This is a genomic window from Anaerotignum lactatifermentans (genome assembly GCF_014982935.1).
GTDB classification, from domain to species: Bacteria; Bacillota; Clostridia; order Lachnospirales; family Anaerotignaceae; genus Anaerotignum; species Anaerotignum lactatifermentans.
Genome location: NZ_JADCKK010000006.1, coordinates 1 through 57671 on the forward strand (window position 1 = coordinate 1; position 57671 = coordinate 57671).

The following is a 57671-nucleotide window of genomic DNA, read 5'->3' on the forward strand; positions in this document are numbered from 1 at the left end:
AACTGAAGGGTGCTGGTACAGTCCTGAAAGATCTGACAGCAGAACAGGCTGTAGAAGCAATCGTGAAGAAACTGGAAGAAAAATTCATCATCTAATAATGGTTTGCTAAAGCAAACCACCGATGAAAAAATGGATTTCATCGGATATGCTGTGTGTGGAAAACCAACCGTTTTATCAGCACCTGTAAGGTGCTTTGAAACTCTGGTTTTCGGCATGCGGCGGAAATGAATCCCGCCTGCGTGAAGGGAGTTGGAAACCTGCGGTTTCCAAGCTTTCCCTGAAAAGGCGGCGGATGATCGGAATAAACAATATTTTTTGAGGAGGAAAATTCCCATGAGCAATGGTATTTTTGTAGTAGTGGAACAGAGAAACGGCAAAGTACAGAACGTAGGTCTGGAACTGATCGGTGAAGCTACAAGACTGAAAGCAGATCTGAAAGACGATGTATACGCAGTCCTGCTGGGCAGCGAAATCGAAGGCGAAGTAGAAAAACTGTATCACTACGGCGCAGACAAAGTAGTTCTGGTTGACCACCCTTACCTGAAAGAATATGTAACAGAACCTTACACAAAAGCTGTTACAGAAGTAATCAAAAAATTCGATCCCGAAATCATGCTGTTCGGTGCTTCTTCCATCGGCCGTGACGTTGCACCTCGTGTGGCTAGCCGTGTAAGAACAGGTCTGGTTGCTGATACAACAGGTCTGAGAATGGCTAAAACGCAGGAAGAATATGACAAAGAAGCAGCTATGGGCTGCGCAGATCCCACAAGAGCTCTGCTGATGACTCGTCCTGCATTCGGCGGTAACATCATGGCTACTCTGATGTGCCCTAGAACAAAACCTCAGATGGCTACCGTACGTCCTGGCGTTATGAAGAGAATCGACAAGGACGAAACAAGAAAAGGCGAACTGATCAAATTTGACGTTGACTTCACAGAAGCAGACATGAACGTTGAAATTCTGGAAGTTGTAAAATCCGATAAGAAATCCGTAGACCTGACAGAAGCAAAACTGATCGTATCCGGTGGTCGTGGTATCGGCGGTCCTCAGGGCTTCGACATGATCAGAGACGTTGCAGATGCACTGGGCGCAGAAGTTGGTTCTTCCAGAGCATGTGTAGACGCTGGCTGGATCGAAAAAGATCGTCAGGTTGGTCAGACAGGTAAAACAGTACGTCCTGACCTGTACATGGCATGCGGTATCTCCGGTGCTATCCAGCACGTAGCTGGTATGGAAGGTTCCGAACTGGTAATCTCCATCAACAAAAACGACACAGCTCCTATTTTCGAAGTATCTGACCTGGGTATCGTAGGTGACGTGAAACAGATCCTGCCTAAACTGGCTGATGCTATCAGAAAATACAAAGCAAGCAAAGCTACAAACTAATTTTTGAAGATGTAAACATCAAAATACAAACCAATTTTTTTAATCAAACAGGAGGAGAATGAAAATGGATAACTATTCTGTATTTTTCCCGGGTTATAGCGCTGGCGAAGACGCTTACAAAGAAATCACATCTGTTTGCAGCCCTTACGGCAACAAAGCAGTTGTAATCAGCGATGAAATTTCCATCAACGCTACAAAGAAATATCTGGATGAAGCAATCGCAGGCACAGATTTCAGCATCGAATACATTCTGTTCCCCGGTGAAGCTGCATTCGAATATGCAGAAGAACTGCAGCAGACAGACGCTGTAAAGAACGCAGACATGATCTTCTGCCTGGGCGGTGGTAAAGCAATCGATACAGGTAAACTGGTTGCTCACAACCTGAAAAAACCTTACTTCACATTCCCTACAATCGCTTCCACATGCGCATGTAACTCCGCACTGGGTATCTACTACTATCCGAACCATGTATTCCGTACATTCTTCCGTGTAGACAGACCCCCCGTACACATCTTCATTTCCACAAAGGTTATCGCAGAAGCACCTGCATCCTTCCTGTGGGCTGGTATCGGCGACGGTATGAGTAAAGAAATCGAAGTTAAATTCTCCGCAAGAGGCAAAGAAGACGAACTGACACTGTCCGAGCAGGCTGGTGTAGCTCTGAGCGGCTGCTGCACAGAACCCCTGCTGAAATATGGTGTTCAGGCTATGGAAGACTGCAGAAACAACCGCGCTTCCAAAGCAATCGAAATGGTTGCACTGGATATCTTCATCAACACAGGTATGGTTTCCAACATGGTTGACTCTCACAAATACAACACCAACCTGGCACACGCTCTGTTCAACAGTATGACAATCCTGCCTCAGGTAGAAGAAAGACATCGTCACGGCGAAGTTGTTTCCTACGGCACACTGGTTCTGCTGACAATGGACAAACAGTACGACAAACTGGATAGATTCTTCGATTTCTACAAAGAAATGAAACTGCCTACAAAACTGGCTGACATCGAAGTATCCGTTGACGAACTGGGCCCCGTTCTGGACGAAGCTGTTAAGAAATATGACCTGGACTACTCTCCTTACAAGATCACTCAGGACATGATCAAAGCTGCTATTCTGGAACTGGAAGAATACAACAAGAAAAAAGAAGCATAATTTGACTTAAGCCATTATGCACGGCGGGGAAATTTTTTCCCCTGCCGTTTTTTCTTTTTTTCGGGAAAAAAATGAACGCACTGCCGAAAAAGAAAGTCTGACAAGACTGCCGGTGCATCTTGACAGAATCCCATGCAGAAACTATACTGTGTATACATTTTTGAAACAAAGAAATGGGAATGGAACCAGAGGAGGTGAGGCGCGTTGCCTAAAATCGGAATGCGTATGATCAAAACATCCATTGCTGTTGCCATTTGTCTGCTGATTTATCTGCTGCGTGGGAAACAGGGCGTGCCTGTATTTTCTACCATTGCAGCCATGATCTGTATGCAGCCTTATGTAGAAAATAGTAAGTCCGTTGCCTTTAACCGTATCATCGGTACATTGACAGGGGCAGCCATGGGGATTTTGGTGTCGTATTTCATTCGGGAAATCCCCCAGAAATACGAATTTTTGCAGTATTTGATTATTTCCGCAGCTGTGATCCCTGCCATGTATATTACGGTGCTGCTGAAAAAGACTGGTGCCTCTGCCATGGCTGGGGTGGTACTGTTGGGGGTAACCCTTTCCACTGGGAATTATCCGCCTATGGTAGATGCCTTCAACCGTTCCTTTGAAACCATCGTAGGGATTCTGGTTTCTCTGGGGGTCAATGCGGTGCACCTGCCCAGACAGAAACGAGAGGAATTTTTCTTCGTCACAGGCTTTGACGGTGCTTTATATGATGAAAAACGCCATTTGACACCCTACAGCGTTTTTGAACTGAATCAATTATTGAATGATGGCATTAAATTTACCATTGCAACAGAACGTACCCCCGCAACTCTTATGTCGGAAATCGGTGGTCTGCATCTGAAACTGCCTGTCATTGCTATGGATGGGGCGGTGCTTTACGACTTGAATGAAAAACGGTATCTGGCTTGCAATGGTCTGTCTAAGGAAATGACAAAGAAAATCTGTGAATACCTGCAAGAGAAAGATTTTCACTATTTTCTGAATGTGGTACTGCAAGATGTGCTCCTCATTTATTACCGGGATTTCCATAATGAAGAAGAACGAAAACTTTATGAACGGGCGAGAAAATCCCCTTATCGGAATTATGTATATGGTGATGTGCCAGAAGAAGGGATTCCCGTTTATTTTCTGCTGGTGCTGAAAAATGAGGATGCAGACGAGGTGGAACAGGAACTGCGGCAGATGGAAGGGGCGGAAGAATTGCTGTTTTTGCGTGACCGCTCAGAAACACCGCCGGAGTATTGCCATTTGAAGATTTATCACAAAAACGCCACCAAGGAATATATGGTGCGTCGGTTGCTGGAAAGCGTCAGCGGTATGGGTAACCGAAAAGTCGTCGCTTTCGGCAGCAACAAAAACGATATTTCCCTTATGAACTGGGCAGACTTGTCTTATGCTACCGCAGACGCAACACCGGAGGCAAAGGCTGTTGCCGATTATCAGCTCCGGGGACACCATGGGGACGGCGTGGTGCGGACCATTTTGCATTTGTATGAACCACTGCCTTGGGAGAAAATCCCACCCAGACGCAGAAAAGAAAAAGGAGAACAGAAGAAATGACACAAGACTTGAATATATTTTCCCGGGCGGAACTGCTGCTGGGGGAAGAAGCATTGGAAAAACTCCGTTCTGCCCGTGTGGCGCTCTTTGGCATTGGCGGCGTAGGCTCTTTCGCGGCAGAAGCCCTGGCAAGAGGCGGCGTGGGACATATCACTTTGGTGGATGGGGATACGGTGAGCATCACCAACATCAACCGCCAATTGATTGCCCTTCATTCCACTGTGGGAAAAGAAAAAACCGCAGTCATGGCAGAGCGTATCGCTGATATTTCGCCGGAAACAGAAGTAGAAACTTATCCCGTGGTCTATGGGGCGGAAAATCGGGATTTGCTGGATTTTTCCATCTATGATTACGTCATTGACGCCATCGATACCGTTACCAGTAAGCTGATTCTCATTGAAGAAGCCAAAAAAGCAGGGGTGCCTGTCATCAGCTGCATGGGAACGGGGAATAAATTCCATCCCGAACGCTTTGAAGTGACGGACATTTCCAAAACCTCTGTATGCCCTCTGGCAAAAGTCATGCGGAAAGAACTGAAAGTACGAGGCATCAAAAACGTGAAAGTGGTGTATTCCAAAGAAGAACCCCGCAAGCCTGCGGAATCCACAGAAACAGGCAAACGTCAGATTCCCGGCAGCCTTTCCTTTGTGCCGCCGGTGGCTGGGCTGCTGCTGGCTGGGGAAGTCATCCGCCATATTGCAGGCATTACAGATTGAGATTAAGCCGAAAATTTCTATGCATTTTTTGATAGAAGTTTTCGGCTTTTTTGTATCATCAATTTTATCAAAATCCATGTTGCGCCGCCAAAGAAAAACGGCTATAATGGAACGAGTTTTGGAAAAGAAGTGTAACAAAAGAAAAGGAGCAGTTATGGATACGTTTTTGCCTTATTTGATTGTATGCCCCATGGTTTTTATGGCGGGACTCATAGACGCAGTGGCTGGCGGCGGCGGGCTCATTTCCCTGCCGGCTTATATGATTGCCGGTGTGCCTGTCCATGGCGCCATTGCCACCAATAAAATGAGTGCGGCTATGGGTACAGTGGCGGCAACTTATCGTTATGGAAAAAGCGGCTTTATCCACTGGAAGCGTGCGCTGCCTTGCGTGGTATTCGCTTTGGGCGGCTCTTATATCGGCGCAAGAATCACTTTGCTGTTGTCTGAACGCAGCATCCAGATTCTCATGCTGTTCATCCTGCCTGTGACTGCTCTGTATGTGCTGAGAGACCGCAGTCTGGACGCGGAACGGGTACCCTACAGCTACGGCAGAACCGTTTTGCTCAGTGTGCTGATTTCTTTCTGCATCGGTATTTATGATGGTTTTTATGGTCCCGGTACAGGAACATTCCTTTTGCTGCTGCTGACAGGATTGGCACATATCGGTCTGACAGAAGCGGCAGGCACCACAAAGGTCATCAATCTCAGCACCAATATTTCCGCATTGGTAGTATTCCTCCTCAATGGGGTAGTGATGCTGCCTTTGGGCATTGTGGCTGGGCTGTTCAGCATTGCCGGAAATTATGTGGGCACACGGATTTTTACGGAAAAAGGCACGAAATTTGTGAAGCCTTTTATACTGGTGGTATTGGTGATTTTCTTCATCAAAGTTCTGACAGAATTATTTGGATAACACAAAAAAGACGATTCCCCTAAGGGGCATCTTCATAAGAAAACAAAAGAAGCTGAAATCCTTATGATACAAAGGATTTCAGCTTCTTTGATTTTACGAAGATTTTATCTGATATGTTTTCTTCTGAAGACAGCCGTCGCAATTCCCCTTAAGAAATTAAGAAAAAACAATGTTTTCTTAAGGGAAATTTGCTGTAAGAATCTCCTCTTTTTTACGCCTCTTGGGGCTGTTGTTTGCCAAGTCTGCGCCAGATGGTAGTGGAAATGATTACGGTCAGTGCGCCGGAGATGGCAGGCGTAATGAAAATCCCCGTAATGCCCAAAATCTGCGGAAAGACTGCCAGAGAAAGGGCAGGGAAAATCAGTGCCCGGAACAGCATGATAGTCAACGAATCCCTTGCCCGGTCCATGGCGGTGAGGAAAGAGCTGATGACCATATTCAGCCAAAGGAACAGATACGCCGGTGCGTACAGATGCAGGGCAGTGACAGTCATTTCCAGCACTTCTTCGGAATTTTCCTGTAAGAACAGGGACGCCAGTTCTTTGGGGAAGCATACCATAGCCAGCAGACAGACCATAGAAATGGTCGCCGTGACTTTACAGCTCAAACGGAAAAATTCCCTTGCTTTCTGGTGATTGCCTGCGCCGATGTTGTAGCTGACTGGCGGCTGGAGGGAGTCCAGAATCCCATAAAGTGCCATGAGCAGCAGACTGTCCAAATACATAACGATACCATAAGCGGCAACGGCTGTACCGCCGCCCAGATGGAGCAGGAAGGCATTGACCACTGTGGACATGAAGGAACCGGAAATGTTGTTGAAAAACTCCGAACTGCCGTTATGAAAAATGCCCAGTGTGGTGGAAAGGGAAATCCGCGGGCGGGTGAAGCGCAGTGTCAGTTTTCTAAGGAAAATAGGTGTCAGGGCAATGAGCACCCCCAGCGTCATGCTGACAGATGTGGCAAGGGCGGCAAAGCGAATGTCCAGCCGCAAATACGCCAGCAGAAACCAGTCCAAAAAGATGTTCAGCACTGCCACGGAAATGTTCATCCACATGCTGAAATTGGCTTTGCCGCAGATCCGCAGATAGTTGTCAACGGCGAACAGGGGCATGATGGCAGGCATGAAATAAAGGAATATCCTTGTGTAGTCCCATGCCACTTCCGCCAAAGTGGTATCTTTGATCAAAAGGGTGATAAGTCTTGGTGCCGCAAGAAATCCCACAAGGGAGAACAGGACACCAATGCCCAGAATCATGCAGAAAGCCGCGGAAAATAGTCCGTTGGCTTCTTTATTTTTTCCTTGCCCCAATAAAAGGGCGATTTTCACAGAAGAGCCTACCGCCACCATATCCCCTACGGCAAAGAGAATCATAATAACGGGAAAGGCAAGGTTTACTGCCGCCAATGCGTGACTGCCGATGTATCGTCCTACGAAAATGCCGTCGATCATCATATAGATGGACGAAACCACCATGGCTAAAAGCCCCGGCAGGGCACAGCGGAAAAATATCTTTCTGGTAGGCAGTGTTGCGAATTGTACTTCGTTCATAAGCGTTCATCAAGACAAATTTCTCCGATATAGGAAAGCATTTCGGAGAATTTCTCGATTTCCTCCTTTGAATAGCGTTGTTCCATAGATTCACTGATTTGGTTGGTGAGTTTTGTGTAAATAGACTGGGTATCCGCGTCAAAAGAATCTGCGTTGAAATACAGGAAGTATTCCCGTTTGTCGGCGGGATTCTGTTTTCGGGTCACATAGCCAGCCTTTTCCAGCACATTGATTTTCTGGGTGACAGAAGGTCTTGCGATGTGGAGCATATCTGCCAGCTTGGAAGGGGTATATTCTCCCTGATGGGCGTATATGATGTCCAGATACAGACTGCTGTTGTAGCTCAGTTTGGCGTATGCCGGGTGTTCGTTGCGGATACGCAGCTCTAAAATGCCCATGTCGTGAAAAAATTTTGTGATGGCTTCTCCAATGCCCATCAGTTACCGCCTCCTGTGATAAAAATTAGTTAAGATTGCCTAATAATTAAGATTACCTAATCATTTTAGCAGGGGCTTTTCCCTTTGTCAAGAGGGGCTGCATGCAGATAACTGTTGAGAAAATCAGTGTTCTGTGGTATACTATATTACTGCATAAACAGAAAACAGGCAGAAAGGAAGGCGATACTGTGCCGGAAAAATCATTCGATGTGGCAAGAAATATCCGTATGACCCAGGAGCTGCAGTGCCAAATGCTCTCTCAGGTGGCGGATCTGTTTACAGCCATGCACAACAATGCCTCAAAAGCGGAACAGACAGAGCTTCTGGCAAAGCTGGAAATCAGTCTGCGGCTTCTGGCAGGACGGCTGGGCATTTCTCAGGATGGACTGAGCCGGAAAGCGGCTATGACTTTGAAGGCGGCGTTGGTGCAGGAAGATGTATCTGCATGGAAAAGTGATCTGCTGACCGTTTTGCATGAACTGGAAGAAACATAAACAGTCACAGAAAGGCTTTTGAAAAAGCCAAACAGCTTGGAGGCTGCAACATGGAAGAAAAAAAAGAAGAAACAAAGAAAGGAAAGGAAGGACGGCTGCTCATCGGGATGGCAGTGGCTGTGCTGGTGGTGATCCTTTGCTTGATGCTGGATGTACGCATTGGCGTAGGGGCATTGGTGGGGATCGTGGCAGGCAGTTTTCTGCGTCCGCTGCTCAAAGACCTCTTTACGGATGAACCCCAGGAGGAGCCTGAGGAAAACCGTTTTCTGGATACGGCAGTGCTTCGGGAAAATTTCTCCATTCCCCAAAATCTGCCCATTCCTTACGCTGTGCTGGATATTCGTGGCAGGGTCATGATGTATAATGAGCCTTTCGCGGCAGTGTTCCCCAATAGTGAGGACGCAAAATCTGTCATTGAAGTGCTGCGGAAAACCAGCGGCGCCGGAGAACCTCAGAGAGTCACCGTAGGCGACCGTTCTTACAAAGCTGCTCTGAACCACTGCGATGTGGTGGACAAAAGCGGCGCTGTGGGGGCAGTTCTTACCCTCATTATGGTGGACATCACCAAAACCTGTCAGCTGGAGAAAGAATTGGAGGAACAGGAAACCGTTGTAGGTATGATCCTTTTGGACAACTACGACGATGTGCTGGACAGCATCGACGAAAACCGACTGCCCATCCTTTCCGCACTGATTGATAGAAAGTTCAATCAGCTGGCACAGGCGTCAGACGCCGTTATCAAAAAACTGGAGAAAGACCGCTACATTTTCCTGCTCTCTAAGGGCAGTCTGGAGCGGCTGAAAGAAAAGAAATTCGAGCCTTTTAACGAGATCAAGGAAATCTCCGTAGGGGAACACATTCCTGTGACCCTCAGCATGGGGATCGGTATCGGCGGCGGCTCTCTGGAGGACGCCATGGCAAACGCAAAAGCGGCTATGGACTTGGCTCTGGGCCGGGGCGGCGATCAGGTGCTCATCAAAGACGGGGAAAAATACCTGTTCTTCGGCGGCAAGAGCGGCGAAATCCACCGCAATGCCCGTATTCGTGCCCGTGTCAAAGCGGATGCCCTCATGGAACTGATGGGGGATGCTTCTGACATTCTGGTCATGGGGCATAAGAATGCCGATCTGGACAGCTTGGGCGCTTGTATCGGTATCTGTGCCATGGCAAAGAGCATTGGGAAAAAATGCAACATCGTCATGGACAAAGTCAGCGTAGGCGTCAAACGCCTTTGCGATAAAATGGATGAAAGCGGCAAATTCGGCGGTGTCATTGTGGATGGCGTAGACGCTATGCGTATGATCAATGACAAAACACTGCTGGTCATTGTGGATACCCACAGAGAATCCATGGTAGACAGCAGACAGGTGCTCATGGCGGCGAAGAAAATCGTCGTTTTTGACCACCACCGCAAGAGTACCGATTTCATCGAACAGGCGGTGCTCATTTATCATGAGCCTTACGCTTCGTCCACATCTGAACTTATTACAGAAATGATTCAGCATATGGACAAAAAAGTAAAACTGCATCAGATCGAAGCCGATGCCCTGCTGGCAGGTATCACCGTAGACACCAAAAACTTCTGCGTGAAAACCGGCGCCATGACCTTTGAGTCTGCGGCGTTCCTTCGCAGAAACGGTGCTGACAGTATTCGGGTGCGGCTGTTGTTCCAAAACGACATGGACGCTTACAAGGCGAAAGCTACGGCTGTCCGGGATGCGGAACTGTTCCGGGATCATATTGCCATTTCCGTCTGCCCTTCCGATGTGGAAAATTCCACACTGACAGCGGCACAGGCGGCAGACGATTTGATGAACGTCACAGGCATTCAGGCATCCTTTGTCTGCTGCAAGGTGGAAGATACAGTCTATATTTCCGCCCGCAGCTTTGGGGAGATCAATGTGCAGAGAATCATGGAAAAACTGGGTGGCGGCGGCCATCTGACGGTTTCCGGTGCGCAGCTTCAGGACTGCACCGTAGTGGAAGCCAAGGAAAAAGTCCGCGCAGCCATTGAAGAATATTTGGAGGAGGAAGCATAATGAAACTGATTTTATTACAGGATGTAAAAAGTGTCGGCAAAAAAGGCGACCTGATCAATGCCAGCGAAGGCTATGCAAAAAATTTCCTGCTGCCCAAAAAACTGGCAGTAGAAGCTACAAAATCCAACCTGAACGACTATGAACTGAAGCAGAAAGCCGAAGCAAAACGCAAACAGGAAGAACTGGAAAAAGCACAGGAAATGAAAAAACAGCTGGATGAAAAAGTTGTTGTGATCAAAGTAAAAACAGGCAGCAACGGCAAACTGTTCGGCTCTGTAACAAACAAAGAAGTTGCGGAAGAAATCATCAAACAGACCGGTATGGATCTGGATAAAAAGAAAGTATCCATTGGCGATTCCATCAAAATGCTGGGCGAAAGAACAGCAGTCATCAAACTGCACCCGAAGGTAACAGCAGAAGTGACTGTAAAAATCGTAGAAGCCTAATTGATGCAAACATAAAAGGAGGCGGGAAATATGGAACAACAAAATACATCCGGTCAGGCGGAAATCTTCCAGAATGTACCGCCCCATGACGATGCGGCAGAGCTGGCAGTGCTGGGTGCCATGTTCTTGGACAGAGAAGCGGCGTCTTTGGCATTGGAAATGCTGACAGGTGAGGATTTCTACCGCCCTGACCATAGACAGGTCTTTGAAGCGGCAGAAGAACTTTACCACAGCGGCGTGCCTATCGACATGATTACCGTAAAGAATAAACTGGAGGAAAAGCAGGTCTTTGAACAGATTGGCGGTCTGCCTTTCCTTGCCAATATCTCCACTTCCGTGGGCAGTTCCGCAAATATGCGCCATTACGCTGCCATTGTGGAGGAAAAATCCGTACTGCGTCGGCTCATCCGTACGGCGAATAATATTTCCCAGATGAGTTACGAAGGCAAAACCGATGTAAACGCCATTATGGATACGGCGGAAAAAGGCATTTTCGATATCATGCAGAACCGCCATTCCGACCAGTTCCACCATATCCGGGACATTGCCGTGGATTCCATCGAGAAAATCGAGGACATCTACCGTTCCAAAGGGAAACTGACTGGCGTACCGACAGGTTTTGTGGACTTCGACCAGAAAACAGCGGGACTTCAGAAATCTGACCTGATTTTGCTGGCAGCCCGTCCTTCCATGGGGAAAACGGCTTTTGCCCTGAACATCATCCAGAATGCCGCCATCCGCAGCAATGTGCCTACAGCGGTATTTTCTCTGGAAATGAGCCGGGAACAGCTGGTAAACCGTATGCTGTGTTCCGAAGCCATGCTGGATGCCCAGAGGCTCCGTACAGGGGAACTGACAGACAGCGACTGGGCAGATTTGATTCAGGCTATGGGTCCTCTTTCTCAGGCACCTATTTACATTGACGATACCCCCGGGGTTACCCCCATGGAGGTCCGTTCCAAATGCCGCCGCCTGAAGGTGGAAAAAGGCTTGGGACTGATTGTTATTGACTACTTGCAGCTTATGAGCGGCAACAGCCGGAACGATTCCAGACAGCAGGAGATTTCCGAAATCTCCCGTTCCCTCAAGGCCATCGCCAGAGAAATGGAAGCGCCGGTTATCGCCCTTTCTCAGTTGTCCCGTGCCTGCGAACAGCGTGCAGACCATAGACCCATGCTCTCCGACCTGAGAGAATCCGGCGCCATCGAACAGGACGCCGATGTGGTGGCGTTCCTCTATCGTGATGAGTATTATTTCCCCGATACGGAAAAGAAAAATCAGGCGGAACTGATCATTGCCAAACAGCGTAATGGTCCCACGGGTACCGTTGATTTGACATGGATGGGACAGTATACCAAATTTGGTAATTTCCTGAAAAAATTCTAAAAAATGAAGCGAAAAACCTCGGTTTGAATGGAAGGAATTTCCAGTCATTCCGGGGTTTTCTCATTGTTTTGTAATTTTTTCCGCCGATTGAATAAGTTGGGGTTGACGTTGATTTTGGGAAAGCATATACTAATGGTGGAGAAAAATGACAGGCAAGAAAGTAATGACGGAGGTGAACCGAATGGACGGCAGTAGCGAGAGTATCCCTTTGGGTCCTGAGCGATGGTATTTGAATATCACAGCGGAAATGTCGCATCCTTTTGGTTCCTTTTTTCCTATGGTGAAATAGGGGCTTGCTTTTCTGTGCGCGTTTTTCGGAAAATTGTATGACGACATTTTCTGCTGACACTTTTGCAAAGACAATGGTGTTTTTTTATTGTCTGAAAAACGAGGTGAAAAACAGTGGAGGAAATGCAGACGCTCTTTGACCATTTCAATGAACTCATGGACAAAGGGGCATATATACAGTTAAAACAGGAATTGAACGAGGAAAACGCCGCCGACCTGGCGGAATACTTCGAGGAACTGTCTGCGGAAAAACAGCTTTTCATTTTCCGACTGCTGACCAAAGACATGGCAGCGGAAGTATTTTCCTATATGGACAGCGACACCCAGGAGCATATCGTTCATTCCATTACAGATAAAGAAGTGCGCAACATCGTAGACGAAATGTTCCTGGACGATACGGTGGACTTTCTGGAAGAAGCACCTGCCAATCTGGTAAAGAAGGTGCTGCGCAACACCGACGCGGAAACCCGCGCTCTCATCAACCGCTTTTTGAACTATCCGGAAAATTCCGCCGGCAGCTTGATGACCATCGAGTTTGTGAAACTCAGAGGCGGTATGACCGTAGATGTTGCCATGAAGCAGATCAAGCGGACAGGCATGGATAAGGAAACCATCTATACCTGTTATGTCATTGATGGTCAGCGGAAACTTATTGGCGTTGTACCCCTCAGGACGCTGATTTGTGCCAAGGATGAAGAACTGGTGCAGGATTTGATGGAAGAAGACGTGGTATCTGTACACACCACCGACGACCAGGAAGAAGTTGCCCAGATCTTCAAGAAATATAACTGGATGGCGCTGCCTGTTACGGATCTGGAAAACCGTCTGGTGGGCATCATCACCGTGGACGATATCGTGGACGTTATCGAACAGGAAACCACGGAAGATATGGAAAAAATGGCGGCATTGCTGCCTTCCGATGAAGAATATCTGAAAACCCCCGTGCTGAAGCTGGCACGAAACCGTATTGTGTGGCTGTGCGTACTGATGGTATCCGGTACCCTCAGTTCCTTGGTTATCAGCCATTATCAGACGTTGTTGGCAACGGTTATGGCGCTTTCCAGTTTCATCACCATCATTACTGGTACCGGGGGGAACGCAGGCTCTCAGGCTTCCACCATGATCATTCGTGGTATGGCCCTGGGAGAAATCGAAGTGAATGACGTACTCCGGGTTGTCTGGAAAGAAGTCCGGGTCGGCGCCCTTTGCGGTATTGCCCTGGGGGCAGTCAATATGGTACGTATGACGTTTTTCAGCCCCAGCACGGGCTTTTTGGTAGACTTTACCGTTTCCATCAGTATGGCAGCCGTTGTAGTGCTTTCCAAGACCATCGGCTGTACCCTGCCTATTCTGGCAAAGATTTTGAAGGTAGACCCGGCTATGATGGCAGGTCCCCTGATTTCCACACTGGTGGACGCTGTGGCATTGATTTTGTATTTCAGCATTGCGACCGTATTGCTGATGTAAATAAGAATCTGGATTTTGAAGGAGGTGTGACATGGAAGAATGGAATGAAACGGTGGAAAAGTGGCAGGAACTCATGGAAAAAGGACATTATGTGCAGCTCCGTGAAGAACTGAATGAAGAAAACCCTGCCAACGTGGCAGAATTTCTGGAAGAACTGCCGGCAGATAAGCAATTGTTCCTTTTCCGTCTGCTGTCTAAGGATATGGCGGCAGAAGCATTCTCTTTCCTGGATAATGATACTCAGGAAATGCTGGTCACATCCATTACGGATACGGAAGTACGGAACATCGTAGATAATATGTATCTGGACGATACCATCGACTTTCTGGAGGAAGCCCCTGCCAATCTGGTAAGCAAAGTTCTGCGGAACACCGATAGAGAAACCCGCGCCCTTATCAACCGTTTCCTGCATTATCCCGAAAACTCCGCCGGAAGTTTGATGACCGTAGAGTTTGTACACCTTTCCAAAACCATGACGGCAAAGCGCGCCATGGAAATCATCCGCAAAAACGGTCTGGATAAGGAAACCATTTACACCTGTTATGTCATTGACGACAAAAAACATCTGGTGGGGGTATTGCCCCTTAGAACACTGCTGTTCGCCGATGAGGATAAACGGGTAGAGGAACTGATGGAGGAAGATGTGATCTCCATTGCCACTTTGGACGACCAGGAAGAAGCGGCAAATCTGTTCCGTAAATACAGCTTTATCGCCTTGCCTGTAGTAGACGGGGAAAACCGTCTGGTGGGCATCATCACCGTAGACGATATCGTGGACGTTATCGACGAAGAAACCACGGAAGATATGGAAAAAATGGCGGCGTTGCTGCCTTCCGATGAAGAATATCTGAAAACACCTGTAACAAAACTGGCACGAAACCGTATTGTGTGGCTGTGTGTACTGATGATTTCTGGTACCCTCAGCAGTGCCATCATTTCCGGCTATGACGCCATCCTCAGTCAGGCGGTGCAGTTGGCGGCATTTATCCCTGTGCTGACAGGTACCGGGGGCAATGCCGGCTCCCAGACCTCTGCCACCATCATTCGTGGGATGTCCTTGGGTGACATCCGCCCCAGAGATATTCTGCGTGTCATGGGGAAAGAAGTGCAGGTGGGGATGATTTGCGGTGTCCTTCTGGCGGCACTGAACTTCATCAAACAGACCATTTTCAGCCCCTCCACGGACATTATGGTGGACTTGACTGTTTCTGTCAGCATGGGCTTTGTGGTTGTTGTGGCAAAAGCCATGGGCTGTGTTCTGCCTATTGGCGCAAAAGTTTGTAAATTAGACCCTGCTATCATGGCCGGTCCCCTCATTACCACTGTTGTGGATGCTGTGGCGCTGGTGATTTTCTTCAATGTGGCACAGTGGCTTGTACTGTAAAAAAAGAGAGAACTCCTTTCGTTTCGGAATTCTCTCTTTTTTGTTTACATATGAAGATATGCACGGATGCGGTTGCCCAGCAGGCAGGCGATGATGATTTTTACAATATCCAAGGGCAGAAATACCAACGCTCCCATGGGCAGGGATTGTAAAAACGTGGTGTTTGTCAGGTATGCCATCCATGCGGTACCCAGCATATAATTGACGATGGTTGCCAGAAATAATCCGCCCATCTGTGCCGGAATATTCTTGGGAAAACGGGAAATAAACAGGCTGCTGATGCCTGTCAGGAACAGAAATCCAATGAGATACCCGCCGCCGGGAGCGGCAAAACGGGAAAGTCCCGCAGTGTAGCCGGAAAAAACAGGCAGTCCCGCAGCACCTAAAAGCAGATATAGCCCAATGGCAGCCAGTGCTTGTCTGGGCGGCAGCACATAGGCTGTCAGATACATGGCAAATGTACCCAATGTCAGTGCCACAGGGCTTATGGGTATGGGAATGGATATGGGTGCAAATATGCAAATGACAGCTGTCATCAGAGCAGTCATGGTCAGTGTACGTGTTTTGGTCATGGCAGATGCCTCCTTTTCTTTCTGTAAGGAGGATACGCTTTTTGCTTTTAAAAGTCAACTGATTATAAATAAAATGGTTTACAATCGAAAATAAAAAAAGTTTTGTAAGAAAAAATGAAAGATTGCGGCTGTAAAATGTGATATACTATAAAAAAATCCGGGAAAAGGGAAGGGGGAGAAGCATATGTCAAAATTTTGCAACCATTGCGGCGCGTCTGTAGGCGAGGAAGACCGGTTCTGTACGGTCTGCGGCAAGCCCATTACAGCGGAGGGTGGGGCAGAACAGCCCAAAGCACCCCATGCGGAAAGTCAAAAGAAAGAAGAATTGGATAGGGAACCCATTACCGTGGGCGGTTATCTGATTATGTTTCTGGTTATGTGTATTCCAGTGGTGAATCTGGTGGTACTGCTTTTGTGGGCATTCGGGAAAAACGGCAATGTGAACCGCCGGAATTTCTCACGGGCAGCTCTCGTTTATATTGCCATCGGCATTGTCCTGTCCATCAGTGCGGTACTGTTTTTCGTTGGTATTTTCGCCAATGCGGTGCAGTATCAGCAGTATCACACATATGAGCATTATGGCAATCCGTATAGGAACGACTGGGAATACTATGATGAGTATGTATATACGCCGGACAGCACAAACGATTTTATGTATTCCATCACCGAAGGCGACGCACCTGTGGAAGATCTGGAACTGTACGATATTACCATTTCAAACGTATGAAAGAAAACCATTCGGCACATACTACCTCTATAAAAAGGAGGCGTGGATGTGAGCGGATGGTTTTTATTTTTTGCACAGATGTTATTTTTCCTGTTGGGGGCGTGGTATTTCCTGCGGAGCGGTTCCCGGCGGAAAGGCGGACGGGATAGCATTTCCATGGAGGAGAACGAGCGGGAAATGGAAAAGCTGGATGCTATGCGGCAGGTGGGACTGACAGAACCCTTGACGGAACAGACCCGTCCCAAGTCCTTGGGAGAAATTGTGGGGCAGGAGCGGGGGATTCGTGCCCTTCGTGCGGCTCTTTGCGGTCCTAATCCCCAGCATATCATCATTTACGGTCCCCCCGGCGTAGGCAAAACGGCAGCGGCAAGACTGGTGCTGGAGGAAGCCAAAGGACGGCGAAATTCCCCTTTTTCCATCAATGCGAAATTTGTGGAGGTGGACGCTACCACATTGCAGTTTGACGAGCGGAGCATTGCAGACCCTTTGCTTGGTTCTGTCCATGACCCTATTTATCAGGGGGCAGGGGCTTTCGGGCAGATGGGGATTCCTCGTCCTCAGCCCGGCGCTGTCAGCGAAGCCAATGGGGGCGTGCTGTTTATCGACGAAATCGGGGAACTGCACCCAATCCAGATGAATCGTCTGCTGAAGGTGCTGGAAGACCGTGTGGCAAAGTTCCAGAGCAGTTATTACAGTCGGGAAAATAAGCGGATTCCCCCTTATATCCACGAAATTTTCCAGAAAGGTCTGCCGGCGGATTTTCGGCTCATTGGTGCCACCACCCGCAGCCCTTCGGAATTGCCGGCAGCACTGCGTTCCAGATGTACAGAGATTTTCTTTGACGGTCTGCGTCCCGAAGCCGTGGAGCAGATTGCTGCGGATAGTATGGAACGAGTAGGACTTCAGTACGAAGATGGTCTTTGTGGAAAAATTGCCCTTTATGCCGGCGGCGGCAGGGATACGGTGCGTCTGGTGCAGTCTTTAGCCTCTCTGGCGGAAATGAAGGGGCGGAACTGGGTAGGCAGTGCGGACTTGGAGTGGGTAGCAGAAGCAGGTCATTATCAGCCTTATCCCCGTCAGAAAGTAACGGCTGTGCCCCGTGTGGGCGTGGTGAACGGTCTGGCTGTTACAGGCGGTATGGGCGGCGCTGTGCTGACAGTGGAAGTGAAGATGCAAAAAAGCACAGCACCTCATTTGCAGGTGACGGGTATTGTGGAGGAAGAAGAAATCCGCAGTCCCCATGGCGTCAGCAAGAGAAAAAGCAATGCCCGCAGTTCCGCGGAAAATGTGCTGACGGTGCTGGAAGGATTCGGCTTTGACCGAAGCCAGTATGCCGTCCATATCAATTTCCCCGGCGGTATGCCTGTGGATGGTCCCTCGGCAGGCACAGCCATGTTTCTGGCGGCCTATTCCGCTTTTACGGGAGCAGCAGTGCCGGGAGACGCGGCGCTGACAGGAGAAATTTCCCTGACAGGAAACATACTGCCTGTGGGCGGTGTTACGGAGAAATTGCAGGCGGCAGAAGAAGCCGGCGTAACCCGTGCTTATATCCCCAAGGCAAATTGGCAGGGGAGATATGAGCGGCTGGGACTGGAAGTGGTTCCCGTGGAGAAAATAGAGGAACTGCTGGAAATGGTTTTTGCCAAGAAAGAAGAAAAGCAGGCAGGCATGCCCCAAAGAGGCATTTTGACGGCGGAAGGACTGCAAAAATAGAAAAAGGCGTGAAATCTTAGATTTCACGCCTTTTATATGTTCTGTTATGCCCTAAAAGGAAGCAGTGCCCAAATGACTGCAATGACGATGGTGGGGAGCATATTGGCAACTTTGAATTTTTTCTCCCAGATCAGATTGACACCTACACAGAAAATGAGCATGGAGCCGGTAAGGGACAGGTTGGCCAATGCCTGTTCTGTCATCCAAGGCTCGATGAAACGGGATAGTATGGTGATGCATCCCTGAAAGAGTGCCACAGGAATGACAGAGAAAATACAGCCTTTCCCCATGGATGTGGTCATGATGATGACGATGATCATGTCTAAGACTGCTTTTGCCGCCAGTATGGAGTAATCCCCGGCGATGCCGTCCTGAATGGCGCCTACCACTGCCATGGCACCGATACATACTGTCAGAGAAGTGTTCACAAAACCGTCTACAAATTTGGTGTCACGGTCGTTTTTGGTCTTTTCCTTCAGCCATTCGCCGAAGTGTTCCAGATGCTTTTCGATGTTCCATATTTCCCCAATGAGAGAGCCAATGGCAAAAGAACCAATGATCATCATGGTGCCGCCGCTGGTGAGTCCTGTTTCTGTGACCGTCATCATTTTTTCAATGGCGCCGCCAATGCCCAGGAAAATGACGCAAAGCCCAGTGGCTTTCATGAGGGTTTCCTGTATTCTGACGTTTATGGCTTTTCCGAAAAGGGCGCCCAGTAGACCGCCCAATCATATGCCGCCGACGTTGATGAGTGTTCCTAGTCCAATCATTTGTACTTCCTCCCTAAAATGCATTTTTTTCTTTTGTAATGAATTGGTTTTATTTTAGATGGAATAAAATGGATTGTTAATGTATGGAAGGTCAAAGAAAGGTTATATTTTTCAGAAAAAACATAACCTTGTGCGTTGGTAGGAATTGACCGAAAGCCAGTTCTGTTGTATAATAACTTAATTAGGCAATAAGCCTATGAGATAGAGGTGAAATAGATGATAGAAACAAAAGAGAGAATACAATTACCTATGATGGCCCTCAGAGGTCTGACGGTATTTCCCAATATGGCAATCAGCTTCCCCGTAGGCAGACAGAAATCTCTGGATGCGCTGGAAGCGGCAGATGAAGGCGACAAGCGTATTTTTCTGGTGGCACAGCGTGACCCGGAGGACGCAAGTCCCGAACAGATGGGGCTCTACGAATTTGGTACGGTGGCTACCATCAAACAGATTTTGAAACTTCCCGGCAACATGACCCATGTCATTGTGGAAGGTGTCATCCGCGGCAGATTGGCGACCATACAGCATAAGCGCAAATGCGAGTATGCGGAAATCACTACCATTGCCCAGGACTTCCCGGAACTGCCGGAGGTACATACAGCGGCGGAAATGCGCATTGCTCAGGATTTGTATGAAGAATACGCAAAGTTTGTGCCCAATACCACAGCAGTGGATTTGCTGCCCAATGTGCTGGCGGCAGGCAAGCCCGGCAAACTGGCAGACGTCATTGGGGCAGGGCTGGAAATTTCCTTTGACCGGAAGCAGAAGATTCTGGAAATCCTGAATCCTTATGACCGTTTGCAGGCAGTCATGGACATTATGTGCTATGAACAGCAGGTGCTGCGGGTAAAACGGGAAATCGAAGCCAAAACAAAAGATGCCATCGACAAAAACCAGCGGGAATATTTCCTTAGGGAAGAACTGAAAGTCATTCAGGAAGAACTGGGGGACAAAGACGGCATCGGCGCTGACGCTGCGGAATTTCGTCGTCGTCTGGAGGAAAAGAACCCTCCTGAGGAAGTACGGAAAACCGTAGAAAAGGAAATCGACCGTATGATGAAGATTCCCGTAACTTCTCCCGAGTCCAACGTGTCCCGCAGTTATATTGACACATTGCTGAACCTGCCCTGGAATGAAATGACCGAAGAAACCTTCGACCTGAAACAGGCAGCGGAAATTCTGGACGAAGACCATTACGGTCTGGAAAAAGTGAAAGAACGTATTTTGGAATATCTGGCAGTGCGGAAAAACGCTCCCGAGGAAAAGGCTACCATCCTTTGTCTGGTGGGTCCTCCAGGCGTCGGCAAAACATCCATTGCCCGTTCTGTGGCAAAGGCACTGAACCGGAAATATGTGCGTATGTCTTTGGGCGGCGTGAAAGACGAAGCGGAAATCCGCGGTCACCGCAGAACATACATCGGTGCTATGCCCGGGCGTATCATGAACGCCATGAAACAGGTGGGCACCATCAATCCTTTGATGCTGCTGGATGAAGTGGACAAGCTGGGGGTATCCTATAACGGCGACCCTGCGGCGGCACTGCTGGAAGTGCTGGATGGGGAACAGAATTTCACGTTCCGTGACCACTATGTGGAAATGCCCTATGACCTGTCCAAGGTACTGTTCATGTGTACCGCAAACAGTCTGGAACCCATTCCCGGTCCCCTCCGTGACAGAATGGAAATCATCGAACTGGGCAGCTACACCGCAACAGAAAAACAGCATATTGCCATGGAACATCTGGTGAAAAAACAGATGAAACGCCATGGGCTCAAAGGCAGTCAGCTGAAGATTCGCCCGGAAGCTGTGGAAATGATCATTGACGGCTACACCAGAGAAGCCGGCGTTCGTCAGCTGGAACGCACCATCGGTCAGGTATGCCGGAAGGCGGTGAAAGCCATCATCAGCGGCGAAAAGAAATCCATGACTGTCACAGCGAAAAATCTGGAAGAAATTCTGGGCAAACCCAGATTTACAGAAGACCGCATTTACGAAGAACCGCAGGTGGGTATCGTTCGTGGACTGGCGTGGACAGCCGTAGGCGGCACCACCCTTTCCGTGGAAGTGAATACCATGCCCGGTGACGGCAAATTCCGTCTGACCGGTAATCTGGGGAAGGTCATGAAGGAATCTGCAGAAGCGGCTATCAGCTACATCCGCTCCCAGAGCGACCGTTTCAAAGTGGAACCGGATTTCTATAAAAAGCAGGACCTGCATATCCATATTCCCGAAGGGGCAACCCCCAAGGACGGTCCTTCCGCCGGTGTCACTATGACCACCGCTATGCTTTCCGCTCTGACAGGTGCGAAAGTGCGGAACGATGTGGCAATGACCGGTGAAGTGACCATCCGCGGTCGTGTCCTTGCCATCGGCGGTTTGCGGGAAAAAGTGCTGGCGGCGAAAAAAGCCGGCGTAAAAACCGTGATCCTGCCGAAACAGAACGAAAAAGATTTGCAGGAAATTTCTGATGAAATCAAAGAAGGGCTGGAATTTGTTCTGGCAAAAGAAATGGACGATGTGCTGAAACACGCACTGGCGAAAGGGGAAAGCGTATGGAAGTAAAACAGTCATCGCTGGCGGCAGTGGGAACGAAATTCTCCCAGTATCCCACTGACGGCAAAGTGGAAATTGCCTTTGCGGGCAAATCCAACGTAGGCAAATCTACGCTCATCAATGCCATGCTGGGCAGAAAAGCTTTGGCCCGTACCAGCTCCCAGCCCGGCAAAACAAGAACCATCAATTTTTATGACGTGAACGACTGCATGTATGTGGTAGACTTGCCCGGCTACGGCTATGCAAAGGCACCTAAGACGGAAATCGCCAAATGGGGTATGATGATTGAGGAATATCTCCAGAAACGGGAAGAACTCCGCGCCATCATCCTCCTCATTGACATCCGCCATGAGCCTGGCAAAAACGACATTATGATGTATGATTGGCTGAAACACTACGGCTATGATATCATCATTGCCGCTACAAAATCCGATAAGATCAACCGCAGTCAAATCCAGAAGCATCTGTCTGTCATTCGCAAAACATTGGGTCTGGGGCCTGACGACGTGCTGATTCCTTTCAGCGGCGAAAAGAAAACAGGCGTACAGGAACTTTGGGCGGAAATCGAACGGTTTTTAGATTAAATCAAAGCGGATACTGGTTCTGAAAACAATTTTATGAAACATCTGACAGCTGGAATCCCTGCGGGGGTTCCGGCTTTCTTTGTTTTTTGGCAGCCTTTTAAGATTTCTTTAAGGTTGCAAAAAGTTGAAGAAAAAATGAAAGTACCATCGTTTTAGAGTATGAAAAGAAAATACACAGAAGAAAAAGGGGGTGAGCGTATCGACAGGGCAAAGAAAATCGCCATACTGCTCAGCGATTATCAAAATTTGATCTTTTCCCTCTGCTATCAAATGACGCAGAATTATTTTGAAGCAGAGGATCTGGCACAGGAAACATTCGTGGCAGCCTATGAACATCTGGACTCTTTTGACGGTCAGCACGAAAAGGCGTGGCTATGCCGCATTGCCATGAATAAATGTCTGGATTTCCAGAGGAAGAACCGTCGGGGCGCCATCCCTCAGGATGAAAACGTCTTTATGGAACTGGCAGACGGGGAAAATGTGGAAAATAAAGTGCTGGCAGAGGAAGTACAGGCAGAGCTGCAAAAGGCATGCGAAAGTCTGAAACCGCCTTATCGGGACATTGCTGTGGCGTATTTCTGTCAGGAGAAAAGCCCCGAGGAGATTGCCACAGAGCAGAACAAGAATATCAAAACGGTACAGACACAGATTTACCGTGCCCGTGCCAGATTACAGAAAATATACGGAAAGGAGCAGATGCCATGGGACAGCGTTTCACAGAGGAACAATTAGAACAAATGATTATGCAACTGGAGCAGGGCGGTCTGCTGCAGGCGCCACCGTCACTGGAACGGGGCGTTATGGAGAAAATCGCCAGACTGGAGGAGGAAAATCAGGCGGATATCCGGTTTTCTTCTAAAACGAAACGGATTTTTTATCAATTGAAAATCGGCGCGGCAATGGCAGCGTCTTTGGTGCTGCTGGCACTGCCTATGGGGCATGGCTCCTATGAGGAATCTCCTTATGGCAAGGCACAGCAGATGGTACAGGAGGAAGAAGAAAAGGAAAGCCTGCTGGACTATATGCAGCAGGGGACGAAAATCCTCAGCGACGGTGTCACGGGCTTTTCCGATTTCGCAATGAAACAGATTACGGAGGTATTGGATTATGGCAAATAAGAAAAACGGATTTTGGACATTTATATTTTCATTAATCCCCGGCGCTGGGGAAATGTATATGGGCTTTTTCAAGCAGGGCTTGAGCCTTATGGGGCTGTGTGCAATTGTCAGTATTGTAGCTTCTTTTCTGGGCATAGAAGAGCTGATGATTTTGCTGCCTTTGATTTGGTTCTATAGTTTCTTCCATGTGCATCACCTGCGGAGCCTGCCGTCGGAAGAATTTCATGCCCTGGAAGATAAAATCCTGTTCTTCGATGACCGTGATTTTCAGCTGGGCACATTGACAGAAAACCGCAAAAAAGCCATTGCGGTGGTGCTGGTAGTGGTTGGCGTTATCCTGCTGTGGAACAGCGTGCTGGATTTGTTTGGCTGGATTTTGCCGGACTTCTTCAGAGAGATTTTGTGGAGTCTGCAAAACCTGCTGCCTCGTCTGGCCATTGCGGTTCTGATTCTTTACGCAGGCGTGCGGATGCTCCGGGGAACTCCTGTGAAAAAAGAAGATGTGGAGGACGAGGACGAAGACGAGGAGGTGTAAGAAATGGCAACACGTCGGATTGGTTCTGTTACCTTGGGCGGCGGTCTGATGGTATTCGGCATCCTCTTTCTGGTGCATACCTTCTGGGACGGTCTGTCCTATGGGCTGATTCTGCGGTTCTGGCCATTGCTGCTGATTTCTCTGGGGGCGGAAACACTCCTGAGCCTGCGGCAGTCGGAAACCAAATGGGTCTATGACAAAGGCGCCATTGTAATGATGATTCTCCTTGGGCTTTTTGCCATGATGATGGCGGCAGCCCAGTTTACACTGGAAGCGTGGGAAGCATTGGGATATCTGAACTGGTAATATAAAAATAGCCGGAATCCTTGGAAAAAAAGGGTTCTGGCTATTTTTTTGCGCAAAATCTTACATTTCTTTGAAAATCCTAGAAAGATTCTCTGTATTTTTGGAGAATCTATTGACGTAGTTTTCGAAACTATTATAATTAGAGTTAGATATATTTTTGAATGGTGTAAAAAACTGGTTTTGTATATAGATGAGGAGGGAAATCCCCATGGTAAAAATCATTACAGACAGCACCTGCGACCTGACAAAGGAACGCATGGAGGAAATTGGTGTCACTTGTGTGCCTTTGACGGTGCACATCGGCAATGACATCTATTTGGATGGCGTGGATTTGAGTAAAGCGGAATTTTACGAAAAACTGCGGACGGAAAAATCTTTCCCCACCACTGCCCAGCCCACACCCCATACTTTTGAGGAAGTGTTTACGGCGGCGCTGGAAGAAGCGGACGAAGTGGTGTGCCTGCTGATTTCTTCGGAATTGAGCGGTACAGTCCAGTCTGCCAATATCGCCAAAAACACCATGGAACGGGAGGAGATCCATATTCTGGATTCCCGCACCACATGCCTTTCTCTGGGGCTTTTGGTGGAAATCGCTGCCCAGAGAGCCAAAGAAGGCAAAACGGCGGCAGAAATCATGACGGAATTGGAAGGGCTCACCAGCCGTGTGCGCATCTGCGCTGGTATCGAAACATTGGAATATCTGAAAAAAGGAGGCAGACTTTCCGGCACAGCGGCGGCGCTGGGGACTATGCTGAATATCCGCCCTTTGATGGGGATTCTGGATGGGAAGGTGCTCATGTTGGGCAAAGCCAGAGGCAATAAAAAAATGTATGCCCAGTTGAAGCAGATGGTAGAGGAAGAAGGCATTGACGATGATTATCCTGTGCTCCTTGGTCATGCCCAGTCCATGGAAAACTATGAAAAATTCAAAGAAGCCTGCGGTGACCTCATTGAAGGCAGAACCCAGCTTTATGGGGATATCGGCTGTGTAGTAGGCGCCCATGCCGGTCCCGGTATCGTTGGCATTGCCTTTATCAAAAAAGCATGAATCAAAGAAGAGCCTGTTCTAGGCTCTTTTTTTGCGCTTAAAATTCTTACATTTTTCTAAAATAGGAAAAACAGGTTGACAAAACGCTCTTACAGTTGTAAGTTATAGTTAAACTACAAACGTAAGAGAGAAAGGAGGGAAACCCAACATGGAGGAAAAAATGAAAATCAGCGAAGCGGAACTGGAGGTATTGCAGGTGCTTTGGGATGCGGAGGAGCCCTTGAAAATACAGGATGTCTGCGACCGTTTGGAAAATAAGAAATGGAAGTACAACACCGTAGGCACATTGCTTCTGCGCATGGCAGAAAAAGGCGCTGTTGTGTCAGAAAAGAAAAACCGCATTATTTACTACCGCCCAGTCTGGGAGCGGGAAGCCTATCAGAAGGAACAGACGGAAACGCTCATTGACAGACTCTATCACGGCTCCGCCAAAGAACTGGCGGTGTCCTTGTTCCAAGGGGGGAATATGACCAAAGAGGACTTGGAGGACATTCGGAAAATGTTCGATTTGTGATTTCTGAAGAAAGGAGGGAATGAAGGTGATGGAATGGTTTCAGACCTTTTTGGTGCTTTCTGTGGCAGGAAGTTTCCTTGCGGGCATTTTGCTGGCACTGAAGAAATGGACAGGAAAGCAGTTTTCGCCCACATGGCAATATGTGCTTTGGGTAGGTGTTCTGCTGGTGATGGTGGTGCCTGTTTCCGTGAAAGTGCCTGCCCTTGTGCAGCCTCTACAGGAAAAACAAGTGGTGCAGACAGTACCGCTTCCAGCGGAACAGACTGTGACAGAACAGCCAGCGCCTGTGGATACTGTTGAAGCACCAGCGGGAGAAATCCTGCCTTTTACGGAAGAAACAGCTTTGCCGCCCGTTCCTTGGTGGGATGTGCTGGCAGTCCTTTGGGTATTGGGGGCTTTGGGGAGCCTTGGATACCGACTGACAGGCTATTTTCGTTTCAGCAGGCATATCCGTCGCACAGGAAAGCCCATGGAGTTGGCAGGCGTGCCAAAACGTCTGCGGGTCTACGAAACATCGGCGGCAGTTTCGCCTATGGTCATGGGGATTTTAAGACCGACGCTGATTCTGCCGGAAACAGCCCTGACAGAAAGCCGCCTGCCTTATGTGCTGTGCCATGAATTGGTTCATTACCGCCGTGGGGATATTGTTTGGCGGTGGCTGGCAGTTCTGGCAACGTCTATCCATTGGTTCAATCCCATGGTTTACGTGGCAGCGGCGCAGATGCAGGAAGCATGCGAAATTTCCTGTGACTGGTGTGTGGTACGGTCTATGGAGCAGGCAAAACGGGATGACTACATGCGGGTGATTCTGGAACTTTTGGCAGAGGCAATGGCCAAAAAACAAATTTTGACTACACAAATGGCAAGTGAGAAGAAACAATTACAAAGGAGGTTTACCATGATTCGCAATCAAAAACCTGTGGGGGTGAAAAAACTACTGTTGAGTGTCTGTGTGGGGACAGCGTTTTTGGGGGCAGCATGGCTGACAGGCTGTACCCTCCGGGAAACTTATGTGACAAAAGAGCAGAAGGTGGAAACGGCTGCTGAATTTGGCAGCTTAGCAGAGGAAGGCAGTCTGCTGTTTGTAGGCGTAGATGATCGCGGCAGTGCCGATGCCATTTTCACCTACGAAATGTCCCAAGAAGGAAAGGCAACCATCTATTCCATACCCAGAGATACCTTCATCGCCGATGGGCAGAGGATTTCCACTTTGCTTGCGGAGGAAAACGGGGATGAAAAGATGATTCAGACGGTTTCGGAAATCACGGCAAGACCTGTAAAGGATTATGTGCGGATGGATTTGACGGCAGTGGAGGCAGTCATAGACGCTTTGGGCGGCGTCACCTTTACGGTGTCCCAAGATATGGACTATGACGACCCCTATCAGAATCTTTCCATTCATTTGCAGGCAGGAGAACAGACATTGTCCGGGAAAGACGCTGTTGGACTGCTGCGGTATCGGAAGGGCTATCCCGAAGGGGATTTGAAGCGCGTTGAAGTACAGCAGGCATTTTTGATGGAATTGTTCCGTCAGAAATGTAACCCTGCTTATCTGAAAGAAATTCCGGCAGTGATGGATGCCATCAAGGGGCATGTGACAACGAATTTGATTGCGGAAGATGTGGTAAAATACGGTGAAGAACTTTATCACCTCAAACAAAATGGTATGGATGCGGTGGAGATGTTCACCCTCCAGAATGGCGATATGTATTATGAAACAGCCCAGGAAGGCGGCATAAGTCTTTTTGCGGAACAGTCTGCCGATGTTTTGACGAATGATGATACCTTTGCCACAGAGCAGCCGGTGCTGGTGCCTGTAGGTCAATAAACGTATCAGTGCGGAATCTCTTTTTCAGGAGGGGTTTCGCACTTTTTCTTTTTCTGTGTTTGTTTGCAGGAAAAAACATTTTTCCGGCGAAATGGTTATCATAGGAAAAATGTCAAAGGCAGAGAGGAATGAAATGATGAGGGCTGATATTTCACTGGATCTATACCGTATTTTCTGTGCCGTGGTGCGGACGGGGAACATGTCCCGGGCGGCAAAGGAGCTTTATATTTCCCAGCCGGCAGTGAGTATGGCAGTGCGGCAGCTGGAGGAACGCATGGGCGGAGAATTGCTGGTGCGGACGGCACGGGGCGTTTATCCCACGGCGGAAGGAAAAACACTTTATACTTATCTGTCACAAGCCATGGGGCTCATCCAGGCGGCAGAGGATAAGTATTTCCAGATGCTCCACATGGAAACGGGGGAATTGAAGATTGGTGCCAGTGATTCCGTTATCGCTCACTTTTTGCTGCCTTATCTGGAGCAGTACCACAAGCACTTCCCGGATATCAGCATCAAAGTCACCAATAAAACCACTTACGAATCTCTGCGCCTGCTGCGGAACGGCAGTGTGGATGTGTGTTTTGTGAATTTGCCCATTGAAGGGGATGGGGATTTGGACGTAATCCCTTGCATGGATATTCAGGATGTGCTCATCGGCGGTGAGCGGTATCGCCCTTTGTCACAGGTGGGGATGGATGTGCGCAGTCTGCCTAAGTATCCCCTGTTGCTGTTGGAGGATTTGAGCAATTCCCGCCGCTGTCTGGACAAATACGCCAGAGAAAACGGCGTGGAACTGAATCCCATTCTGGAACTGGGCAGCAGTGATTTGCTGGTAAGCTTTGCGAAAATCAATCTGGGGCTGACCTTTGTCATTCGGGAATTTACGGAAGAAGCCCTCTCGTCAGGGGGACTTTATGAAATCCCTTTGGTGCCGCCGGTGCCCAAACGCCAGATTGGTATGGTGCGGCTGAAAGAAGTTGCCATGCCCCATGCCCTCCGGGGATTTGTGGAACTGATGGGTTTGGATAAAAATGACATTGACAAATGAGAATCGAAATGTTAATATATGAGCAGATATTCAAATGAAGGGAGGCAGAAGCTCCATGGAACAGCATAGAGAAGAAGTGGATATGATTCGGGAGCTGGACAATGATTTTGTCAAAGATCTGGCGGAATTTTTCAAAATCTTTGGCGATGCCACCCGTATCCGCATCCTGCGCCTTTTGATGGATCAGGAGCAGAATGTGGGAGAACTGGCTGATGCCCTGGATATGACCCAGTCGGCAGTGTCCCATCAGCTTCGCGTACTGCGGCAGAATGGTCTGGTGCGGTACCGGAAGGAAGGGAAAACCGTTTATTATTCTCTGGACGACGACCATGTGCGGACGGTTCTGGAACAGGGTACCACCCATATTCGCCATAAATATGGCTATGAAGAAGATTAAATTTGCGGCGGAAGAACGCTTTCGCCCGCAAAAATTTTTAGGCAATACATGAATAACTACTCATATAATCAAATATAATCAGATCAGAGGTGTGAACCATGAAAGAAATGACCATTTCCCTGAAAGGGCTGACCTGTGCCAACTGCGCGGGAAAAATCGAAAAAGCCGTGGGAGAAATGCCGGAAACAAAAGAAGCGGAAATCAATCTGCTGAAACAGGAAATGCGACTGGTGCCTGCGGCAGAAGCAGACCGGACAAAACTGCTGGAAAAAGTAACAAAAACCGTACACAAGTATGAAAGTGATGTGGAAGTATCCCTTGTGGAAAAGAAAAAGCCCCAAGGAGAAATGACCATTTCCCTGAAAGGCTTGACCTGTGCCAACTGCGCGGGAAAAATCGAAAAAGCCGTGGGAGAAATGCCGGAAACGAAAGAAGCGGAAATCAATCTGCTGAAGCAGGAAATGCGACTGGTGCCTGCGGCGGAAGCAGACCAGACAAAACTGCTGGAAAAAGTAACAGAAACCGTACACAAATACGAAAGTGATGTGGAAGTATCCCTTGTGGAAAAGAAAAAGCCTCAAGGAGAAATGACCATTTCCCTGAAAGGCTTGACTTGCGCCAACTGCGCTGGGAAAATCGAAAAAGCCGTGGGAGAAATGCCAGAAACAAAAGAAGCGGAAATCAATCTGATGAAGCAGGAAATGCGACTGGTGCCTGTTGCGGAAGCAGATCAGACAAAACTGCTGGAAAAAATAACAGAAACCGTACACAAATACGAAAGTAACGTAGAAGTATCCCTTGTGGAAAAGAAGAAGCCCCAAGGAGAAATGACCATATCCCTGAAAGGCTTGACTTGTGCCAATTGTGCTGGAAAAATCGAAAAAGCCGTGGGAGAAATGCCGGAAACAAAAGAAGCGGAGATCAATCTGCTGAAACAGGAAATGTGTCTGGTGCCCGCAGCAGAAGCAGACAGGACAAAACTGCTGGAAAAAGTAACAGAAACCGTACACAAGTATGAAAGTGATGTGGAAGTATCCCTTGTGGAAAAGAAGAAGCCCCAAGGAGAAATGACCATTTCCCTGAAAGGCTTGACCTGTGCCAACTGTGCAGGAAAAATCGAAAAAGCCGTGGGAGAAATGCCGGAAACAAAAGAAGCGGAAATCAATCTGCTGAAACAGGAAATGCGTCTGGTGCCTGCAGCAGAAGCAGACCAGACAAAACTGCTGGAAAAAGTAACAGAAATCGTACACAAGTACGAAAAAGATGTAGAAGTGTCTTTGGCGGAACAGGGACAGAGCTGCAGCATTGCCCATGGACATTGTGATGGGGATTGCTGCGGACATACACATTCCCATGAAGAAACGGTAGGCAAAAAGCTGATTCTCCGCTTTGGTGTGGGGCTGGCGTTCTTTGTGGCAGCTTGTCTTTGGCAGAAACAGGGGCAGACAGCACTGTTTTTGATTTCTTATGCCATCTTTGGTTATGATGTCATTTTGCAGGCATTGAAGAATATTTCCAAAGGGCAGGTTTTTGACGAAAACTTCCTTATGTCCCTTTCTACGGTAGGTGCTATGGTCATTGGTGAAATGAGCGAAGCCGTTTTCGTTATGCTTTTTTATCAGGTGGGGGAAGCCTTTCAGGACTATGCTGTCCGTCGTTCCCGCCGCTCCATTACGGCGCTTATGGATATCCGCCCGGATTTTGCCCATGTGCTCACAGCTGACGGCAGTTTGCAGAAAGTTTCGCCGGAACAGGTGGCAATCGGTGACGTGATTGTGGTAAAAGCCGGTGAGAAAATCCCTCTGGACGGTACCGTAGTAGAAGGCAGTGCCCTTCTGGATACGGCAGCCCTCACCGGGGAATCTCTGCCCAGAGAAGTGGAAGCAGGCAGCACCGTTCTCAGCGGATGCATCAACCGGGACGGTCTGCTCCATGTGGAAGTGACAAAACCTTTCGGAGAATCCACTGTCATGAAGATTCTGGAACTGGTGGAAAACGCTGCCGGACGAAAATCCAAGACAGAAAAATTCATCACACGTTTTGCGCGGGTATATACACCTGTGGTGGTAGGTCTGGCAGTGCTTTTGGCAGTGGTACCGCCTATTCTGGGACAGGGTGCTTTTTCCCAATGGATTGGGCGTGCGCTGATTTTCCTGGTTGTATCCTGTCCTTGTGCATTGGTATTGTCTGTGCCTTTGAGCTATTTCGCAGGCATTGGTGCCGCATCTAAGAACGGCATCCTCATCAAAGGCGGCAATGTGCTGGATACTCTGTGCCATACAAAACGTATCGTATTTGACAAAACAGGCACCCTCACAAAAGGGCAGTTTACGGTCACAAAAATCGAAGGCGAAAACCCGGCGGCTCTGCTGGAAATGGCAGCGGCAGGGGAAAGCCTTTCAAACCATCCCGTTGCCCGTGCCATTGCGAAACACTATGAAACAGAAACAGGCAGACAGCCAGAAGGGGTAACAGACTACGCGGAACAGGGCGGCATGGGTATCACCTGTCAGTGGAAGGGTGCCCATCTGGCTTTGGGGAACCGCCGTTTGATGGAAAAAGAAGGTGTTTCCTGTCCCGAAGCTGTGGGAACCGGTTCTGTGGTTTATGTGGCAAAAGACGGTGTTTATGAGGGCTATCTGGTGGTGGATGACACCATCAAAGACGGTGCGGCAGATGCATTGGCGGCGCTGCAACCTTATGGCGTCACAGAAACAGTCATGCTTACTGGCGACGGCAAAGCGGCGGCGGAAAAAGTGGGCAATACCCTTGGCATCCACCGCATCTATGCGGAATTGCTGCCGGCGGATAAGCTGCATATTCTGGAAAATATGCCCCAAATGGAAGAAGGTGCCAAAACGGCTTTTGTAGGGGATGGCATCAACGATGCGCCTGTATTGGCAGGGGCTGATGTGGGCATTGCCATGGGGGCTATGGGCTCCGATGCTGCCATGGAAGCGGCAGATGTGGTGCTTATGGATGATGATTTGCGGAAAATCTCCGTGGGTCTGCGCATTGCAAAGAACACAAGAAAAATTGTGATGCAGAATATCGTTTTTGCCTTGGGTATCAAAATTCTGGTGCTTCTCCTCAGTGCATTGGGTATGGCAACCATGTGGATAGCAGTCTTTGCCGATGTAGGCGTAGCCGTGCTGGCAATTCTCAACGCCATGCGGAAGAAATAAACCGAAAGTTTCTCCCAAGAAAAAAGTGTTTTTTCGCTTTCTTGATTTCTGAGGGAAAACTGGAAGAAACCCAATAAAATATGGATGCAATAAAAAAGCTGAAATCCTTTGTATGGCAAAGGTTTCAGCTTTTCTTATTTCCTCATGAAGATGCCCCGTATCTGTCATCAGGGAGCAATATCTTTGGGTTTTGTGTCGGCATAGTAAATGTCTTTTCCATCGATGCCGCTGATTTCACAGCTCAGATTGCAGGCGCAGCCATCCCCGGTGATGTAGAACACGTTCATACCTTTTTGCAGGGAAATGGTCATTTCGTTGTTGACTTCTTCCGTTACGGCAGAGGAATCCAAAGGCACAGACATTTTTTCTTTGCTGCTTTCCGTATAACAGCCAATTTGGGCGTCGCCGGCTTCTTTGGTGAAGTTATAGTACAAAGTCACTTCCGTATCCCTTGCGGCTTCTATGTAGAAAAAGGGCGTTTCTGTTTCCGTGGGGGTAGCTTCCAGACTGACGGCAAGGGCATTTCCATTGGCCATACGCAGGGACTGGAAAACGGATGCCTGGGCTTCAACAGCGGCTTCTCCTGTGGGCAGGGGCGTAACAGGTTCTTTTTGTGCCTGACAGGCTGCAAGCCCCAGAACCAGTACACCACAGAGCATATATAATTTCATATTTTTCATATTATGTCACCTCAAAAACTGTTTTGTGTAAACAGTATATGCTTCAATTTTTACATTACCCGAAAAGAATCCTTACATTTTTATTAAATAAAAATACAGCTTTGTGGAAGAAAAAGAACAGTCTGTGACAGAATGCAACGGTTTCATTTCTCATTGTCAGAAAATGGCGGAAAACAGCGGTTTTATGAAAAAAAGAAAGACAGCTTTCTATTAGGGGCATCTTCGTAAGAAAACAAAGAAAGCCGAAATCCTTATGATGATAAAGGATTCCGGCTTTCTTATGATATTGAGATTTTATTTGATATGTTTTCTTCTGAAGATAGCCGTCGCAATTCCCCTTAAGAAATCAACAAAAAGGAATGCAATGTTTTCTTAAGGGGAATCAGCTTTCAGCAAGCTGTCTGTTTTTTTATTCCTCCGGCTTTGCGGGGGTAATGACTTTTTTCACATTTTTTTCAAACTTCACACGGGGCAGCATGACCATATGTCCGCAGCCGCAGCATTTGATACGGAAATCAATGCCCGTCCGCAGGATTTCCCACTGGTTGGAGCCGCAGGGATGGTCTTTTTTCATTTGTACGATATCGCCAACAGAAAACTGCATGGTTTATCCCTCCTTTTGCTGTACGATATGCAGGGTGCGCTGAGGGAAGGGGATTTCGATGCCTTCTTTGTCCAGCCGGTTTTTGATACGGCGGCGCAGCTCTGCTTCTACGGAAATGTTTGTTTTTACATGACATTTTGCCACGATTTTTACGGTAACGGCGGAATCATCCAGTCCTGTCACGCCCACGATGGTAGGTGTTTCCAGAATATCCGGCATGTCTTTTGTCTGTTCCATTTCGTCCCGCAGGACTTCCAGCACATGGTCGATGCTGGCGTCATAGGAAACGCCTACGGTAACAACGGCGTTGATGAAATCCCGGCACATGTTGGTAACGGTGCCTACGGAGCCGTTAGGGATGATATGGACACTGCCCTGGGGATCGCGGATTTTGGTGGAACGCAGGGTAACGCTTTCCACGGTGCCGGTGATGTTCTGGATGGTGACGATGTCCCCTACAGCGTAGTGGTCTTCAAAAAGGATGAAGAACCCTTCCAGCATATCCGTTACCACGCTCTGGGCGCCCAGACCAATGGCAACAGAGCCGGCACTGGCAACCACCAGCATGGATTTGGGGTCTACGCCGATGAATGTGAGGGCGGTGAAGATACCGATGAAGTAAATGACGTATTTCACCACGCTGGAAGTGATGGAGTTCAGTGTTTTTGCTTTCCGCTGGGTCATGGCAAGACGCTGTTTTTTGGTCTGTGCCGCGAAGAATTTCCGCATAAGATGGTTGATGATGCGGATGAGGAACCAGCAGATGACAAACGTAGCCACAACTTTTAAGAGAACGAAGCCAGCCTCCGTGGCTGCTTCCAGTAATTTTTCTGTGGCTGTCAGTGTTTTTTCCACCTGTTCTTCCAGATCAACGGCATCTGTTACCGTGGATGCCTGGAGCAGGATGGAAGGAAGATGTGAAATCATGGTGCAGTCCTCCTTTCATGGTAACGGGAAGCCGCCTGGACAAAGTGGCTGAAAAGAGCTTCCTGTTCTTTTGTATGCATAGATTCGGGATGCCACTGGACACCCAGTACAAAGTCTTTTTCCGGCATTTCCATGGCTTCTGTCAGACCGTCGGCACTGCGGGCACAGACGTGGAAGCCTTTTCCCAGAAAGGATACTGCCTGATGGTGCAGGGAATTGACAGCAATCTTTGAAGTCCGCCAGAGTTTTTCCAGCTGACTGCCGGGAATGATGGTAATGCTGTGGGTAGCGTAGGGACGGGGTGCCTGCTGGCTGTGCTTGAGGGTAGTGCCCGTCTGTACTTCGATATCCTGATAGATGCCCCCGCCTGCGGCAATGTTCATAATCTGCATGCCGCGGCAAACACCGAAAAGAGGCAGATCTCGTTTCATAGCTTCTTTGCAGAGGGAAAGCTCATATTCGTCCCGCAGGGGCGAAATCTGTCCATTCTGCCGGATGGGTTCTTCCCCAAAGCGCAGAGGGTCAATGTCACCGCCGCCGGTAAAGAGAATGCCGTCCACAAAGTCGGGAAAATCTTCTCCGGGGAACAGCAACACAGGAACGCCGCCGGCTTTCAGCAGGGCATTGGTATAATCTTCACTGATTTTGAATCTTGTTTTTTCATAGGAATAGTCCGGCGTAATGCCGATAATGGGTTTTTTCATCATGTCACACCCTTTCTCTGTTCTTTTACAGTATACAAAAGGCGGGCGTGTTTTGCAACTGACAGAAGTATCAGAAAAACTTGTCAGAAAAAAGCAAAAAAAGTCAAGAGGATAAAAAGGGGGTTCTTGAATTATGTCGGAAATGTATGGTATGATGAAAAAAATGTCTATGATTTGGTAAGAAAATCAGAATAGGAGTGGATATACATGAGAACAATCGGCATCATTGGTGCTATGGAAGAAGAAATTTCTTTCCTGCGGGAAAAAATGGATATCGTCACCACCAAAAGCGTGGTTGGTCTGACTTATTATGTGGGACGTTACGAAGGGAATAATGTGGTACTGGTCAAAAGCGGTATCGGCAAAGTCAACGCCGCAGTCTGCACACAGGCAATGATCGACCATTTCGGCGTGGACTATATCATCAACACAGGCGTGGCAGGTGGTCTTTCTCCTGAACTGCATGTGGGGGACATCCTCATTTCCGTAGACGCGGTACAGCATGATATGGATACATCCGCTTTTGGCGACCCCATCGGCGTCATCCCACGTATGGCAGAAAGCTATTTCAAAGCCGATGAAGCCCTTGTGGAATTGGCGCAGGAAGCGGCAAAAACATGCGGTCTGGACTGCCGTATCATCACCGGACGTGTGGCAAGCGGCGACCAGTTCATCGCTACCCAGGAAGCCAGAGAGAAAATCCGCAAAACCGTCAAAGGGGACTGTGCGGAAATGGAAGGGGCTGCCATTGCCCATGCCTGCTGGCTGAACCGGATTCCTTTTCTCATCATCCGCGCCATTTCTGACAGCGCCAACGAGGATGCGGGCATGTCCTTCGATGAATTTTGCGTCATGGCAGCACAGCGCAGCAGCCTGCTGACAGAAACCATGATCGCAGCCATGAAAAACTAAATTTTCCTATAAAATCAGGAGGAGAAGTCATTCTTTTTGGAAGAACTTTTCCTTTTTGTTTTTCTATCCGTACAATGGGACAAAGCGTTAAAAAATGAACAAAAAACAGGGAAGAATTTCTATGTTATTTCTGGATGTATACCTATTGTCAGGGGGCTGGGAGTTATGTATAATGCAAGGGAAAGGAAATATTTTGTATACAAACAAATTTAGATAAACAGCGAAAAGAAAGGGTGGCATTTCCATGACAGCAAAGACACATGGTTACATCACAAAAGAAATCGAACTGGAACAGATTTACCGTTTTATCCTGAGATATTTCGATCCCGAAGCAAAGGTAAACCGTTATGAAAACCGTTTCGGTGAAAGCAATGAAATGGCTGTTTACTTCACTTATAAGGGCGAAGAAAGACGTCTGTTCTCCATGATTTACAAGAGCCGTAAATTCTCCAAGACAGGCGAAAAGAAACGTCTGATCTTCCTGGATCTGGATTACTGGGGTCACAGCGTAGAAATCATGCGCTCCATCATTTCCTTCTTCAGCGGCTGGATGGATGAAAACGACTGCGATAAAGAAGGTCCTTACTACATCGACGAACAGCCCGACGGCGTAGTACCCAACATCATCAAAATCACAAGAAAAGAACTGAATAAACGTATGGGCGGCATGGTCGTTATCATCGACGATGACGACGAAGACGAAGAATAAGTCTGAAAAGCAAAACCGGAATTTCCCTGTTACAAAGGGGGATTTCCGGTTTTTTTCTTTTGTGCGGCAATTTTTACAGGCAATTTGCGAGAAAAAATAGGAAAACCGTAGGATTTTTTGGCAGACCCCTTGCTTGCAAAGGCTTTCGCCATTTGTTATACTGAATACTGGAAGCATATTGTTTTTTGTAAGAAGGGCGGTGGCAGTATGAACGAGGAGAAAGACATGCGGACGTTGATCGAAGAAGATCTGCAGCATAGTCAGGAAATTTGGGAATCCTATTCCCATGACAAGGAAAAACTGGGCGAATTGTTTCAACTGCTGCTGCAGCACTACGACGGAAAAATAGACGGCTTTGACGAGGATTTATGGGTCATTCAGGATCGAGAGGACTGTGCCGATATGGCAGAGGTCTACCGGAAGAATATCCGCCATCTCATGGAACGGCTGGAAGCTTTTCGGGACAACGGCTATTCCAACGAAGGACTCATGGAATACTATATCCGCAAGGAGCAGAAAGACATCGATTACAGCGCGGACTTTACCTCTGTGCGCATCTCTCTGGGCATGGCAAATCTGCCCGTAAGGGAAAAAGAAGAAATCATGATGAAGCTGGACGAAATGGAAGAAATTTGTGCCCAGGTGGTTCCCAGAAGTAAAAAATGGGAATCCCTTAGGGAATATCTCATCTGGGTTTCGGGGAAAGAAGCCGATGTTGCCATGGAAATTCTGCCCCTGTTTTTCCGCATCAATGATATTATCACAAAGAGGCAGGAAGTATGATCAAACTCATTGTGTCCGATATGGACGGCACGTTACTAAACGACGAGAAACAGATAGATAAACGCATTTACGACCTTTTGCCCAAAATGCGGCAGGAAGGCATCCGCTTTGTGGTAGCAAGCGGCAGACAGTACCCTTCCCTGGCAAGGGATTTTCAGGAGCATTTGCCGGAAATCACCGTCATTGCGGAAAACGGCGCCTTTGTGGTGCAGGATGGGAAAGAACTGTATTTCAAAGGTATGAACGAGAAACAGATTGCCCATAGTCTGGATATTATAGAAACATTACCGGAAACAGAAGGGCTTGTCTGTGCGAAATACTGCTGTTATACCACAAGTCAGGAGGTACACGACCTCCTTGCCAGCCCCAAATTCCATTATGACTGTGAATTGGTGGATGACCTGTACAAAATGACAGATGGCGTCACAAAGGTTTCCCTGATGGTTTACGGAAGCAACACCACACAGTCCTGTTATGACGCCATGCATCCCCAGATGCCGGAGGAAATGACGCTGGTCATTTCCGGCGACACTTGTCTGGACACAGGCATCAAAGGGGTCACAAAAGGCAGTGCATTGGCAGCTTTGCAGGAAATGTGGGGCATTTCGCCGGAAGAAACATTGGTATTCGGTGACCAGTTCAATGACGTGGAAATGTTCGATCAGGCTTATTACAGCTATGCCATGGAAAACGCTATGGACGGCGTGAAAGAAAGAGCCCGTTTTGTGGCAGGAAATAATAACAACGGCGCCGTTGTCGACACCATTTGCCGACTGACGGGTCTGACCATAGAAGGAGAACTATGAAAAAGATAGCAAGCTACGCCTTAGGGTGTAAAGTCAATCAGTATGAAAGCGAAGCCATCGCCGAACTGTTTGCGGAAAAGGGCTATGAAGTGGTTTCCGTAGACGACGAGGCAGATGTATATATCATCAACACCTGTACGGTGACAAATTTCGGGGATAAGAAATCCCGTCAGCTCATCCGTAAGGTGAAACGCCAGAATGAAAACGCCATTGTTGCCGTTGTGGGCTGTTATGCCCAGACTGCGCCGGAAGAACTGGCGGCGGTGCATGGTGTAAATCTGGTCATTGGCACCAAGGATAAGAGTAAAATCGTGGAATTGGTGGAAGACTATCAGGCGGAACAGGGTGTGCAGAATTATGTGACAGACATTATGCACGAACGTGTTTTTGAACCACTGGAAATCAAGAAACTGGCAAACCGCACCAGAGCTTATCTGAAAATTCAGGACGGTTGCAGCCAGTTCTGTTCCTACTGCATCATTCCTTATGCCCGCGGTCCCATCCGCAGCCGTCAGCCCGAGGACGTGATTGCGGAAGTGAAACGTCTGGCGGAAAACGGCTTCAAAGAAGTGGTGCTCACTGGCATCCATGTGGCAAGTTACGGCAAGGATTTGAAAACCATCACCCTCACAGACATCATCCGTCAGGTGCATGAGGTGGAAGGCATTGAACGCATCCGTTTCAGTTCCATTGAACCCAACGTGGTGACAGAGGAATTTGCGGCAGCTATGGCGGAATTGCCCAAGGTTTGTGACCACTTCCATCTGTCCCTCCAGAGCGGCTGTGACAAGACTTTGAAGGAAATGAACCGTAAATACGATACAGAAAAATACCGTCAGGCGGCAGCCCTCCTGCGGAAATATCTGCCGGATGTGGCAATCACCACGGATATTATCGTGGGCTTCCCCGGGGAAACAGAGGAAGATTATCAGGCAAGCCGTGCTTTTGCGGAAGAAATCGGCTTTTCCAAAATCCATGTATTCCCTTATTCCCCGAAAAAAGGCACTCCTGCGGCGGCAAGAAAAGACCAGCTGCAAAACGCTGTGAAACAGGCGCGGAGCCACGACCTCATTACCGTCAGCGACCGCATGACAGACGCCTTTTTGCAGAAGCATGTGGGCAAGGTCATGTCGGTTCTCTTTGAACGGTGCGTTGGGGACGATGTCTATGAGGGACATACCACAAACTATATGAAAGTCCACGCAAGAAGCACAAAAGACCTGTCTAACGTCATTGCGGATACAAAAATCCTCTCCGTGGCGGAAGAAATGGCTTTTGGCGAAGTGGAGGCATAAATCCCATTTTTTGTAATATTTATGTAAGGAAAGAACGGTTGCAATCCGTTCTGGTTTATATTATCATGGAAGAATAGAATTTGTTTGGAGACAGCAAGCATGTGCTGTGGAACGGAGCGTGATACACATGAGCAATAACATCAATGAAACACAATATTTCGGCAGAACGGGCAAGGAACCCGAAAATGAAGCAAAAAGAATTCTGATTTCCGTCAGCACGGCACTGCGGGAGAAGGGTTACAACCCTGTCAACCAGATTGTGGGCTATATCCTTTCCGGTGACCCCACTTATATCACCAGCTATCTCAACGCTAGAGCCATGATCCGTAAACTGGAACGTGATGAACTGCTGGAAGAACTGGTAAAAGATTATCTGGACAGAAACGAATAAGAAAGAGGCATCAATTTGCGTATATTAGGTTTGGACTTCGGTGATAAGACCATCGGCGTGGCAGTGAGTGATCCCTTGGGCTGGACAGCGCAGGGCGTGGAAATCATCAAAAGAGAAAATCCTCAGGAATTTAAAAAATGCATGCGCCGTCTGGCAGAGATCATCGAACAGTATCAGGTGGATACCATCGTTTTGGGCTATCCCAAAAATCTGGATAACTCCGAAGGGGAACGGTGCGAGAAAACAAAGGTCTTTGAGGCGAAAATCAAAGGCAGATTCCCCAAAATCCCTGTGGTGCTCTGGGACGAGCGTTTCAGCACCATTGCGGCGGAGCGTGCCCTGCGCATGGCAGACCTGAGCCACGATAAAAGAAAGAGCGTCATTGACAAAATGGCAGCAGTACACATTTTGCAGGGGTATCTGGACAGCAAGCAGTAAGCCCCCAGAAAGAAACGGAGAAGAACATGAGCGATATTTTTGAAGAAGCAGACGAACTGGAATTTGAAATCGTGACCATGACCGACGAGGATGGCACAGATGTGGAATTTTCCATTATTGATAACGTAGCCAGCGGCACAGACCGTTACCTGCTGGTGGTAGAAACAGAAAAAATGGACGAGGACGAAACACAGGCCTTGATCCTCAAAGAAGTGGCTATTGACGCCAACGACATCACATATGAAATGGTGGAAGACGACGCGGAATTTGACCGTGTGGCAGAACTTTTTGCCCAGAAAGGCGAAGACTACGAAGTTTCCATCGACGACTGATTTTAGAATGGATAGGGTGGACGGCTGACCGACACCCTTTTCAATATATGTGCGGATAAAAAAGCGAACAGAAACGAAAAAGCAGAAACCTGTCTTTGGAGAAAAATGGGACGTGAATTGTTTTTCGGGGAAGGACAGGATTGCCTGCTCTTTTTGTGCTTGTCTGAAAAAGGAGAAATAGACAGGTTTTGTTTTTGTGTTTAAAGCAGACTTTTTTACGCCATACTAACTTTTAGAAATGGATTACATAAAACGATAAAAAGGAGGTGTGTTTTTTGGCAAACAGAAGATCCAAGCCCAAAACAAGGCTGAAAGTCATCGCTTTGGGCGGTCTGGAAGAGATCGGGAAGAATATGACCGTACTGGAATACGGCAACGATATCATCATCATCGACTGTGGCCTGGCGTTCCCCGAGGACGATATGCTGGGCATTGACCTGGTCATTCCAGACATTACCTATTTGGCAAAGAACGTAGAAAAAATCAGAGGCATCGTGCTGACTCACGGTCACGAAGACCATATCGGCGCACTGCCTTATGTACTGAAACAATTGAAAGTGCCTGTATTCGGCACACTGCTGACACTGGGTCTGTTGGAAAACAAACTCAGAGAGCATAAAATGCTGGATAAGACCACACTGCACACCGTTGTGCCCGGCGAAAAAGTGAAACTGGGGGAAATGGTGGTGGAATTCATCCACACAAACCATTCCATCGCCGATTCTGTGGCGCTGGCAATCCAGACCCCTGTGGGTATGGTCATCCACACCGGGGACTTTAAGGTGGACTATACACCCATTGACGGGGATATCATCGACTTGCAGCGTTTTGCGGAACTGGGCAGTCAGGGCGTACTGCTCCTCATGAGCGACAGTACCAACGCGGAACGCAAAGGCTTTACCATGTCTGAAAAGAATGTAGGTAAGGTGTTTGAACGGATTTTTGAGGAAACCCCCAGAAACCGTATCATGGTTGCCACATTCTCCTCTAATATTCACCGTATCCAGCAGATCATCAATGCGGCCTATATGTATGGCAGAAAGGTTGCCATCATCGGCAGAAGTATGGTAAACGCCGTAAAAACAGCGTCTGAACTGGATTATCTGTGGGTTCCGCCCCGTACCCTTATTGATATCAACGAAATCAAGAATTATCGGGATGAACAGCTGGTTATCATCACCACAGGCAGTCAGGGCGAAACCATGTCCGCTCTGTCCCGTATTGCCAACAGTGAACATAAACAGGTCAGCGTCAAACCCGATGATAAAATCATCATTAGTGCATCTGCTATCCCCGGCAACGAAAAGAACGTGATCCGCGTGGTGAATGAGCTGCTGAAAAAAGGCGCAGATGTGGTATACGGCGGCATTGAGGACATCCACGTTTCCGGTCACGCCCGTCAGGAAGAGCTGAAGCTCATGCTTGCTCTGACAAAGCCCAAATTCTTCATGCCTGTTCACGGCGAATACATGCACCTGTCCAGCCATAGAGATCTTGCCATCAGCATGGGCATGGACAAGAAAAACATCTTCGTCAATAAACTGGGGGATGTGCTGGAACTGTCCAAAAATGAAGCCAAAGTCACAGGCACTGTACCGACCGGTCAGGTCATGGTAGACGGTCTGGGTGTTGGCGACGTTGGGAACATTGTACTTCGCGACAGAAAGCACCTGTCCGAGGACGGCTTGATGGTGGTCGTGGTTTCCATGGAAGAAGAAACCGGTCAGATTGTGGCAGGTCCCGACATCATTTCCCGTGGCTTTGTTTATGTTCGTGAATCCGAAGACCTTATGGACGGCGCAAGAGAAGTTGTCATGAAAGCCCTGCAGGAATGCGAAGAAAAGAACATCACCAGCTGGAACTATATCAAGAACCTCATCAAAGATACTTTGAAAAACTATATCTGGCAGAAAACAAAGAGAAGCCCTATGATTCTGCCTATCATCATGGAAGTGTAAAGAAATAAAAAGTCGGAAATTCTGAAAAGTAAGCTCCTCGTCAGAGGAACTGCGACGACAATCTTCAGAAGAAAATATACCGGATAAAAATAAGAAAGCTGAAATCCTTTCTCGATAAGGATTTCAGCTTTCTTTGCTTTCTTATGAAGATGTCTGAAAAGAATGTCCGACTTTTTGTATATCAGGGATTATTCAAACACACAGTCTTTGATGAGCACATTGCCAAATTTGCCGTCACAGACACCAACCAATGTGATGGCGTCTCCTTCCTGTAATTCCATGACTTTTTCAATCTGGGCTTCATCAGAGAAATAACACTGTACAGAAGTGATGGCAAACTCTTCGCCGGCAAAAGTGATGTAAACATCATCTACAATGTCTTTGCCAATGGAACCGACGGTGCCGCTGAGCCGCATGGTTTTTCCTTCATAAAGGGCATCCCCTTTGACTTCGTTGGCTTCATAGGATGCCAGCAGCTCTGCAGGAGAAATTTCCATGATTTCCACAGGAGCGGTTTCTTCTGCTTCCGTGTTGCTGGGTTCTGTGGCGGCATTGTTTTCCGCTACAGGCGCGTTTCCTCCAAAGGAAGATGCAGGCTTTTCCTCGCCGCCCATCAGTGCGGAAAAGATCAGCAGCACAACAATGACTGCAATGACCCATTTTGCCTTACCGCCTTGTTTTTTGCCGCACTGGGGGCATACAGACGCTTTTTGGGGGATTTCACTTTGACAGAATTTACATTTCTTTGTTTTTGGTGTTTCCATAGATTTCCTCTCCTTTTGATACGAAATACATAATGTTGCATCTTTAGCAACATCATAAGGCAGGACACATGGTAATGTCAAGAAAAAAATGAGGGGGACTGTGAGCCATGAAAATATACGAATACGACGGGAAGAAAAATATCTGTGGGGAACAAATCCGAAAAATTCGTATGGAAAAAAAGATGTCACAGGCAGCGCTGTCCCGGGCTTTGCAGTTGGAAGGCATCACCATTGACCGTTATTCCATTTGCCGCATGGAAAAAGGCGAGCGGTTTATTGCCGATTATGAATTGATCAAAATCGCCGGCATATTAGATGTACCGGTTTCTTTCTTTTTCCCTGGCGCAGAGGACAAATAGGCTTTTTTTAGAATATCACAGGAATTTTTTGGGATTTCCCCCAAAATAGGGGAGAATTGTGTTATTTTTAAGATATCATAAAAATAAAAACCATCAAAAGGGGGCTTTTGACATGAAATTCCAAAGAATCAAAGATGTATGTTTAGGGGCAACGGTGGCTGCTCTTGTTATGGGTGCAGCGCCTGCCGCTTACGCAAAGGTGGCAAACATGGACATTCCTGTTATGTTTAACAACATTAAAATCGTTGTAGACGGGAAAGAACTGAAAACAGACAAAGAACCTTTTATCTACGAAGGAACCACATATCTGCCTGTCCGTGCCGTTGGGGAAGCTGTAGGGAAAAACGTCACATGGGATGCTGCTTCCAAAACCGTTATCTTAGGGGAAACAGAACAGAAAGAACAGGAAAAAGAACCGGAACAGCCGGAAGAAACCACTTCTGACGATGACAGCAGATTGGGGAAACTTTCCAGCAAACCCAGCACCAATGTCAATAATATGAAAATCCAGTGTACCGGTGTGAGAGAATCCGCTGGATATATCGACGGTATTGAAGTGGATTTCAAATTTACCAATAACAGTGACTTTGAACAGACTGTTGTACTGGACAGCTTGGAAGTCAATAACAAAGAAGTGGAAGGTTATCTCTATGCAAGTGTTTTGGGTGACAGAAGCGAAACAGACCGCCTGACCATTGAGGACAGCGATTTGAAAAGCGCCGGTATTGACAAGATCTATAATATTAGTGTAGTATTCCGTGTATATAACCATGACGATTGGGATGACGTAACTACAAACGAAATGATCATGAATTTTAATTAAACACAAGACCCCCGATTGGTTTCCAGTCGGGGGCTTTTTTGCAAAAGGAGAGAAGAACCATGCAGTCCGTTGGGGAAATCAAAGAAATATTAAGCAGCTGTCCCGTGGAAAAACTGCCGGAAGTTTTGCCGGAATTTGCCGCCGACAGCCGCAAAGGCGTACAGAGCCTTGTGACCCGTTTCCAGAAGAAATACGACGCTTATCTGGCAGAACTGGAACGACTGGAAACATTGCTGACTTACGAACGGGAGTGCTACGAAAAAGGCTTTGAACTGGTGGCAGGCATTGACGAAGTGGGCAGAGGACCCCTTGCCGGTCCTGTGGTAGCGGCAGCGGTGATTCTGCCGAAAAACTGCAAGATTGCCGGTGTCAATGACTCCAAAAAACTTTCTGCCCAGAAACGGGAGGAGCTTTGCCAAATCATCAAGGAACAGGCAGTGGCTTGGGCAGTGGGGGTAGTTTCCAACGAACGCATTGACGAAATCAATATTTTGCAGGCAACTTATGAAGCTATGCGAGAGGCTTTGTCCAAACTGGAAGTACAGCCGGACTTTATCCTTGCGGACGCGGTGACCATTCCCAAGGTATCTACGCCCCAGAAAGGCATTATCAAAGGGGATGCCAAAAGTATTTCCATCGGTGCCGCCAGCATTGTGGCAAAGGTCACCAGAGATGCCATGATGGAAGGCATGGCGGAAATCTATCCTCATTACGATTTTGCTTCCAATAAGGGTTACGGCTCCCAGAAACATCTGGCAGGCATTGCCCAGTATGGCATCTGTCCCATTCATCGCCGGACATTCGTGAAAAATTTTCTGAAAGAAGATGCCGCACCCAAGGAAACAGGCAACCGGGGCGAACTCCTTGCCGCAAAGGAAATGAAGAAAATGGGCTATGAAATTCTTGCCCAGAATTACCGCAAACCAAGCGGAGAAATCGACATCATTGCCCAGAAAGATGGTATACTGGTATTTACGGAGGTAAAAACAAGAACCAGCACTGCTTACGGCACCCCTGCGGAAGCCGTAGACCGCCGGAAGCAGGCACATATCATCGAAACGGCGCTGGCGTATCTGGCGGAGACGGGGGACGCAGACAGGGATTGCCGTTTTGATGTGGCAGAAATTTTGGAAGAAGACGGAAAGAAATATTTCCGATACATCGAAAACGCCTTCGAGGCATAAAGGAGGAAGAAACTTGCAGATTGTAAAAAAAGGTGATGTGGAACTGATCACATTTGATAATCTGACTCAGACAGGTATGGTGAAACATGGCTTCACCACCCGCCACGGCGGTGTCAGCACAGGCTTTTACGGCACCATGAACATGGGCTTTTCCAGAGGGGAGGACAGAGCCCCCGTGGCGGAAAATTACCGCATTTTGGCAAGAGCGTTGGAGCTGGATGAAAACGCCTTTGTGGCAACCCAGCAGACCCATACCACAAACGTACTGAAAGTGACAGCAAAGGACAAAGGCTGCGGTGTTACAAAAGACAGAACTTATCACGATATCGACGGCTTGATGACGAATGAAAAAGGCATCAATCTGGTGATTTTCGGGGCAGACTGCGTACCTGTTTTCCTGCTGGATACCAAAAACAAAGCCATTGGTCTGGCACACTGCGGCTGGAAAGGCACTGCCGACCGTATGGCAGAAAAAATCGTACAGGAAATGATGGCAGCTTATGGCACAAACCCCAAGGATATTGTGGCAGCCGTTGGTCCTTCCATCGGGAAATGCTGTTTTCAGGTGGATGACCCTGTGGTGAATCTGTTCCGGGCGCAGATTGCCTTTGCCGATGATATCATTTTTGACGACCCCACAGAAGAAGGCAAATACAAAATTGACCTGTGGGAAACCAACCGCAGACTGCTGGCGGAAATGGGCGTGGAAAACATTGAGATTTCCGGTCTTTGCACCATGTGTGACACAGAACGGTTCTACTCCCATCGGAAAATGCGGGAAAATCGCGGCGTTATGGCTGGGGTCATGACACTGCTGTAAAAAAGACAGACGGGCGTGAAATCTGCGGATTTTGCGATTCAGGGTGTCGAAGGTTGACACCCTGTCGTCAAAGGCTCATTTCATTCAAGCCTTTGACGAGTAGACAGAAGTCAAAAGCCGAAGTTCCATCAGCTTAACAGCTTTGAAACTTCGGCTTTTTCCTCGCCGGAAATAAATTCCGGCTGCGGATTCCGGTTGGGGAACCCTTCGTTTCCCAATCCCTTCCGCGGTCTCAAAACACTGAAAAAATCATTCGGTGCGGGGCGTGAAATCTGCGGATTTCACGCCTTTTTCGCTTTTCTGAGCACCTTTGGGGCGGTTTTTGTTGTTCCGGCGTGGACAAGGGGGCTTTTTTGCGTAAAAATTTTGTGAAAAAGCCCGGAAATGTGGGAAAGTATTGTATGTACCGCCTTTTTTATGCTATAATACATAGAATGTGAAAGTGGGGGCGTATGCCCCCTTCTGTATGAAAATGAAAAACAATGAACATAGAGTTGGAGGAAAACAAATGAGCAAACCCATCGTAGCAGTGGTGGGACGTCCCAACGTGGGCAAGTCCACCCTTTTTAACAGGCTGGCGGGCGAACGCATTTCCATCGTACAGGATACCCCCGGCGTAACACGTGACAGAATCTACGCAGACGTAGAATGGCTGAATCACAAATTTACACTCATCGACACCGGCGGTATGGAAATCGGTTCTGAAGAAATCATTCAGAAACAGATTTTGCAGCAGGCGGAAATCGCCATTGAAACCGCTGACGTGATCCTGTTTGTCACAGACGTAAAAGCGGGTGTTACCGACGACGACCGTCAGGTTGCAAACAAACTGCGCCGCACCAAAAAACCCGTTGTGCTGGCTGTCAACAAAGTGGACAGCGTAAAGCGTGACACTATGGATATTTACGAATTTTATGAACTTGCCATCGGCGATCCCATGCCCATTTCCGCAGGTCAGGCACTGGGTCTGGGGGATATGCTGGACGAAGTCATTGCACACTTCCCTGAAGACAGCGACACACAGGAAGAAGATGATGCAATCAAAGTTGCCATCATCGGCAAACCTAACGTAGGGAAGTCCTCCCTGATTAATAAGATTCTGGGAGAAGACAGACTCATCGTCAGCAACATTCCCGGTACCACCCGTGACGCCATCGACTCTCCCATTGAAGTGGATGGTCAGAAATATGTGTTCATCGACACAGCGGGTATGCGCCGGAAGAGCAAGATCAAAGAAGAAATCGAACGTTTCAGTATCATTCGTGCCGTTGCTGCCGTAGAACGCTGTGACGTTGCTATTTTGGTTATTGATGCCAACGAAGGCATCACCGATCAGGATACAAAGATTGCCGGCATTGCCCACGAAAGAGGGAAAGCGGCTATCGTTGCTGTAAACAAATGGGATTCCATCGAAAAAGATGATAAGACCATGAACAAATACCTGAAGGACATCGGCAATGAATTGGCGTACATGCCTTATGCACCCAGAGTGTTCATTTCCGCTCATACTGGTCAGCGTGTAAATCGTCTGCTGGAACTGATCAAGACCGTAAACGAAAACCACGCCCTGCGTATCAGCACCGGCGTTCTGAACGAAGTTTTGATTGAAGCAACAGCCATGCAGCAGCCCCCTGCGGACAAAGGTCGCCAGCTGCGTCTGTACTACATGACACAGGTATCCGTAAAACCCCCTACCTTTGTCATTTTCGTCAACGAACGGGAACTGTTCCACTTCTCTTACCGCAGATATATTGAAAACCAGCTGCGGGAAGCCTTTGGTTTTGTGGGTACACCCATTCATTTTATCGTAAGAGAAAAAGGGGATAAGGATTGATATGTTTCGACTGATTTGTATTGCCATCGGGTACTTTATCGGCTGTATCCAGACGGCGTTCATCATGGGCAAGCTCTGCAAAACAGACCTGAGCAAGAAAGGCAGCGGCAATCTGGGTACCACAAATGCCCTGCGTGTGCTGGGGTTTAAAGCAGGAGCGGTTACATTCATCGGGGATATTTTAAAAGGGGTCGTAAGTTTCATCATTGCCAGATGGCTGTTCCCGGATATGGGGATTCTGGCAGGGATTTATGCCTGCGCAGGTACCATCTTAGGACATGATTTTCCTTTTTACCTGCATTTCAAAGGCGGGAAAGGCATTGCTGCCACCATCGGCTTGGTGCTGTGCATCGGTTTTACAGAATCCATGCCACTGATGCTCATTTCCTTTATCATCGGTATTGTGGCAGTGGCAATGTCCGGTTATATTTCTCTGGGCTCCATGCTCTTTTCCATTGCCATTCCCGTTTGTGCCTTTTTCTTCCAGCTTCCACTGGAAGGGGCGCTGGTGCTGACAGCACTGACCATTCTGGCACTGTGGAAACATCGGGCAAATATCGAAAGACTGCGCGCAGGCAATGAAAACAAGTTTACTTTGACAAAGAAAGTCTGAGGAAGGGGAGTTTGTTATGAAAAATGTAGCGGTAATCGGTTCCGGCAGCTGGGGCACAGCCCTTGCCATTATTCTGACCAAGTATGACCATCAGGTGAAGATTTGGGCAAGAAGTCAGGCAGCTGTAGACGAAATCAATAGCAAACACACCAACGAAAAATATCTTCCCGGCGTTACATTGCCGGAAACATTGACAGCCACCACAGACCGTGAAGCGGCGCTGGAGGGTGCGGAAATCGTCATTTCTGCGGTGCCTTCCCGTGCAGTGCGCCAGACCATGACAGATTTTGCGCCTTATTTCAAACCCGGCACTGTCATCGTCAATGTGGCAAAAGGTCTGGAGGACGGCAGTCTGCTGCGTCTTTCTCAGGTCATCCAGGAATGCGTGCCTCAGTGCGAAGTTTGCGTGCTGTCCGGTCCCAGCCATGCGGAAGAAGTGGCAAGAGAAATCCCCACCACATGCCTCATTGCTTCTGAAAATGAAGAAGTGGCAAAAATGGTGCAGAAAGAATTCATGAATCCCAAATTCCGCATTTACACCAGCACAGATGTCATTGGCGTGGAAATGGGCGCAGCTCTGAAAAACGTTATGGCACTGGCAGCAGGCATGAACGACGGTCTGGGCTTTGGGGATAACAGCAAAGCGGCTCTCATGACAAGAGGCATTGCGGAAATGAAACGTCTGGGCATTGCCATGGGCGGCAAAGCGGAAACATTCGCTGGTCTTTCCGGCATCGGTGACCTGATTGTGACTTGTACCAGTATGCACTCCCGTAACCGCCGGGCAGGCATCCTGCTGGGACAGGGCAAAAGTCTGGAAGAAACACTGGCAGAAGTCAAAATGGTTGTAGAAGGTGTCAACACCGTACAGGCGGCTTGTCATCTGGCAGAAAAATACCATGTTGACCTGCCTATCACACAAGCCATCAATGACGTGCTGTTCCATGGGAAAGATACCCAGACAGCCGTATTGGAATTGATGACAAGAGAAGGCAAGTCCGAATAAATTACATATAAAAATGTCCTTTTTCGGGCATCTTCATAAGAAAACAAAGAAAGCCAGAATCTCTGTAATACAGAAAGTTCTGGCTTTTTCTATTTTCGGAGAATTTGTTTTTCCAAGATGGATTTTGATATGCAGATTTTTTTGTTTCATTCCGCAGTGCAGTGTCTGCCTTTTTCCGTCAGGATGGTCATGGAAAGGGCAAAGACCAGAAGCAGCACGGGATACAGCCCCATGGAGATTTTCTCCGACAGAAACCCGGACACAGGGGGCATGGTGGTGCTGCCCAGATAAGAAATTGCCATTTGGGTGCCCATGAGAGATTGGGACAGGGATTTTCCAAACCGCTGGGGTGTGGCGTGGAGCAGACTGGGATAAATGGGCGCACAGCCCAGTCCTGTGAGAATCAATCCCAGACAAAGGAACAGGTTATGGAGGGGCAGGAGCATCAGAAGTATGCCCACAATGGCAGTACCTTCCCCCAGACGTACCATGGCATCATCGGAAAACCGCAGGGTGAGGAAGCCGCTGAAAAATCGTCCGGCAGTGATACCCAGATAAAACAGGGAAATCCATTTTGCGGCAGTTTCAGGGGAAATGCCCCGGACAGCCACCATATAACTGCTGCCCCAAAGACCTGTGGTCAGTTCCAGTGCGGAATAGAAGAAAAACGCCGTCAGAGCAGCTTTGACACCGGGACGTTTCAGCAGTTTGCCCCACTGGGGTGTTTGGGGATGGACAGTTTCGCCGCCGGAAAGGGGCAGTTCCTGTTTTTTCCACAAAGGCAGGGACAGAAGCAGGATGAGAGTCAATGCCATTTGCAGGAAGGAAATGGTGCGGTAGCCTGCCTGCCAGCCCATGCCGCGGCTCAGACATAAGCCCATGATGTATGGTCCGCCTGTAGCGCCAATGCCCCAGAAACAGTGGAGCCAACTCATGTGCTTTGCTTTGCAGTGGAGGGCAACGAAGTTGTTCAGGGCGGCATCTACGGAGCCAGCCCCTAGACCGTAGGGAATTGCCCAAAGACAGAGGGCAAAGAAGCTATTGGAAAGGGAGAAACCAAAAAGGGCAAGGGCAGTCATGGCAACGCTGCACATGGTGACGGCGCCTGTGCCGAACCGCTGGATGACCTGATGGCTCATGAGGCTGGACAGGATGGTGCTGGCGGTAATAAGAAAGGAGATGACACCCCCAAGAGAAAGGGAAACTCCCAGACTTTCCTGCATTTGCGGCCACGCGGAGCCCAGCAGGGAATCCGGCAGCCCCAGTGAAATAAAGGATACATAAATCAGTGCCAGAAGCAATGAAAACATAAAATACCTCCAAAAATAAATAGGTTGTCTTTTTTGGGAAAACATACGCAAAAATTTGTACTCTATTAAAATACCGCCGGAAAAGGCTTGATGCAATCAATATATAGACGTATACTATAAAAAAACGGACAGGAGGGGTAGTATGTCATTGGATGCCTGTGATGTAAACGTCAATCCCAGACAAATGGAACTGCGTCCCCATGGCACGGCGGATTTTCCCTGCGGCGGCTATGATACCCAGATTCGCAGCGGCGAAAAAGGCGGCGTTGCCTGGCATTGGCACGAAGAAACGGAAATATTATATGTAACAGAAGGCAGTGTGGAAGTATTTCTGCCGGACATGCGCTGGACCCTTTCCAAAGGCGAAGGGGCTTTTATCCATGCCAATGTGCTCCACAGCATACTGGCAGCGGGCGAAGGAGGCAAAATCCGCTCCGCTGTATTCCATACCCGGCTTATCAGCGGCGGACAGGATACGGTTTTTCAGAAAAAATATATCGCCCCTCTGCTGGCTTATGGCGGTATTAAGGGGCTGCCCCTGACGGGGGAAGAACAGTGGCAGAAGGACATGCTGGCGGAAATCAAAGAAATCGTCCGCTTTCTGGAGAAAAAAGAAGAAGGTTATGAATGGGATGTGCGGGATACCCTGGGACGCTTGTGGCGGAATCTCTATGCCCATACAAAGCCTGTGGAAGGCGGAAACAGCCGGAAAACCATGGACGCTCAGCGGCTCAAGAGCATGCTGGAACTGATTCAGAAAGAGTATAACGAGCCTTTGGACTTGGCAAGGATTGCAAGAGCGGCAAATATCGGGGAGCGGGAATGTCTGCGGTGCTTCCATCGTACCATCGGCATTTCTCCTTTGCAGTATTTGCTGCGGTATCGTGTTTCTCAGGCGGCGCTTCTGCTGCGGGAAACCAATCTGCCGGTGGCGGAAGTGGGGATGCGCTGCGGTTTTGACAGCCCCAGTCATTTTGCTCAGACCTTCCGCAAATATTTTTCCATTACGCCCAGCGCTTATCGGAAAGGGAAGATTTAAGGGGGAAGAAAAATGCTTTTGGTGCTGAAGATTGTATTTGTCGTTTTTGCGGCAGTCATGGTCTTTTTTCCAAGAAAGATTTGGGACATTTTTTACGGGAATTTCAGTGAGAATGCAGAGCCTCACGACGCAATGCTCATGGCATACCGTGCGGCTGGTATTATAGCCCTTGTGGTATTTATCATTAGAGGTATTTGGGGAAGCTAAGGGGGAGAAACCTTTGGAAATCAATAAAGTCATGCATGCGGCGCTGAAAGCGCTGTCTTATCCAGATTTGGATGTGAAAAAAACATATAAAATCAAACGTCGGCTGGAAGGGATTCGCTCTGCCCAGCTTTCACCGGAGAAAAACCTCTTTCAGGACTGGCGTGTGCCTTTTGGCAAGACCAGTGTGCCTGTGCGGCTGTTTTTTCCCAATGACAAAGAGGTGTTGGAACCGCCTGTGATTCTCTTTTTCCATGGTGGCGGCTGGGTCGTTGGGGACATCAACAGCTATACGAAGGTTTGTGCTTCCATGGCGCAGATATTGGAATCAGTAGTCATTTCTGTGGATTATCGTCTGGCGCCGGAGCATAAATTCCCGGCAGCGCCGGAGGACTGCTACCATGTGGCAAAAACATTGTTCTGTGATGGCTTTCCTTTTCCGGCAAAACCGGAGGAAATCACACTCATGGGGGATTCTGCCGGCGGCAATCTGGCAGCGGTGGTGTCCCAGATGGCAAGAGATCGGGGCGAATTTGAAGTGAAGCAGCAGATACTTTTGTATCCTGCCACATTCAATGACCATTCTCCCGCGTCGCCTTTCCCTTCTGTGGTGGAAAACGGCACGGATTATCTCTTGACCTCTAAACGGGTTTGCGACTATATGGAATTGTACCAGTCCTCGCCGGAAGATCGGCAAAATCCGTATTTTGCGCCTCTTTTGGCGGAGGACTTTACCAACCAGCCCCGCACCCTCATTCTGACGGCGGAATTTGACCCCCTCCGGGATGAAGGGGAAGCCTATGGTGCGGAATTGCAGCGGGCAGGAAATGACGTGACAGTGGTGCGCATTGCCGATGGGCTCCATGGATATTTTTCTCTGCCGCCGCGGTTTGAAGCGGTACAGGAAAGCTACCGCTGGATACAGCAATTCCTGAAAGGAGGAGAGCCTTTGTGAGTGATGCAAAGTGGAGCAGGCTGGAAAACGCTGCAAAGATATTTCCGTCCACCACAAGCAGAGAAGATACAAAGGTTTTCCGTTTCACCTGTGAACTGACGGAAATGGTGCAGGAAGCACCTTTGCAGGCAGCCTTGGAAGAAACACTGGAATTTTTCCCCTTTTACCGCTATTCCCTGCGGCGGGGGCTGTTCTGGTATTTTTACGAAGAAAGCAGAGAAAAGCCGGTGGTGCGGGAGGAACATCTGCCGCCATGCAGTAAGCTGTACCATCCCGATCGTCACGGATTGCTCTTTTCTGTGACATATTATCGCTGCCGCATCAATCTGGAGGTCTACCATTCCCTGACAGATGGGACAGGGGCATTGGCATTTCTGCGGATGCTGACCATCCATTATATCAAGCAGGTACATGGGGAGGGTGTCCTTTCTCACGAAGCCCTCCGCAATGCGGTGCCTGTGCCGGAGCGCATGAGCGATAGTTTTGCGCGATATTATACAGGAAAGAAAAAATATGAAAAACAGAAAGTCAAACGGGCTTATCGTATTTCTGGTATCCGTCTGCCAGACCATCAGATTCGTGTCATTGAAGGGACGGCATCGGCATCCCAGATATTGCAAAAATCCCATGAATACGGCACAACAGCCAGCATATTCCTTTGCAGTGTGCTGCTTCGTGCCATTCATGCCCAGATGCCAAAACGGGCGGAGAAATACCCTGTGAATCTGTCAGTACCTGTAAATCTTCGGAATTATTTCCCGTCGGAATCTGCCAGAAACTTTTTCTCTGTCATTACGGTGGGCTATGATTTCGGAAAAAATCCCGATGATTTCGCTTCTGTCATTGCCGCCGTCAAAGAAGGCTTTGCTAAAGAGCTGACAGATGAAAAAGTCAAAGGCAGGCTCAATGACCTCTGTGCTTTAGAGCATAACCTGCTGACCCGTATGGTGCCGCTGTTTTTGAAGGATATCAGTTTGAATATCGCCAATCGGGTGTCTGCAAGAGAAATCACCATGGCCTTTTCCAATATTGGTCGTGTGGATATGCCTGCGGAAATGGCGCCTTATCTGCGGCAGTTTGGTGTATTTGTCAGCACCAAGCGGATGCAGGTCTGCCTCTGCTCCTATGGAGATCGGCTTACCATGGGATTTTCCGCACCTTTTGTGGATACTTCCGTGCAGCGTCATTTTTTCAGACAGCTGACGGAAATGGGCATTGATGTGGAGCTGACGGCAAATGTGCAGGAAGGAGGGGAAGCCCATGCGGATTTGTGATGCTTGCCATGTGCATGTGCGGGGAAGTATGGACCGCTGTCCCCTCTGCGGCACAAAACTGCGGGGAGAGAAAGAAGAAAACGTATTTCCCAGATTGCAGATGTATGACCATATGTATCGGAAGATCATGCGTATTTTCCTGTTTTTGTCCGTCATTGCCGTGATTGTGTGTCTGGCAGCAAATCGGGTCTTTGTACCGGATCTGTTCTGGTCTATGTTTGTATTAGCTGGAGTGGTTTCTTTCTGGATCAGCCTGTATGCGGCATGGAAAAAGAAACGGAATATCCCCAAAGGAATCTTATGGGAAATGACGGTCATTTCCATTCTTGCAGTGGCATGGGATATGGGAACGGGCTGGCATGGCTGGTCGGTGGACTTTATCCTGCCTATCCTCTGTACCGTGTCCATTGGGATGATGGTGGTTATGGCAAGATTTTTGCGGCTGCAATTACGGGAGTATGTCATTTATATGCTCATGGAAATTGTATACGGTCTGGTGGTGTGGATACTGCTCTTGACCCATGTGATTCAGTTCATTCTGCCGGCGCTGGTCTGCGTGGTTTGCTGCGGTGCGGCATTGGCGGCGCTGGTGATTTTCCGGTGGGAACTGTTCCATGAGGAGATGCAGAAACGACTGCATTTTTGATAGGGGATTTTGTCCTGCTGAAAAGCGGGGCAATCAAAAAGAATAGTAGATAATCAAGCGGAGTTTGCGCAATGTAAAAGGGTGGCGTCAAACTCCGTTTTTTATTTTGCAGAAAATTTTATGAATTTTTGCTGTAAAAATAAGAAATGATTTTTTGATAGAATAGCAGAGTATTTTTTTGGGAAGATTCCCGAATAGAACAGAAAGGGAGGTCTGCACATGAAAGAACTCGTTGTAACAAAAGCGGCTATCACATCCTATTTGCAGTTTTTGAAGATACAGGAAAAAAGCAAGGGAACTTTGGAAAAGTATCAAAGAGAACTGTTGGATCTAGAAAAATATTTGAAAGGCAAAAAAGTTACAAAAGAAGATTTGTTGGTGTGGAAAGAAGATTTGGAAAAAAGATACAGCCCTGCAGGCGTCAACGGCAGACTGGTGGCTGCCAATGGCTTTTTTTCTTATTCTGGCAGGTATGATCTGCGGCTGAAATTATTGAAGATTCAAAAAGAGATTTTTATCAGTGAAGAAAAGGAATTGACCCGTGCAGAATACGGCAGATTGGTACGTACGGCAGAAAAAAAGGGCAAAGAACGGCTTTCTCTGCTGATACAAACCATCTGTTCCACGGGGATACGTGTTTCTGAACTGGAGTTTATCACTGTTGCAGCTGTCAAACGGGGCAGGGCAGAAGTGAATTGTAAAGGAAAGCGGCGGGTGATTTTTTTGCCTGCACGTTTGCAGAAAAAACTCAAAGCTTACGCAGCTAAGAAAGGTATCACAGAAGGCGTTATCTTTGCATCAAAAAGCGGACGTCCTTTGCACCGGGGAAATATTTGGGCAGAAATGAAAAAACTCTGCAAAGATGCAGAGGTCAGCCCAGAGAAAGTGTTCCCTCACAATCTGCGGCATCTGTTTGCGCGGATATTCTATAGCTTAGACAAAGACATCGCAAAGCTGGCAGATATGCTGGGGCACAGCCATATTGAAACCACAAGAATTTATGTTATGGAAAGTGGACGAATCCATCGACAGAAACTGGAACGAATGCGACTGGTGTTGTAACAGAATTCCCCTTCTGTCGTAAAAATAAGCTGTACCACATAATGAAATCGAGTGTGATACACTTCAAATATAACACTTTTTACATATGATAGCAAGTGATGACATCAAAATAAAACCGAATCTGACGTTTTTGTAAAAAAAACGTATTTTCGGTTTTGTTTTGATGTTTTTTTTTATTTTTGGCAAAAAAAGAAAAATTCCTTTGACCAGTTTGTCTGACATTTTCTGCTTTCCGGTCAAAAAAATATGACAGAAGGGGAATTTCGTTATAACGAGTGAGAAAAATGGAAGAAATCAAGTTTACAGAGGAAACAATTGAAGACTTTTTGCAGGAAAAAATAAAATCTGGCAATAAACCGGAAACCATTGCGGAATATCGCCGGATTTTACAGAAGTTCCAAAAGGAGCTTTTGCCGGAGGATGTGCTGCGGGAAAACACCTTGCAGCAATGGAAAAACACCATGCAGCAGGAAGGAAAGCTGGCAGTGCGTACCATCAACCGCAGGCTGGCAGTGGTGAATCAGTATCTGCATTTTATGGGAGAAAGAAATTGGCAGGTATCCTGTATGCCGCTGGGAGATACGGAACAAACCGTTTTACAGCGTGGGGAGTATATTCGTTTGCTGCAGGCGGCAAAACAGCAGAAAAAAGAGCAGCTTTATTTCATCATCAAGTCCATTTGCACATTAGGTCTGCATATTTGGGAACTGCCCCAAATGACAGTGGATTTTGTAAAAACAGGCAGTGGGATTTTCAGCGGCAATGGGCAGGAAAGAAAGGTTGTCATACCACGGTCATTCCAGCGGGAATTGGTGGACTATTGCAAACGCAGCAATATGGAACATGGCGCCATTTTCCGCTCCCAAAGAGGAACAAACATTCATCGCATTACCATCAACGCAGCCATGAAGCAGTTGTGTCAGATGGCAGATGTGGCACCGGAGAAGGTAAATCCTAGATGTCTTTTACGGCTTTATGAACAGACACAAAAACAGCTGCAGGACAACGTGTCCATGCTGCTGCTGCAGTATTATGACAAGCTTTTGGAGGCAGAAGAAATGATGACAGGATGGGAAACCTATGAAGATCCCATATCTGTGGAGGA

Annotated in this window: 59 protein-coding genes (2 of these 59 only partly in view); 49 read left to right on the plus strand and 10 right to left on the minus strand. The window is 48.1% G+C overall.

All coding sequences use genetic code 11. The annotated features are described in order from the left end of the window. The first annotated feature begins 333 nt into the window (after positions 1-333). The 5 genes from INF29_RS02515 to INF29_RS02535 all read left to right on the plus strand — a co-directional run bounded on the left by INF29_RS02515 (position 334) and on the right by INF29_RS02535 (position 5746). Positions 334-1386: an electron transfer flavoprotein subunit alpha/FixB family protein gene (locus INF29_RS02515; protein ID WP_193484400.1), complete on the plus strand. Its 1053-nt coding sequence runs from the start codon at positions 334-336 to the stop codon at positions 1384-1386. A gap of 64 nt (positions 1387-1450) precedes the next feature. Beyond that, positions 1451-2542: an iron-containing alcohol dehydrogenase family protein gene (locus INF29_RS02520; protein ID WP_072853187.1), complete on the plus strand. Its 1092-nt coding sequence runs from the start codon at positions 1451-1453 to the stop codon at positions 2540-2542. A gap of 204 nt (positions 2543-2746) precedes the next feature. Then, the gene (locus INF29_RS02525; RefSeq protein ID WP_193484402.1) at positions 2747-4117 is read left to right on the plus strand and encodes an HAD hydrolase family protein; all 1371 of its coding nucleotides are present in this window, start codon (positions 2747-2749) and stop codon (positions 4115-4117) included. Further along, complete coding sequence (locus INF29_RS02530; RefSeq protein WP_193484404.1) at positions 4114-4833, plus strand: tRNA threonylcarbamoyladenosine dehydratase; 720 nt, start codon at positions 4114-4116, stop codon at positions 4831-4833. Before INF29_RS02525 ends, INF29_RS02530 begins: the two co-directional genes overlap by 4 nt. A gap of 154 nt (positions 4834-4987) precedes the next feature. Beyond that, positions 4988-5746 (plus strand): sulfite exporter TauE/SafE family protein, encoded by a 759-nt coding sequence (locus INF29_RS02535; protein ID WP_193484406.1) that lies wholly within the window; start codon positions 4988-4990, stop codon positions 5744-5746. Between the two features lie 211 nt (positions 5747-5957). Here the strand turns inward: INF29_RS02535 and INF29_RS02540 are convergent, their stop codons facing one another. Both INF29_RS02540 and INF29_RS02545 read right to left on the minus strand, forming a co-directional pair. Then, positions 5958-7295 carry an MATE family efflux transporter gene (locus INF29_RS02540; RefSeq protein ID WP_193484408.1) on the minus strand — a complete coding sequence of 446 codons (1338 nt, stop codon included), beginning with the start codon at positions 7293-7295 and terminating at the stop codon, positions 5958-5960. Next, the gene (locus tag INF29_RS02545; RefSeq protein WP_191344404.1) at positions 7292-7732 is read right to left on the minus strand and encodes a MarR family transcriptional regulator; all 441 of its coding nucleotides are present in this window, start codon (positions 7730-7732) and stop codon (positions 7292-7294) included. The genes INF29_RS02540 and INF29_RS02545 overlap by 4 nt, the downstream gene beginning before the upstream one ends. Before the next feature lie 101 nt (positions 7733-7833). On the opposite strand from INF29_RS02545, the gene INF29_RS02550 reads away from it, so the two are divergent. The 6 genes from INF29_RS02550 to mgtE (INF29_RS02575) all read left to right on the plus strand — a co-directional run bounded on the left by INF29_RS02550 (position 7834) and on the right by mgtE (INF29_RS02575) (position 15236). Next, positions 7834-8226 carry a MazG-like family protein gene (locus tag INF29_RS02550; protein WP_191344403.1) on the plus strand — a complete coding sequence of 131 codons (393 nt, stop codon included), beginning with the start codon at positions 7834-7836 and terminating at the stop codon, positions 8224-8226. Between the two features lie 50 nt (positions 8227-8276). Then, positions 8277-10265 carry a DHH family phosphoesterase gene (locus INF29_RS02555; protein WP_193484410.1) on the plus strand — a complete coding sequence of 663 codons (1989 nt, stop codon included), beginning with the start codon at positions 8277-8279 and terminating at the stop codon, positions 10263-10265. After that, positions 10265-10711: a 50S ribosomal protein L9 gene (gene rplI / locus INF29_RS02560; protein WP_022364342.1), complete on the plus strand. Its 447-nt coding sequence runs from the start codon at positions 10265-10267 to the stop codon at positions 10709-10711. Before INF29_RS02555 ends, rplI begins: the two co-directional genes overlap by 1 nt. 30 nt (positions 10712-10741) lie before the next feature. Then, positions 10742-12097, plus strand: a complete 1356-nt coding sequence (gene dnaB, locus INF29_RS02565) for a replicative DNA helicase (RefSeq protein WP_072853203.1) — start codon at positions 10742-10744, stop codon at positions 12095-12097. A gap of 411 nt (positions 12098-12508) precedes the next feature. After that, positions 12509-13852: a magnesium transporter gene (gene mgtE, locus INF29_RS02570; RefSeq protein WP_193484465.1), complete on the plus strand. Its 1344-nt coding sequence runs from the start codon at positions 12509-12511 to the stop codon at positions 13850-13852. A 31-nt stretch (positions 13853-13883) separates the two neighbouring features. Next, entirely contained in the window at positions 13884-15236 is a 1353-nt protein-coding gene (gene mgtE / locus INF29_RS02575) for a magnesium transporter (protein ID WP_193484412.1), read from the plus strand. A gap of 44 nt (positions 15237-15280) precedes the next feature. Here the strand turns inward: mgtE (INF29_RS02575) and INF29_RS02580 are convergent, their stop codons facing one another. Beyond that, positions 15281-15808, minus strand: a complete 528-nt coding sequence (locus tag INF29_RS02580) for a biotin transporter BioY (protein ID WP_193484414.1) — start codon at positions 15806-15808, stop codon at positions 15281-15283. A 184-nt stretch (positions 15809-15992) separates the two neighbouring features. Between INF29_RS02580 and INF29_RS02585 the strand changes: the two genes are divergently transcribed. After that, positions 15993-16535, plus strand: a complete 543-nt coding sequence (locus INF29_RS02585; RefSeq protein WP_072852193.1) for a zinc-ribbon domain-containing protein — start codon at positions 15993-15995, stop codon at positions 16533-16535. Positions 16536-16583: 48 nt separating this feature from the next. Further along, the gene (locus tag INF29_RS14895; protein WP_330608250.1) at positions 16584-18248 is read left to right on the plus strand and encodes a S16 family serine protease; all 1665 of its coding nucleotides are present in this window, start codon (positions 16584-16586) and stop codon (positions 18246-18248) included. Positions 18249-18292: 44 nt separating this feature from the next. Here the strand turns inward: INF29_RS14895 and INF29_RS02595 are convergent, their stop codons facing one another. Beyond that, positions 18293-18976, minus strand: coding sequence for a DUF554 domain-containing protein (locus tag INF29_RS02595; protein WP_243184065.1), 684 nt, complete (start codon positions 18974-18976; stop codon positions 18293-18295). Between the two features lie 258 nt (positions 18977-19234). Between INF29_RS02595 and lon the strand changes: the two genes are divergently transcribed. From lon to INF29_RS02655, 12 genes are all read left to right on the plus strand, one after another. Continuing rightward, entirely contained in the window at positions 19235-21580 is a 2346-nt protein-coding gene (gene lon / locus INF29_RS02600; protein WP_193484416.1) for an endopeptidase La, read from the plus strand. Continuing rightward, positions 21571-22155 carry a ribosome biogenesis GTP-binding protein YihA/YsxC gene (yihA, locus tag INF29_RS02605; protein ID WP_022255187.1) on the plus strand — a complete coding sequence of 195 codons (585 nt, stop codon included), beginning with the start codon at positions 21571-21573 and terminating at the stop codon, positions 22153-22155. Before lon ends, yihA begins: the two co-directional genes overlap by 10 nt. A gap of 159 nt (positions 22156-22314) precedes the next feature. After that, complete coding sequence (locus tag INF29_RS02610) at positions 22315-22887, plus strand: RNA polymerase sigma factor (protein WP_072852196.1); 573 nt, start codon at positions 22315-22317, stop codon at positions 22885-22887. Next, positions 22857-23273: a hypothetical protein gene (locus tag INF29_RS02615; RefSeq protein ID WP_087989163.1), complete on the plus strand. Its 417-nt coding sequence runs from the start codon at positions 22857-22859 to the stop codon at positions 23271-23273. Before INF29_RS02610 ends, INF29_RS02615 begins: the two co-directional genes overlap by 31 nt. After that, the gene (locus tag INF29_RS02620) at positions 23263-23808 is read left to right on the plus strand and encodes a hypothetical protein (RefSeq protein WP_193484417.1); all 546 of its coding nucleotides are present in this window, start codon (positions 23263-23265) and stop codon (positions 23806-23808) included. The genes INF29_RS02615 and INF29_RS02620 overlap by 11 nt, the downstream gene beginning before the upstream one ends. Before the next feature lie 3 nt (positions 23809-23811). After that, entirely contained in the window at positions 23812-24114 is a 303-nt protein-coding gene (locus tag INF29_RS02625) for a LiaF transmembrane domain-containing protein (RefSeq protein WP_072852202.1), read from the plus strand. A gap of 208 nt (positions 24115-24322) precedes the next feature. Next, a complete protein-coding gene (locus tag INF29_RS02630) occupies positions 24323-25162 on the plus strand; it encodes a DegV family protein (RefSeq protein WP_072852203.1) in 840 nt (279 codons plus the stop codon). Positions 25163-25310: 148 nt separating this feature from the next. After that, positions 25311-25676, plus strand: a complete 366-nt coding sequence (locus INF29_RS02635; protein ID WP_072852205.1) for a BlaI/MecI/CopY family transcriptional regulator — start codon at positions 25311-25313, stop codon at positions 25674-25676. A 28-nt stretch (positions 25677-25704) separates the two neighbouring features. Next, positions 25705-27504 carry a M56 family metallopeptidase gene (locus tag INF29_RS02640; RefSeq protein WP_243184068.1) on the plus strand — a complete coding sequence of 600 codons (1800 nt, stop codon included), beginning with the start codon at positions 25705-25707 and terminating at the stop codon, positions 27502-27504. A 133-nt stretch (positions 27505-27637) separates the two neighbouring features. Beyond that, positions 27638-28552: a LysR family transcriptional regulator gene (locus INF29_RS02645; protein ID WP_193484421.1), complete on the plus strand. Its 915-nt coding sequence runs from the start codon at positions 27638-27640 to the stop codon at positions 28550-28552. 55 nt (positions 28553-28607) lie between these two features. Next, positions 28608-28949: an ArsR/SmtB family transcription factor gene (locus tag INF29_RS02650; RefSeq protein ID WP_087989169.1), complete on the plus strand. Its 342-nt coding sequence runs from the start codon at positions 28608-28610 to the stop codon at positions 28947-28949. Between the two features lie 98 nt (positions 28950-29047). Continuing rightward, positions 29048-32134, plus strand: a complete 3087-nt coding sequence (locus INF29_RS02655) for a heavy metal translocating P-type ATPase (protein WP_193484423.1) — start codon at positions 29048-29050, stop codon at positions 32132-32134. Positions 32135-32301: 167 nt separating this feature from the next. Here the strand turns inward: INF29_RS02655 and INF29_RS02660 are convergent, their stop codons facing one another. The 4 genes from INF29_RS02660 to INF29_RS02675 form a co-directional block, all read right to left on the minus strand. After that, a complete protein-coding gene (locus INF29_RS02660) occupies positions 32302-32814 on the minus strand; it encodes a hypothetical protein (RefSeq protein ID WP_193484424.1) in 513 nt (170 codons plus the stop codon). Positions 32815-33223: 409 nt separating this feature from the next. Continuing rightward, positions 33224-33418, minus strand: a complete 195-nt coding sequence (locus INF29_RS02665; protein WP_022255174.1) for a DUF951 domain-containing protein — start codon at positions 33416-33418, stop codon at positions 33224-33226. A 3-nt stretch (positions 33419-33421) separates the two neighbouring features. Then, a complete protein-coding gene (locus tag INF29_RS02670; protein WP_193484426.1) occupies positions 33422-34345 on the minus strand; it encodes a mechanosensitive ion channel family protein in 924 nt (307 codons plus the stop codon). Further along, a complete protein-coding gene (locus INF29_RS02675; RefSeq protein WP_193484428.1) occupies positions 34342-35049 on the minus strand; it encodes a gamma-glutamyl-gamma-aminobutyrate hydrolase family protein in 708 nt (235 codons plus the stop codon). Before INF29_RS02675 ends, INF29_RS02670 begins: the two co-directional genes overlap by 4 nt. Before the next feature lie 207 nt (positions 35050-35256). Between INF29_RS02675 and INF29_RS02680 the strand changes: the two genes are divergently transcribed. The 9 genes from INF29_RS02680 to INF29_RS02720 all read left to right on the plus strand — a co-directional run bounded on the left by INF29_RS02680 (position 35257) and on the right by INF29_RS02720 (position 42673). Next, positions 35257-35961: a 5'-methylthioadenosine/adenosylhomocysteine nucleosidase gene (locus INF29_RS02680; protein WP_072852216.1), complete on the plus strand. Its 705-nt coding sequence runs from the start codon at positions 35257-35259 to the stop codon at positions 35959-35961. A 244-nt stretch (positions 35962-36205) separates the two neighbouring features. Further along, positions 36206-36670 (plus strand): hypothetical protein, encoded by a 465-nt coding sequence (locus INF29_RS02685; RefSeq protein ID WP_072852218.1) that lies wholly within the window; start codon positions 36206-36208, stop codon positions 36668-36670. Positions 36671-36877: 207 nt separating this feature from the next. After that, positions 36878-37453: a hypothetical protein gene (locus tag INF29_RS02690; RefSeq protein WP_193484430.1), complete on the plus strand. Its 576-nt coding sequence runs from the start codon at positions 36878-36880 to the stop codon at positions 37451-37453. Next, positions 37450-38259 (plus strand): HAD family hydrolase, encoded by an 810-nt coding sequence (locus INF29_RS02695; RefSeq protein ID WP_193484431.1) that lies wholly within the window; start codon positions 37450-37452, stop codon positions 38257-38259. Before INF29_RS02690 ends, INF29_RS02695 begins: the two co-directional genes overlap by 4 nt. Next, a complete protein-coding gene (gene mtaB, locus INF29_RS02700) occupies positions 38256-39554 on the plus strand; it encodes a tRNA (N(6)-L-threonylcarbamoyladenosine(37)-C(2))-methylthiotransferase MtaB (RefSeq protein ID WP_193484434.1) in 1299 nt (432 codons plus the stop codon). Before INF29_RS02695 ends, mtaB begins: the two co-directional genes overlap by 4 nt. Before the next feature lie 127 nt (positions 39555-39681). Next, the gene (locus INF29_RS02705; RefSeq protein WP_022255166.1) at positions 39682-39945 is read left to right on the plus strand and encodes an IreB family regulatory phosphoprotein; all 264 of its coding nucleotides are present in this window, start codon (positions 39682-39684) and stop codon (positions 39943-39945) included. Positions 39946-39960: 15 nt separating this feature from the next. Further along, a complete protein-coding gene (gene ruvX, locus INF29_RS02710) occupies positions 39961-40383 on the plus strand; it encodes a Holliday junction resolvase RuvX (RefSeq protein ID WP_072852225.1) in 423 nt (140 codons plus the stop codon). A gap of 26 nt (positions 40384-40409) precedes the next feature. Continuing rightward, entirely contained in the window at positions 40410-40715 is a 306-nt protein-coding gene (locus INF29_RS02715) for a DUF1292 domain-containing protein (protein WP_143710740.1), read from the plus strand. 275 nt (positions 40716-40990) lie between these two features. Then, a complete protein-coding gene (locus tag INF29_RS02720) occupies positions 40991-42673 on the plus strand; it encodes a ribonuclease J (protein WP_193484436.1) in 1683 nt (560 codons plus the stop codon). 188 nt (positions 42674-42861) lie between these two features. Here INF29_RS02720 and INF29_RS02725 read toward each other — a convergent pair whose 3' ends face one another. Beyond that, a complete protein-coding gene (locus tag INF29_RS02725) occupies positions 42862-43437 on the minus strand; it encodes an OB-fold protein (RefSeq protein ID WP_193484438.1) in 576 nt (191 codons plus the stop codon). A gap of 107 nt (positions 43438-43544) precedes the next feature. Between INF29_RS02725 and INF29_RS02730 the strand changes: the two genes are divergently transcribed. The 7 genes from INF29_RS02730 (at position 43545) to INF29_RS02760 (ending at position 50076) form a co-directional block, all read left to right on the plus strand. Continuing rightward, a complete protein-coding gene (locus INF29_RS02730) occupies positions 43545-43796 on the plus strand; it encodes a helix-turn-helix domain-containing protein (RefSeq protein ID WP_072852853.1) in 252 nt (83 codons plus the stop codon). A 112-nt stretch (positions 43797-43908) separates the two neighbouring features. After that, the gene (locus INF29_RS02735) at positions 43909-44619 is read left to right on the plus strand and encodes a copper amine oxidase N-terminal domain-containing protein (RefSeq protein ID WP_243184066.1); all 711 of its coding nucleotides are present in this window, start codon (positions 43909-43911) and stop codon (positions 44617-44619) included. A gap of 59 nt (positions 44620-44678) precedes the next feature. Then, the gene (locus tag INF29_RS02740) at positions 44679-45803 is read left to right on the plus strand and encodes a ribonuclease HII (RefSeq protein WP_072852857.1); all 1125 of its coding nucleotides are present in this window, start codon (positions 44679-44681) and stop codon (positions 45801-45803) included. A 13-nt stretch (positions 45804-45816) separates the two neighbouring features. Then, the gene (gene pgeF / locus INF29_RS02745) at positions 45817-46623 is read left to right on the plus strand and encodes a peptidoglycan editing factor PgeF (protein ID WP_193484440.1); all 807 of its coding nucleotides are present in this window, start codon (positions 45817-45819) and stop codon (positions 46621-46623) included. Between the two features lie 508 nt (positions 46624-47131). Beyond that, positions 47132-48457, plus strand: a complete 1326-nt coding sequence (der, locus tag INF29_RS02750; protein ID WP_191344442.1) for a ribosome biogenesis GTPase Der — start codon at positions 47132-47134, stop codon at positions 48455-48457. A gap of 1 nt (position 48458) precedes the next feature. Next, the gene (plsY, locus tag INF29_RS02755; RefSeq protein WP_193484442.1) at positions 48459-49070 is read left to right on the plus strand and encodes a glycerol-3-phosphate 1-O-acyltransferase PlsY; all 612 of its coding nucleotides are present in this window, start codon (positions 48459-48461) and stop codon (positions 49068-49070) included. Positions 49071-49086: 16 nt separating this feature from the next. Continuing rightward, positions 49087-50076 (plus strand): NAD(P)H-dependent glycerol-3-phosphate dehydrogenase, encoded by a 990-nt coding sequence (locus INF29_RS02760; RefSeq protein ID WP_087989182.1) that lies wholly within the window; start codon positions 49087-49089, stop codon positions 50074-50076. A gap of 146 nt (positions 50077-50222) precedes the next feature. Here INF29_RS02760 and INF29_RS02765 read toward each other — a convergent pair whose 3' ends face one another. Then, the gene (locus tag INF29_RS02765; protein WP_193484444.1) at positions 50223-51386 is read right to left on the minus strand and encodes an MFS transporter; all 1164 of its coding nucleotides are present in this window, start codon (positions 51384-51386) and stop codon (positions 50223-50225) included. A gap of 142 nt (positions 51387-51528) precedes the next feature. On the opposite strand from INF29_RS02765, the gene INF29_RS02770 reads away from it, so the two are divergent. Then, a complete protein-coding gene (locus INF29_RS02770) occupies positions 51529-52425 on the plus strand; it encodes an AraC family transcriptional regulator (protein WP_087989184.1) in 897 nt (298 codons plus the stop codon). Positions 52426-52437: 12 nt separating this feature from the next. Continuing rightward, a complete protein-coding gene (locus tag INF29_RS02775) occupies positions 52438-52632 on the plus strand; it encodes a hypothetical protein (RefSeq protein WP_072852869.1) in 195 nt (64 codons plus the stop codon). Positions 52633-52645: 13 nt separating this feature from the next. Further along, complete coding sequence (locus INF29_RS02780) at positions 52646-53584, plus strand: alpha/beta hydrolase (protein WP_191344438.1); 939 nt, start codon at positions 52646-52648, stop codon at positions 53582-53584. Then, the gene (locus INF29_RS02785; RefSeq protein WP_087989185.1) at positions 53581-54858 is read left to right on the plus strand and encodes a hypothetical protein; all 1278 of its coding nucleotides are present in this window, start codon (positions 53581-53583) and stop codon (positions 54856-54858) included. The genes INF29_RS02780 and INF29_RS02785 overlap by 4 nt, the downstream gene beginning before the upstream one ends. Then, entirely contained in the window at positions 54845-55504 is a 660-nt protein-coding gene (locus INF29_RS02790; protein ID WP_072852873.1) for a DUF6320 domain-containing protein, read from the plus strand. Before INF29_RS02785 ends, INF29_RS02790 begins: the two co-directional genes overlap by 14 nt. Positions 55505-55723: 219 nt before the next feature. Beyond that, positions 55724-56566 carry a tyrosine-type recombinase/integrase gene (locus tag INF29_RS02795; RefSeq protein WP_193484446.1) on the plus strand — a complete coding sequence of 281 codons (843 nt, stop codon included), beginning with the start codon at positions 55724-55726 and terminating at the stop codon, positions 56564-56566. 284 nt (positions 56567-56850) lie between these two features. Next, on the plus strand, positions 56851-57671 hold the 5' portion of the coding sequence (locus INF29_RS02800) for a tyrosine-type recombinase/integrase (protein ID WP_193484447.1). Its footprint extends 22 nt past the window's final position; only the first 821 of its 843 coding nucleotides appear in the window; it begins with the start codon at positions 56851-56853; its stop codon lies beyond the right edge, outside the window. Further along, positions 57647-57671: the 5' end (the start) of a hypothetical protein gene (locus INF29_RS02805; RefSeq protein WP_193484449.1), read on the plus strand. Its footprint extends 257 nt past the window's final position; only the first 25 of its 282 coding nucleotides appear in the window; it begins with the start codon at positions 57647-57649; its stop codon lies beyond the right edge, outside the window. The genes INF29_RS02800 and INF29_RS02805 overlap by 47 nt, the downstream gene beginning before the upstream one ends.

Coding starts and splice junctions, on each gene's coding strand:
- INF29_RS02640 (WP_243184068.1), top strand. CDS start 25,705: ATGGAATGGTTTCAGACCTTTTTGGTGCTTTCTGTGGCAGGAAGTTTC.
- INF29_RS02715 (WP_143710740.1), top strand. CDS start 40,410: ATGAGCGATATTTTTGAAGAAGCAGACGAACTGGAATTTGAAATCGTG.
- INF29_RS02610 (WP_072852196.1), top strand. CDS start 22,315: ATGAAAAGAAAATACACAGAAGAAAAAGGGGGTGAGCGTATCGACAGG.
- INF29_RS02725 (WP_193484438.1), bottom strand. CDS start 43,437: ATGGAAACACCAAAAACAAAGAAATGTAAATTCTGTCAAAGTGAAATC.
- der (WP_191344442.1), top strand. CDS start 47,132: ATGAGCAAACCCATCGTAGCAGTGGTGGGACGTCCCAACGTGGGCAAG.
- INF29_RS02690 (WP_193484430.1), top strand. CDS start 36,878: ATGAACGAGGAGAAAGACATGCGGACGTTGATCGAAGAAGATCTGCAG.
- INF29_RS02630 (WP_072852203.1), top strand. CDS start 24,323: ATGGTAAAAATCATTACAGACAGCACCTGCGACCTGACAAAGGAACGC.
- yihA (WP_022255187.1), top strand. CDS start 21,571: ATGGAAGTAAAACAGTCATCGCTGGCGGCAGTGGGAACGAAATTCTCC.
- INF29_RS02675 (WP_193484428.1), bottom strand. CDS start 35,049: ATGAAAAAACCCATTATCGGCATTACGCCGGACTATTCCTATGAAAAA.
- INF29_RS02765 (WP_193484444.1), bottom strand. CDS start 51,386: ATGTTTTCATTGCTTCTGGCACTGATTTATGTATCCTTTATTTCACTG.
- INF29_RS02730 (WP_072852853.1), top strand. CDS start 43,545: ATGAAAATATACGAATACGACGGGAAGAAAAATATCTGTGGGGAACAA.
- INF29_RS02555 (WP_193484410.1), top strand. CDS start 8,277: ATGGAAGAAAAAAAAGAAGAAACAAAGAAAGGAAAGGAAGGACGGCTG.
- lon (WP_193484416.1), top strand. CDS start 19,235: ATGATAGAAACAAAAGAGAGAATACAATTACCTATGATGGCCCTCAGA.
- INF29_RS02795 (WP_193484446.1), top strand. CDS start 55,724: ATGAAAGAACTCGTTGTAACAAAAGCGGCTATCACATCCTATTTGCAG.
- INF29_RS02550 (WP_191344403.1), top strand. CDS start 7,834: ATGCAGATAACTGTTGAGAAAATCAGTGTTCTGTGGTATACTATATTA.
- INF29_RS02705 (WP_022255166.1), top strand. CDS start 39,682: ATGAGCAATAACATCAATGAAACACAATATTTCGGCAGAACGGGCAAG.
- INF29_RS02770 (WP_087989184.1), top strand. CDS start 51,529: ATGTCATTGGATGCCTGTGATGTAAACGTCAATCCCAGACAAATGGAA.
- INF29_RS02635 (WP_072852205.1), top strand. CDS start 25,311: ATGGAGGAAAAAATGAAAATCAGCGAAGCGGAACTGGAGGTATTGCAG.
- INF29_RS02670 (WP_193484426.1), bottom strand. CDS start 34,345: ATGATTTCACATCTTCCTTCCATCCTGCTCCAGGCATCCACGGTAACA.
- INF29_RS02735 (WP_243184066.1), top strand. CDS start 43,909: ATGAAATTCCAAAGAATCAAAGATGTATGTTTAGGGGCAACGGTGGCT.
- INF29_RS02535 (WP_193484406.1), top strand. CDS start 4,988: ATGGATACGTTTTTGCCTTATTTGATTGTATGCCCCATGGTTTTTATG.
- mgtE (WP_193484412.1), top strand. CDS start 13,884: ATGGAAGAATGGAATGAAACGGTGGAAAAGTGGCAGGAACTCATGGAA.
- INF29_RS02645 (WP_193484421.1), top strand. CDS start 27,638: ATGATGAGGGCTGATATTTCACTGGATCTATACCGTATTTTCTGTGCC.
- INF29_RS02680 (WP_072852216.1), top strand. CDS start 35,257: ATGAGAACAATCGGCATCATTGGTGCTATGGAAGAAGAAATTTCTTTC.
- INF29_RS02625 (WP_072852202.1), top strand. CDS start 23,812: ATGGCAACACGTCGGATTGGTTCTGTTACCTTGGGCGGCGGTCTGATG.
- INF29_RS02650 (WP_087989169.1), top strand. CDS start 28,608: ATGGAACAGCATAGAGAAGAAGTGGATATGATTCGGGAGCTGGACAAT.
- INF29_RS02530 (WP_193484404.1), top strand. CDS start 4,114: ATGACACAAGACTTGAATATATTTTCCCGGGCGGAACTGCTGCTGGGG.
- INF29_RS02540 (WP_193484408.1), bottom strand. CDS start 7,295: ATGAACGAAGTACAATTCGCAACACTGCCTACCAGAAAGATATTTTTC.
- INF29_RS02545 (WP_191344404.1), bottom strand. CDS start 7,732: ATGGGCATTGGAGAAGCCATCACAAAATTTTTTCACGACATGGGCATT.
- INF29_RS02615 (WP_087989163.1), top strand. CDS start 22,857: ATGGGACAGCGTTTCACAGAGGAACAATTAGAACAAATGATTATGCAA.
- INF29_RS02515 (WP_193484400.1), top strand. CDS start 334: ATGAGCAATGGTATTTTTGTAGTAGTGGAACAGAGAAACGGCAAAGTA.
- rplI (WP_022364342.1), top strand. CDS start 10,265: ATGAAACTGATTTTATTACAGGATGTAAAAAGTGTCGGCAAAAAAGGC.
- mtaB (WP_193484434.1), top strand. CDS start 38,256: ATGAAAAAGATAGCAAGCTACGCCTTAGGGTGTAAAGTCAATCAGTAT.
- INF29_RS02740 (WP_072852857.1), top strand. CDS start 44,679: ATGCAGTCCGTTGGGGAAATCAAAGAAATATTAAGCAGCTGTCCCGTG.
- INF29_RS02760 (WP_087989182.1), top strand. CDS start 49,087: ATGAAAAATGTAGCGGTAATCGGTTCCGGCAGCTGGGGCACAGCCCTT.
- INF29_RS02520 (WP_072853187.1), top strand. CDS start 1,451: ATGGATAACTATTCTGTATTTTTCCCGGGTTATAGCGCTGGCGAAGAC.
- INF29_RS02655 (WP_193484423.1), top strand. CDS start 29,048: ATGAAAGAAATGACCATTTCCCTGAAAGGGCTGACCTGTGCCAACTGC.
- INF29_RS02580 (WP_193484414.1), bottom strand. CDS start 15,808: ATGACCAAAACACGTACACTGACCATGACTGCTCTGATGACAGCTGTC.
- INF29_RS02585 (WP_072852193.1), top strand. CDS start 15,993: ATGTCAAAATTTTGCAACCATTGCGGCGCGTCTGTAGGCGAGGAAGAC.
- plsY (WP_193484442.1), top strand. CDS start 48,459: ATGTTTCGACTGATTTGTATTGCCATCGGGTACTTTATCGGCTGTATC.
- INF29_RS02685 (WP_072852218.1), top strand. CDS start 36,206: ATGACAGCAAAGACACATGGTTACATCACAAAAGAAATCGAACTGGAA.
- INF29_RS02695 (WP_193484431.1), top strand. CDS start 37,450: ATGATCAAACTCATTGTGTCCGATATGGACGGCACGTTACTAAACGAC.
- INF29_RS02665 (WP_022255174.1), bottom strand. CDS start 33,418: ATGCAGTTTTCTGTTGGCGATATCGTACAAATGAAAAAAGACCATCCC.
- INF29_RS02660 (WP_193484424.1), bottom strand. CDS start 32,814: ATGAAAAATATGAAATTATATATGCTCTGTGGTGTACTGGTTCTGGGG.
- INF29_RS02775 (WP_072852869.1), top strand. CDS start 52,438: ATGCTTTTGGTGCTGAAGATTGTATTTGTCGTTTTTGCGGCAGTCATG.
- dnaB (WP_072853203.1), top strand. CDS start 10,742: ATGGAACAACAAAATACATCCGGTCAGGCGGAAATCTTCCAGAATGTA.
- INF29_RS02790 (WP_072852873.1), top strand. CDS start 54,845: ATGCGGATTTGTGATGCTTGCCATGTGCATGTGCGGGGAAGTATGGAC.
- mgtE (WP_193484465.1), top strand. CDS start 12,509: ATGCAGACGCTCTTTGACCATTTCAATGAACTCATGGACAAAGGGGCA.
- INF29_RS02620 (WP_193484417.1), top strand. CDS start 23,263: ATGGCAAATAAGAAAAACGGATTTTGGACATTTATATTTTCATTAATC.